Below are 56,993 nucleotides of genomic sequence, written 5' to 3'. Positions count from 1 at the left end.
CCGATGGCGGTGTTGCGCAGGACCGCTGCGACGGCGGGTCCGTTGCCGGTACGGGCCCGGTGGGCGTCCTCGTGGAAGGTCACATCGCGGACCCAGTGCAGCCGGTTCTCGATATGCCATTCCAGGCGGGCCCATTCCTGCAGGTCGGCGGGTTGGGCGTGGGCGGCGGGCAGTGACGCCACCAGATAGACGGTCTCTCGTGTGCGCTTGCCGGCCACAGTGCGGGAGCGGGTGATCCGGACGGCCTGTTGGGCGTGGGGGAAGCCGATGCCACCGGGAGTCTGGACGGTCAACGCCTTGACGGTACGGGTCTCGCGGCGGCCGTGTCCGGTGTCGCGGTGTTGGTCCCCGACCGGCACCTGCGCCCAGGGCAGTTGCTTGAGCTGGGCGAACAAGGTCGGCTGGTTGGCCTTGACCGACACGTACAGGTGCCCGCCGGCAGCGGCGACGGCTCGGGCGTGAGCGACCTGCGCGTGCAGCGCGTCCGCGACGATCACCACACCCGCCAGGCCGCCCAGCCGGGCCGCGACCTGCTCCAGCAGCGGAGCGAACGCCGGAATCTCGTTCGACTTCGCCGCTACCTGGACCTGCGCCAGGACCACACCGGTCGAGGTGTCGTAGGCCGACAGCAGATGGACCCGTCCCTCGGGCAGGACAGCGCCCCGCACCACCTTGCCGTCAACGGCGATGACCCGCCGCACCGGCGGCGGCGCCGACAGCCGGGAGCACAGCCAGTCGGCCAGCACCGCTGTCAACGTCTCGGCGTCGACGCGGACCAGCAACCGCCACACCGTGGTCAAGACCGGCACCCGACCGGTGAACCCGAGCCGGCCCCACGCCGGCGCATCGAGATCATCGACCCAGTCGGCGATCGCGGCGAACGTGCTGGCTCCGGCCATGACCGCGCACACCGCGACCGCGAGCACGCTCGCCAAGGGGTACCGGATCCCTCGCGGGTCACGCGGGTCAGGAACTCGTGTCAGGGCCACCAGCAGGCCATCCGACTCACGGCCGGCAGCCGTGGTGTCGGTCGAGGCGGGGGCGTGCTGACGGATCACGTCGATCAGCGATGATGACATGCGCGGGTGTGGTCCTTGTCGGTGTCATGTTGTCTCAGCAACTCCATGATCACCGGCGGGGCCGCACCCGTCCCGCGTCACCCTCCAATCAGGCCACGACACCGCGTATGCCCAGGTCAGACACACCTTAACCGACTACGCAAAGACCCTGGGGGTGCACCCCGGCAGAACGGCACTTTTGAAGGTGACACCCTGGCTGTCACCCAAAGGGGTGAAGATCAATCTAGGAAGTTGAAGGGTCGCGCTGACGCGCTCCGGAGATTCCTCCCCAGCAGCAAAACCAAGAACCCCAACCCCAACCCGCAGCGACCCCCGTACGGCTACCCGGAACGTCGGGGCGCGGCCCTGCCGCCCCCTCCCGGTGGTGACCGCTGCCAGCGTCCCGGACACATCGGGCAGCCTGCTGGCCGGTGCATCCCGTGCCGCTCTGAGGCTCTGGCCGGTGACCGATGAGCCGCAGTGAGCGCGTAGAGCGCGCCGCCCTGGTGCTGATCCTGCTCACCGTTGGCGGGGCGGCTGGTGCCGCCAGCTTCACCCACGTCCACGACTGGACCATGGGCAACAGCCCGACCGGAACCCCGGGATGGTTCGGGTGGGCGAACGCGGTCATCAGTGAGTTGGTGCCCATTGGGGCCCTGTTGACCATCCGGCAGCGCCGACGTTCCGGCGGCAGCACCACCTACCCGATGTTCCTGCTCCTGTGCGCCGTGGCGTTGAGCCTGTCTGCTCAGCTAGCCGTGGCTAAACCGGGCCCTTCCGGGTGGCTCCTGTCCGCCGTTCCGGCGCTCGCGTTCATGGGGCTTTCCAAGCTGGTGCTGTCCGGAAAGCCTGCCGCCGTTGTTCCGGAACCCGTTGCGCAGCAACAGGAAACGGCCCTAGAGGGCCCGGAGGAAGCTACCCCTACCGTCGCCCCCGTGGCGGCCCCGGAGAGGCCCACGGACGCCCCTGCCGGCCCCGTAGTGCCGGAACCTGTGACCCCCGTTCGGAAGCGTCGCCCCGCCCATGAGACTGCCCGGCTAGCCGCCGCGATGTTCCGGGAACATCCCGGGATCGAACGCGTCGAGGTAGCCCGACGTTTGGGCATCTCTGACCGCCGTTTGAGGGTAGTGCTCAGCGGGGCCGCCTAGTACGGTTCCGCGCCATGGGTGCTCTCAAGCCGTGGCACATCGCCATCCTGTGTTGCTTCGTGTCGTCAGCCGTGCTCATCGGCGGCCTGGTCTGGCTAGTGGTCAAGAAGGCCAGCCGCCGCCGGTAGCGCGGGAGTTGCACAGCACAGGAAGGGATCACCCGCCTTGAGGATCGTTGAGGATTCCCCCGGGGTATGGGTCAGCTACATCAACCCGCCGGTTAGCGCCGCCCGCGTGGCGGAACTGGTCGCCCAGCTCCCCCCGGAGGCTGTCTGCACTGAGGTTGTGCTCCACCCTGACGGAATCCTGTTCGCCACGTTCGAAACCGGCAGCGACGCTGCCGGATAGGCTGCCCTAGGAACGCCACAAAGCGAAACGGACGGCCGGGGTAGGTAGAGATACCACCCCGGCCGTTTCTCACGTCTGCGGTCATTCTAGGGCCGTTTAACGGCCCTGAAAGCGGCCCCTAAACGTCCAGCGTTGGTGTTCCGGCAGCAGGCAGGAATACGAGCCACAGGAGGTGCCGAATACGCTGATGAAATCCGCCTCATCAGGCTCAGCCAACAGCAGCATCTTCACGTTGACCACGCTTCCATCCGGAAGGGTGTGGTAACACCTTCCGCTACTGCGCTTCCGGCCATCCCAGATCACGCACCCATCCTTGATGGTGCTGTGTTGCCGCACCCAATCGGGCCAACCCTCACCCACCGGTCACCCCGTGGCCTGAGCGGCAACGGTCAGCCCGTACGTATCCGGGTAGGCGGGGAACGCCACTGGGGACACGTCGAGGATTACAGCGCGCCGGATAGTGCGCAGCGGCGTACCGTCCGGCAGGCTTCCCCAATCCTCGCGGACGCTGCGGAACTGAAACGACGAGTGCACCAGGTCCCCGCGCTCAACGGCACGGGCCACCGTCTGCCCTAGCGGGCTATCCGGTAGGTCAATCTCGTAACGCAGCCCCGTAGCGTCCTCGGTAAGCCGCAGGGTGCCGGCACCCTGTCGGCCCAAGATTTGGTTAGGGTCATGGTTGAGTAGGCCCCGAACGTCACTTGTCCGCAGAGAGTCAGTGAACGCACCCGGGGCGATCTGCTCAACGAAACCGCCCAAGTCAACAGACGGTTTCAGCCAGACAGCGGCGTACCCGCTGATTGTGCCAGCGTTAACCGCCAGCGGCTGCACCGTCGATCGGATTTCCAGCACCACTACCCCCCTTCCCCGTGGGTTCAATGAATGCGGCACCCTGGCCGCCCGGGATGGGCTCCAAATCCTCAAGGGCCCTAACCTCGTCGCGGCTCATAAAGCCGGACGTGATGGCCGTCCGGTAAGCCGAATAACGCTCGGTCGTCTTAGCCCGCAACCGGGCGTCAACGTTGAACCGCACATACTGGCGACTAGGCAGCAAGCCTGAAAAGGCTTGCTCAAGCCGAATGATCCACGGCAACAGGGTGTAGTCAACGAAGAACTTGTTTTGCTCCTCAACCCCGGAACCCCACGAACTCTGTACGGTCGGATCAACCATGTGCGGAGGCACCCGGTACAGTTGCGCGATCTGCAAATTCTGGAAACGGCGCGTCTCCAAGAACTGTGCTTGCTCCGGGGTAACCGAAATGCTCTTCCATGTCGCCCCGCCGGTAAGGATGCCGACGCTGTGGCTGTTCTTGGTGCCCGCGCGAGACTTCTTCATCATCTGAGCCATCACGGCAACTTCCCCCGGCTTAGGGTTACCGGGGTGCTCGACAACGCCGGAAAGCGTGGTGCCCTGGCCGAAGAACCGGGCCCCGAATTCCTCAGCGACCAAGCCGAGCCCAATGGACTGCCGCGCCTGCTCTACTGGTGAAAGCCCCCGTAGATCACCAGGGCGGGTGAACGCCGGAATATGAATGATCGAATCCCCGGCAATCGGCTTGCCGTCAACCCGGTACACAACATCGGTGCCGTCCGTCGCCCAATCGACCGTAACCCTATGCGGATCAATCGGCACCAGTGCAGCAATCCCGCCCCGGTCGTTGCGTCCCGCAAAAATGAAGGCGTTGCCGTCCAGCAGCAGCGAACTAACCACTTGGTGCCAGAACGTAAACGGCGTCATGTACGGGTTAGGGCTCTTCACCCACGTCGGCAGCGTTGCCGACACCTTCCGGCCGTCAACATCCCGGTAAACGTCAACCGGAAGACTAGCGATACCCGAGGCGATCAAATCAACGCAACTGTAAAGCACATTCAGCCGCAGGGCTGAATCGTCAGTAACAGAAACCCCGGCATGCGTGTTCCCGTTCATGCTGCCCATTTCCGCGAGCGTCACGGTTTGCTCAGAACGCTTTTCGCGTCGAAACCAAGCCATCAAAAACCTCCCCCCAAAGAGAAAGAAAGGGCCGGGGCGGAAAGCCCCGGCCCTAGTCCGTTAGATCAGAGAAGGCCCTTAATGACCTCGATAGCCTCCGGGCGGAGGGTCTGAACGTCGGCACGCAGCCAGCCCACGAAACCAATCTGACCGTTGGCGAGGAACGCCTCACGCATCGGCAGAATGCGGAAATCGGTACGCATGCCGATACCCACACCCTGCGACCAATCCGCAATGAAGGCGTCAGACGCCTTGTTAGCGGCCGTGCCCTGCGTCTGGTTGGTCTTCACACCGTTAGTCGAGTAGCGGGCAACCCGAGACACGTACTCCGGGGCCACCAGATAGGGGCCCGTGGTGCCGTTTTCACGCTGCTTAGCAAGGCCCGCCTCAGTGCGCGGAGCAACGATGATGCCGGACGGCGTGTAGTTCTTGGCCTCAAGCCGGGCCACACCATCAATAAGCATGTCCCACGTCGGGGCGGCACCGTTGGTGGCTGCCTCAGTCGAGGTGACACCCGAGGCGGTGTAAACGCCCTGAGGGGTCGGGGCAACACCCGAACCGTAAAGGGCAGCCTGATCGAGAGCAATACCGAACTGCTCAGCCAAAGCCTTAGTAAGGATGTCACCGAAATTCGGGGCATCCTCCACAACCTCAAGAGACGCCTTCACCAGCACAGCCAGAGACCGGGCCGTGAAAGTGACCTCACCAAAGGTCATGTCGGACTCACCGATAACGGCAGCCTCGTTGCGCCACGCCGGAACGGCGTCACCGACAACCTTGGTCACCTTGAGCGTGTTACTGCTCATCGGGTAAATGGACGCCCCAGCACGGGCAACCGCAGTCTTGTTACGGGCCAGGTCCAGAACGCCGGCCGCGTACTCCGTCGGCACCAGATAGCCGCCCTTGTTGCCGGTGCCCTCCGACTGTGCGCGCACCTCGCCGCGCATAACCGACCGGACGTAGTTGCCGAACTCGGAAGCCGTGGCGGCCTGGACGCCGGCCACATCGGCAAACGACCGCTCCTCATCCAGGGGCAGCCCGTAGCGCACCTCAGGCTTAGCCTTCCCGGTCAGGATGGCCGGGGCACCAGCGATCACCCGCCGTGCCTCGTCCTGGTTGCTGCGCTGCTCAGCGTCGTCAAACAGAGCCTTCAACCCGTCCCGCTTCTCAACGTCCGAGGCTTCCAGCTTGAGCAGGGCCTCAACCTCGCCTCGCTGCTCACCAGCACCCCGCAGAATGCGGGCAGTCTCGTCCGGCTTAAGCCCCCGGCTTTCCTTCTCCGCCGTGGCCAGCATCGCAAGAATGTTCTTCAAAGTTCCTCCAAACAGAAATAGCCGCCCCAATCGGGACGGCTAAAGAGTTAGAAAGCTATTCAGTTGTTTGGCTTGGCTGCGCTTGTCCAGCGCACCCGGGTATCCCGTTTAAGGTCCCTAATCAGCCGCACCAACGGGTGCGGCTTTGGCTCACTTAGCGGCGTCGAGGGCATCAATAGCCGCCACGGCAAACAGCGCGTAGCAGCGAGCCCAGCCAGGCTGCCCAATCTCAAGGCAACGGTGCGTGCGTCGGCCAAACTCGTCCGCCATAAACTCAAGGTCCGTAGCGTCCAGCTCCCGGAAAGCCTCAACAAGCTTGTCCATATGTGGTTCCCCCTCACTTGGATACAGAAAAGGGGACACCCGGTTAGGTGTCCCCTGCTCTGTTCGTGGATTACATCAGGGCTACTGCCCTCTACTCCCCAGGCAATAACTCAGTCACCAGAAAGGAACTTCCGTGCTTCATCCTCAGTCCAGCCTGGGAAGAGTGACAGGAACCGTTCAAGCTCAAGTCGCTTAACCTCCCGGTCCTGTGCCCGGTCCTCCCGGTCATCCTGCCAACCTTTGCGAAGGTCAACCACGGACCACCCCTGGTTTTTGATAGGCGCTCCGTTGCCATCAAACATGGGGAAGGCGTCCAGGAAGCTAGCAAGCTCCCAGGTCATACGATCCGAATACCCCGGCGTCCCCGTGACGCCATCCGGGTAATAGACCGTTTCGCCTAGGCGTTCATTCCAAACCGCGTCACCGTTCCGGGGTTCCCGTGGGATAGCCGGCGCCCTCCCAGAACGCCGCAGACGGCGTAACAGGGTCGCTTGGTCATTACGGCACCGGGTGCGGCAGTAGAGGGCCCTACGGCCGTGCCGACGATAGGACGGCTGGTCAAACAGCCGGTCACAGTGCCGGCAACGCCGCGTGTAAACGGTCAACGCGGTCCCCCCGTCCGCTTGGCGTGAACGTCCATGGCCTCAGCCCAACTCAGGTGATACCAATTCGGGGCCGGATACCGGCGAGGCTCAGCGTCCGACGCCTCACCCAACACAAGGAAGTAATCCCGGCCGAACGGGTCACGTCCGGCATGCAGGGACCAATCCCAAAGCTCTAGTAGGTCATCGAAATGTTGGCCCCACGGGGCCACCACAGGGGCATCCAGCACTTGCGCCGGGGTGCTCTCCCCCTGGTGCTGCTCGACCACGGGCCCGGACGGCTTCCCAGTGCGGCTAGGAGCCTTCCCCGCTTTCCTGGCACGGTAGGCGGCCTGCCGGTCCGCCCGTCGCCTACGGTCGCACCCCTCACGACCACACGTAGCCTTTGCGTTCCCCATACGGGTACGGGCGAGGGCCCGACCACAGACACATTTCTTCAACGTCTCTCCTCTCAAGCGTTATGCGCGTGTTACGCGCGTCGTTACGGGCGTTCCGTCGTTTGTGCAGGTCAAGGGCATAGAAAACGGCCGGGAAGCCGGCCGTGTAGACAAGCGTTATGCGCGTTCGAAAAAGCCTGCGTGGGTCACCTGGCGGAGGGCTTCCGGGGAAGTTTTGTCCGAGAGCGCCTGTGTTGACGTCCGGCGGTACAGTGCCGGCCATGACTCAGCAGCACGAATCGCGGTGGAGCCTCAACTACACCGGCAACCGGGTCCTGCTCGGCGTCCTGGCCGGCCTCCTCGTACTGCTCCTGTGCGGTAGTGGGCTTGGCGCGGTGGGGCAGCTCCTTGTCGTCGCCCTGGTCACCGCGATCACCTACGCGCTTGTCACGACGCTGCGGCGCCGCTGACAGTTCCTCCTTTCAAGATCACCGCGGTAACTTGCTCTAGCTTCCCTTGGTTGGATTAGGAAAGGGTTGGTAGTAGTAGGCAGAGCTACGGCTCTGCCGTTCCCTTGATTGGTTCACAACCACCCCGGCAAAGCGAGCGGAGGGCGTCAGCCCGAAAGCGAAGCTGCGAACGTAGTTCGCTATACAGACGGGGCCGTTAGGCCCCTCTACGGTTTATAGCTTTAAGGGCTCTAACAGAGCCCTTCTCTCTCTTTAGAGAGATATGGAGGGGTGACCACCCCCCTACCCTCACCCCCCCTTCCAGGGGGGTAGCGACCCCCCCTACTCGGGAGAGACCAGAGGGATGTAAACGGTCCGGTTCTGAGGACGCTTGGCAGCGTCGTAGCTGTCCCGCATCGCTTCCTTGACGTGCGCTTCCGCCTGGTCGCCAGTCAGCACCCGCAACAACCCGGCCTCAACCAGCTCCCGGTAACCGCTCTTAAACTCTTTCCGGTCGTACAGACCGGTACGCCTCACTAGCTCATCCTGAGAAACCCATGTGCCACGGGTCGGCGGAGGCACCGGCTTATCCGCGAACGAATCGGAGATAGCAACAGCAGCTTTAAGCGCCGTCATGGTCAAACCCCGGCCGTTGGGACGCTTAGCCAGCATGCAAGCTTGACGCCACCTGATACGCCAATCGCCGCGCATCCTCGGCCCCCTGGTCGTGGCGGGCTTCCGGGGTTGTTGGGTAGTGGCCGCCTGAACCGCCGGCCCCTGGACGACACTAGGGCGCGGGAAGCTGGCCGATACCTTCTCAGGCTTACACCTCGTAGGATCGTAGGGATCAGAAGGGCACAACCAATAAACCCCCTGGTCAAACACTTTCGTGCCGTGAGGGCACGTAGGGATATTCACAGTCTGTCTGCCTGCCTTTCTGTCGGTCTAGCGGCCGCTGTTACTCGGCAGCGTGCCGTTAGCCCGCATTTGAATGCGGCGCAACTGGTTCGCTTCCTCAAGTGCCTTGACCAGCCGCACTAGCAACGCCATAACCTCACCGGTCACTGTCTGCCTACCTTCCATAACTTCCGAAAATGGGCACGGCTGAGCCACAGCCGTTTAAACGCGATTAGAGAGAAACGGGGCCCTCAAGGGGGCCCGCCGGGGTACCGCAGCAAACACATTCTAAGGGGGGCCAACACCCCCCTCTGTCCGCGACGGAGGGCGTCACGGGAGCAGCGTACCTAGGCCGTCCGGCCGGCCCCACCGTCCGCGCCAGGGCACGGGAAAGCCCCCGGCCTACCGACCGGGGCTGTTAGCCGCTCTCAGCGGCTCTCAGGCCGTTCTAGCGGCCCTCTCTAGAACCCGTTGCTGTAGGTCGTGAGGGATCTCGACGGACACGCGGCCACCCTCAAGGGCTGGCGCACCCGGCAGCAGGGACGGCGTACGCACCGGGGCAGCGTGCAGCGTCACCCGCAGCCCGGACGCCAGCAGGAACGCCCGCCGTTCCTCCACCGTCGCCAGGCCGTCCCACGTCTCACGGAACGTCCGCCCGGTGGGCACCATGTCCCAGCGGTCAGGGACAGGCGGGACAGCTTCCAATTCCTTCTTACGCTGCCGCAAATCCAGGAACCGAGCCTGATACTCGGCGTCTTCGCCTTCAAACAGGCCGGCATCCCGGTCAGCCCTAAGCTCCCGCAACCGCCGTTCTATCTGCTCAAGCTTCGCCGCGTTATCCTCGCCAGGAATTAGCCGGCGCTCCAACACCTCAAGGTCACCAACGAAGAGAAGGAACGTTTCGGTAGCGGCCTCCTCCAAAGCGTCCGCCCGGATGGTTTTCACGGAACACGTTGGAGGCGCACCCGTTCTGCCCTTGCACCGGTAATACTGGTGCTGCATAGGGCCTTTACCGCCACTCGCGTAAACCCGATACAGCGGCAACCCGCACTCACAGAAAGCGATATGCAGCAGTGGCGCAGTCGTGGCGGTCCGAGTCTTCTTCTTGGACAGCTTCTCTAACGCATCCTGCACCTGTTTCCATTCGGCGTACGTCACCAAAGGTTCCGAACGCTTCACCGGCAGATCCTTCTCATCCGTTACCGGTTTGCCGTCCTTCTCCATTTCTCCGAGGAGAGTGCGAGACTTGAGGATCGGAAGCAGGGCAGTGGTTTTCCACTTGTAGCCCATCATCGGTTTACCAACCGACTGCCGGTAATGATCTGAAGGGGTGGGGATGCCGCGAGAGTTGAAGTCGATACAGATAGCGTTCATGGAGCTGCCAGCCAGGATGCGGCGCACAATCTCCCGGACGTGCTTGGACGACACGGGATCAGGGGCCAACTTCCAGCCTTTGTCCCCTGGTTGCCGCACCGGCATATAGCCGTAGGGCGGGGTGCCGCCGCCCCAGCGGCCCGCCTTCCGCAGCTTCACCCGTCCGTCCGTGATCCGCTCCCGGATAGCGTCACGCTCGAACTCGGCGAACATCGCGAGCATGCTTGCGATCATCCGGCCGAACCGGTCGGACGTGTTGATCGGTTCCGTTGCGGAAGCCACGGCCTTCCCCTGGCCGTCCGCCCACTCAACCAGGCTCACAAAGTGCAACAGCCGGCGTGACAGACGGTCAACCTTCCACGCAACCAGGCCGTCAAACTCGTCCGCCCGGTCCCGTAGCCACGGCCCCAACCCGGGACGGTCCCACGGGGACAGGGCCCCGGACACGTCCAGGTCTTCCGCCCACCCGATGATGGTGTGGCCGTGTAGCTCAGCCCATTTGGTTACAGCGTCTCGCTGCCGCTCCGGGCTGGTGCTTTCGTCAGTCTCTCGGCTGAGCCGGATCACCCCAAGTATGCGCACGTCAGGCAGTGTACGGGGTTGCTGTAACTCTGTCTGCTACGCTACCTCGTGCCGGGTCAACGTCGGCACGCCGGAGGCGGCGCAAAGCTCGGTGGCGACCCGCTGCTGGCTCCAGCCGCGCGCGGACCGTAGCTCGGCAAGGAGCGGGCCGAGCAGCCGTGGCTCGGACTGCGGGAACGAGATCATCGATCCTCCGGAGGGCATCGGCGCGGGTGGCGACGCGGACGCCCGGCAGTGCCGGGTCCGGCGCGCCGCCGATCGTGCTGACCCCCGCGCGGGCCCCCGAGGGTCGGCCACCGCCGGCCCCACCGCGCTGCCCCGTTCCTACCCCCGGGGTACGACGTTCCTCGCGCCGTGCTCGCGGGCTGGGAAGATCCTGGGTACGACGGGACGTCCCGGTTACAGTCGATCCGTGGCGCTCGGTCTTCCCTCGGTCCTCCCCAATCCGCAACCGGCCATCGGGGAGCTGATCCGTGCCGGCCAGCCGACCTTCTCGTTCGAGTTCTTCCCGCCGAAGACACCGCAGGGGGGAGCGCCTGCTCTGGCAGGCCATCCGCGAGCTGGAGTCGCTGCGCCCCTCGTTCGTCTCGATCACCTACGGCGCGGGCGGTTCGACCCGGGACACCACGGTCGCGGTGACCGAGCGGATCGCCACCGAGACCACCCTGCTGCCGATGGCGCACCTGACCGCGGTCAACCACTCGGTCGCCGAGCTGCGGCACGTCATCGGCCGGCTGGCCTCCGCCGGCGTCCGCAACATGCTGGCCGTGCGCGGCGACCCGCCGGGCAACCCGGGCGGCGAGTGGGTCCGGCACCCGCAGGGTGTGTTGTACGCCGAGGAGCTGGTCCGGCTGGTCCGCGACGCCGGCGACTTCAGCGTCGGGGTGGCGGCATTCCCGTACAAGCACCCGCGCTCGCCCGACGTGGCCAGCGACACCAGATACTTCGTCCGCAAGTGCCGGGCGGGGGCCGCGTTCGCCATCACCCAGATGTTCTTCGACGCCGACGACTACCTGCGGCTGCGGGACCGGGTCGCGGCCGCCGGCTGCGACACCCCGATCCTGGCCGGCGTGATGCCGGTGACCCAGATGGGCACCATCGAGCGGTCCGTGCAGCTCTCCGGCGCGCCGTTCCCGCCCGCGCTGGCGGAGCGGTTCGCCCGGGTGGCCGACGACCCGGAGGCGGTCCGCCGGCTCGGCATAGAGCAGGCCAGCGAGATGTGCGCGAGGTTGCTGGACGAGGGGGTGCCCGGGATCCACTTCATCACCCTCAACCGGTCCACGGCGACCCGCGAGGTGTGGCAGCACCTGCGGGCCGGCGCGCGGGTGTGACGAGCCGGCCTCCGACACCGGCACGCCCTGCTACCGAGATGCGGGCCAGTGCTCCGCCCTTCAATGCGGGGGTGGAGGCCCGCACGGGAGGGCCGTCAAGGCCCGTGCTCTAGGCCGGTCGGTTCTGCTGCTCGATGTAGTGGCGTAGGACGGTCAAGGGTGCGCCTGCGACGGAGCCGGCGAAGTAGGATCCGGACCACAGCCGCGCGCCTCGCCAGAAGTAGCGGCGGATCTCTGGGAAGTCGCGGCGCAGGTAGCGCGAGGAGACGCCCTTGAGGGAGTTGACCAGTTTCGACAGTGCCACCTTGGGCGGGAAGTTAACCAGCAGGTGGACGTAGTTGTCTGCGCCGTTGAGCTCGACCAGCTCGCATTCGAACTGCTCGCACACCTCCCGCATGACTTGTTCCAGGTAGTGCAGGTGTTCGTCGGTGAAGATCGGCGCCTGATACTTCGTGAGGAAAACCAAATGGGCGTGGAGTAGGAAAGTGCAGTGCCTGCCCGTGCGAACTGGGTAGTCGGTGGCCATGAAACCAAGCGTATGATGTGGAACGTGAATGCGGACACGGGCCGGAGGTACCGGCTGTACCCCACCGAGGAGCAGGCGCAGCGTCTGACCGTGTGGGGGCACACGTGCCGCTGGCTGTACAACACCGCGTTGGAGCAGCGCCAGTTCGCGTGGCAGCAGCGCAGGGTCACCCTCGGGGTCACCGTGCAGTGCGCCTCCTTGACCGAGGCGCGTAAGGAACTCGACTGGGTCGCGGACCTGCCAGCGCAGTCCGGTCAACAGGTGTTGCGCCATCTCGATCAGGCGTACCGCAACTGGTGGGATCCGCAGCATCCCGCCGGGCCGCCGACACGCAAGCGTAAGTCGGCGCGGTTGTCGGTGCCGTTTCCCGGTCAGGCGATTGCGGTGCGGCGGGTCAACCGCCGATGGGGCGTGGTCAGCCTGCCGAAGATCGGCGAGGTGAAGTTTCGCTGGTCTCGTCCGTTGGGCGGTGTGGTCCGGAATGCGGTGGTGTCCTTCGATGGTGTTGCCTGGCACGTCGGGTTCGGCGTCCATGCCGGCGTCGCGACGCCCGAGGCGCACGCCCGGCCGGGCACCATGGTAGGTGTGGACCGTGGGGTGAAGGTCGCGTTGGCGATGTCCGACGGGCGAATGTGGAACCGTGCCTTCACCCCACCTGGTCGCGAGCGGCGGCTGCCCGGGCTGAAGTCGAAGGCTGGCCGGCAGGAGACCGCCCGCCGCAAACGCGGCGCGAAGACGTCGAACCGCGCGCGGAAGGTCCGTGCGGAGATCGCCCGAACCGAGGCGAAGGTCCGTAACCGGCGGCGTGACTTCGTGATGTGGGCGGCGAACCGTCTCTGCACCCAGCATGCCAACATCAAAATCGAACGCCTCCGCGTCAAGGCGATGACCGCCACCGCGAGGGGGACCATCGGCGAGCCTGGCGTCAACGTGGCCGCGAAGGCCGGGCTGAACCGGGCGATCCTCGACAAGGGCTGGGGCATGTTCCAGGTGGCCTTGGCCAATCGTGCACGTACCACCGGCACCCGGATCGCCAGGGTGCCAGCCGCGTTCACCTCCCAGCGGTGCAGCCGCTGCGGGCACACCGATCGGAACAATCGCGAAAGCCAAGCGATGTTCCGGTGCGGGTCCTGCGGATACCAGGCCAACGCTGACGTGAACGCCGCGATCAACATCCGGGACGCCGCCGAGGCGGCGTCCCCACTCACCGGGCGGGCAGTCCGGGACAGGAGTCGAAAGGCGTCCTGTCGACCACCCACCCAACGCCGGCGACGTACGGCGCTGGAAGCGGGAGTCTCCCGCCTCTAGGCGGGAGAGGATGTCAAGGTTGATCCCGTGGCGGGCACGCAGCTGAACTGGGACCAGTACGCGACCGCGTGGGCGCGGCTGCACGGCGGGTTCGATCCTCGGGCCGCCGCGCCGGTGGTCCGTGCCTGGCTGCGCCTCGCCTACCACCTCGGGTACGTCCTGGGTCGGCTCCGGGTCGGCCCGACCCCGGTGACCGTGTTCGGGGTGCTGCTCTGCGTTCCCGTACCGCTGCTGGTCGGGCGGCCGGGCGACGGGCCGTTCCTCGGCGCGCTGTTCGTGCTGCTCGCCTCGGTGGCGGACAGCGTCGACGGGGCGGTGGCGGTGGTCACCAACCGCACCACCCGGCTCGGCTACGTCTACGACTCGATCGCCGACCGGCTCGGCGAGGCCGCCTGGCTGATCGCGTTCTGGCTGCTCGGCGCGCCGGGTGCGCTGGTTGCCGCGGCCGGCGGCCTGTCCTGGCTGCACGAGTACGTCCGGGCCCGGGCGATCGCCGCCGGCATGCGTGAGATCGGTGCGGTGACCGTGGGGGAGCGCCCCACCCGGGTCTGCGTGGCCCTGGGTGGGTTGCTGGTCGCCGGGCTCACCGGGCTGATCGACACCGACGTGGTCGCCGGCACCATCACCATGGCCGCCACGGTCTGGGTGCTGCTGGCCGGCTACGGCCTCGGGCAGCTCCTCTCCACCGTCCGTCGCGCCCTGATCGACGCCGGCTGACGGCTGGCGCGCCCATCGCTGACGGTGAGTGTGAGAAGGGAACCCTTCTCTACCGTAGGCGTTAACAGAGGGCCCTTCCTTTCACCAGGCCGGGCCGATCTCGGTGGCGACGATCTCCGCCGAGAGGGTGACCATGGGGAGGCCGCCGCCGGGGTGGCTGGAGCCGCCGACCAGCCACAGCCCGGCCGCCGGGCCACGGTTGGCCGGGCGCAGCAGGCCGCCCGCGGTGCCGTAGATGGCCCCGCCGGGCGCGCCGGTCGCCGCGTCCAGGTCGGCCGGCGTACGGATCTCGCGGAACACCAGCCGGTCCCGGACGTCGGCGCCCCGTTCGGCGAGCACGTCGAGGATCCGGTCGGCGTACGCCTCGGCCAGTCCCGGCCGCCGCCAGTCGACCGCCCCGGCGGCGGTGCCGTGGCGGGCGGCGTTGACCAGCACGAACCACGCCTCGTGCCCGTCCGGGTGGACCGCGGGGTCGGCCGGCACGGTGACGAAGACCGCCGGGTCGACGGCCGGCCGGGCCCGCATCCCCCGCCCCGGTGCGCCGAAGACCGCGTCGAACTCGGCGTCGTAGTCGTCGGGGAAGAAGACGGTGTGGTGCGCCAGCCCGGAGCCGCCGCGTACGCCGAGCAGCAGCACGAAGCCGGCCAGGCTGCGGTCGGTGAGCCCGGCCAGCCGGCGCGGGGTGGGCAGCAGGTCCCGGTAGAGGGTGAGCGCGTCCACGTTGGCCACCACCACGTCGGCGGGGACCGGGGCGAGGGCGCCGGCGAGGCGTACCCCGTGCACCCGGCCGCCGGCGGCGTCGATCCGGGTGACCGCGGTGCCGGTCCGCACCACCACGCCGAGGTCCAGGCAGCGGGACAGCAGCGCGTCGGCGAGGGTGGCCAGGCCGCCGCGCAGGTACCAGCCGCCGTACGTCAGCTCGGCGTACGGGACGGCGACCAGCGCGGCCGGTGCCCGGCGGGGGTCGGCGCCGGCGTAGGTGGCGTACCGGTCGAGCAGCATCCGCAGCCGCGGGTCGGACAGGTGGCGGCGGCCGAGGCCGCGCAGGGTGCGGCCGGGACCGATCGCGGCCAGGTCGCCGAGCCGCCAGGCCAGCGCGGCCAGGTCCCGAGGGGAGTCGATCGGGCGGCGCAGGATGTCCCGGTGCGACGCGTCCCAGACCCGGGTGGCCCGCCGCCAGAGCCGCTGCCAGTCGGCGGTGGCCCGGTCGCCGAAGGCCGCGCCGATCCGGGCGGCGAACTCGGCCGGGTCGGCGCAGGAGTCGAGGCTGGGGCCGCCGGGGAAGACGTGCCGGACGATCGGGTCCAGCGGCACCAGGTCGAGGTACTCGTCGAGTTTCGCGCCGGTGGCCTCGAACAGGTCGTGGAGGACCTGCGGCAGGGTGATCAGGCTCGGTCCGGTGTCGAAGTGGTACGCGCCCTCGGGGGTGTCGTGGACGTACCGGCCGAGCTTGCCGCCGACCGTGTCGGCCCGCTCGAAGACGGTGACCTCGTGCCCGGTGACCGCCAGCCGGGCGGCGGCGGCCAACCCGCCCACGCCGGCGCCGATGACCACGATCCGCGCCATGGCGTGCCCCTTCTAGACCGGGCGACCCCGCCAGGTGAGCCGGCGTCGCTTCCGCAGATGGTACGACCGCAGGGTCAGCCAACCGAGTAACCCGACCGACACGGGGTGGGCCAGCGCGTCGGGCCAGGCCCGCCCGCCGGTGGCCCGCGCGCTGACCACCCGCCCCGCGACACCCAGCAGGTATGCGATGAGCGCAACCGTTGACACCCCTGGTGCCGTCGGGGCAAACCCCACCGCGATCAGCGGGGGCGCGGTGAAGAGCAGGAGCAGCAGCGTCACCACCAGCGCGGCGGTGACCGGATGCCCGAAGGACGCCCAGAGCGACTTGGTGTAGCCGTCGCGCAGCTGCGGCCAGGTCTCGTACATCCGGCAGGTGGCCAGCCGGGAACCGTCGGCCAGGGCGATCCGACCGCCCGCGCGCTTCACCGCCCGGGCCAGCTCGATGTCTTCCAGCACCCGGTCGGCCACCGCCGCGTGCCCGCCGGCCCGCAGGTAGCCGGCCCGGTCCACCACCAGGAACTGCCCGCCCGCCGCGGCCAGGGACGGCCGCGGCGAGCGTTCCATCGCGCGCAGTGGCAGGAAGGTCAGCCACAACCACTGCAGCAGCGGCTGCACCAGCCGGTCGGCCGCCGCCCCCACCAAGATCCGGGGGTACGGCGACAGCAGCGTGACCCCCGCCGCGCGCAGCTCGGTCACCGCCGAAGCGACGGCGTACGGGGTGAGCACCACGTCGGCGTCGACGAAAGCCAGCACGGTCGGAGCCGGGTGGGTCCGGGTGGCGAGCTGCCAGCAGGCGTGCGGCTTGCCCAGCCAGCCGGGTGGCGGGGCGGCCCCGGTGAACAGGGTGACCCGGGGGTCGTCGCCGGCGACCGCGCGGACCACGTCGGCGGTGTCGTCGGTCGAGCCGTCGTCGAGCACCACGATGCGCAGGTCGGGCACCCCGCGCTGGGCGAGCAGCGCGCGCAGGCACGGCGTCACCCGGTCGGCCTCGTCGCGCAGGGGCAGCAGCACCGCCACCGCCTCGGTCACCTCGACCGGGCCGGCGGCGGGGCGGCGCAGCCAGCGGGTGGCGTTGAGCCAGCCGTGCGCCGTGAGCGCGGCGACCGCGACCGCCAGGGCGAGCACGACGCTCATGCCATCGCCTCCCTGTGGTCGGCGACGTCATGAGGCACCGGCACACTGAGCTGGCTGATTCGCTCGCTCCGCTCGCTCATGCCGTCGCCTCGACGCCGGGGCGGGGCGCCGGGTCCACCTCCCGGGGCTCGGGGGCATGGCGGCGGGCGCGGAGCAGCGCAACCGCCAACGGCACGGCGGCCAGCGCCATGCCGGCCCCGCCCCAGACCGCCGAGGCCGGCAGCCGGAGGAAGACCGCGTGCGCCAGCACGCTGGCGGCGTACGTCCACAGGTAGAGCGCGAACATCGGCGCGTCCCGCCGGTCGGTGCGGTCGACGGCCGGCCCGGCGAGCGGGCGCAGCGCCGCCGCCAGCAGCACCGCGAAGAGCAGCCAGCCGAGGTAGTTGCTGGCCGGGACGCCGGGCAGGCCGGGCAGAGCCGGGGTGGCGTCGCGCCAAGCCCAGTAGCCCTCGGCCACCATCTGCGGGTCGAGGAAGAGATCCCAGGCGGCCAGCCCGACCGCGGCCAGCGCGATCCGGCGGGCGCTTCGACTACTCCAGCTCGGCTGGCGGCCATAATTCGGCCTCCGCGCCGCTAGACGGCGCTCCGGACCGAATGAAGGCCGGGCGGCCACGTAATTCGGCCTCCGTGCTGCTAGACGGCGCTCCAAACCGGATGAAGGCCGGTCTGGCGCCGCGCCGCGACCTGGAGCCGTCGCCGGTCCGGGGCGCGCCCCGGCGGCCGGGGTGGCGGGCCCGGTCAGCCGGACCGCCGTGAGCCACGCGGGCCAGGCCATCCAGGTCCACGCGAGGGGGATGATCAGCGGCACCCCGGCCAGCTTCGGGCCCAGTTCCCCGGAGTAGTCGTAGCTGCCGAACGGGAAGCCGGTGGCCACTCCGAGCGCCTCGACGGCGAACCCGCCGCCGGTGGCCACCGCGACCAACGCGAGCGCGGTACGCGTACCCCGGCTGAGCAGCGCGTGGCCGACGGAGAGCAGGTAGCCGAGCCCGACGGTGGCCATGGTCAGTCCGGCCCGGGTGGTGCCGGCAGTGAGCGGGTAGCCGATCTGGACGAGGACCAGGCCGGCCAGCAGCGCCCAGGGCAGCCGGCCGCGGATCATGGCGTGGCCGCACCAGGTGCGGCGCCGGGGCCGGGTGGGGGCAGCGGCAGGTCCCGGCCGAGCACGCCGAACGGCCGCTCGTCACCGGGAAAGTGGAAGTCGCGCAGGATGTCGACGAAGCCGAACCGTCGATACAGCCGCCAGGCCCGGGACTTCTGCTCGTCGGCCTCGGGCGTGGACAGCAGGGTGGTCGTACCCTCCGCCATGGTGAGCAGGGCGCGCAGCTGGCCGGCGCCGAGGCGGTGCCCCTGCGCGGGCGGGCGGACGTGCAGCTCCACCACCTCGAAGCAGTGGGTCAGCCAGCGCCGCCGGGCCTCGGTGCCCAGCGTCCGGTGCACCTGGTCGTGCCACCACTGGCCGGCGGCGCCGAGGTAGCCGTAGCCGAAGCCGGCCAGGTGCCCCTCGCTGGTGAGGCTGGCCACGGCGCGGAAGCCGGGGCGGCGGACGTGGGCGGCGATGTAGCCGCGCCGGGCCTCCAGCAGGTCGGCACGGTAGCCCATCGCCTCGCCGTACACGGCCACCACGTCGTCGAGCCGCCGGACCAGGTCGTCCGGCGTCCACCGCACCAGCCTCATGCGTGTCCTCTCACTGATTCCGGATCGCCCTCGGCGGCCCATCCCAGCACCGCGAGGTCGCCGACCACGTCGCGCACCGCGAAACGCGCGAACAGCTCCTCCGCGTACCACCCCTCGGTGCCGGTACGCGTGATCGCGGCGCGGTGCTCCGGGTGACGGTACGCGAACGCGACCAGGTCCGTCGGGTCGCGCCACACACTCACCGTGCCCTGCCAGCCCAGCGGCGCCTCGCCGATGCCGAACCGGGCGAGCAGCCCGGGCGCGCCGGCCAGGGCGGTGGCCACCGGCGGTACGGCCCGCCAGAACGTGACCGCCCGGCGGGCCCGCAGCCGGGCCCGGGTCAGCGCCAGCACCGGACCGGTGACCCGGCCGCCGGACGGCTCGTCGAACGGCCGGTGGCCGGACCACTCGCCCCGGCTGGACAGCGGGCGCAGCTCCAGCCGGACCGAGGATCGGGCGATCCGGGCCCAGGACCGGCCGACCGGCGAGGCGTCGAAGCCGGCCGCCGCGGCGGGGGAGTCCCACACCACGAGGGCGGCCCACCGGGTCAGGTCGGCGTCGCCGGGGCCGAAGCCGTTGCCCGTCCCGGTGCCGAGCAGCTTGCCGAACCGTACGCCGGGGGCCCGGCGCAGCCGCGCCGGATGCACCGCCATCCGGGCCAGCGCCCGGGGGACCGCCGCGCGGGAGATCCGCCACACGTGCAGCGTGACGAGCCCGGGTACGGGGCTCACGCCACCTCGGCCGGCTTGCCGGAGGTGATCCGCAGCAGCTCGGTGTACGTGCTGGGGAAGACCGCCTGAGGTACCCCGCCGGCCGCCCACACCTCGTCGTACGCCTGCAGGGCGGTGTCGACCACGGTGCGCAGCGGGCGGGGGTGGCCGACCGGGGCGACCCCGCCGATCACCTGTCCGGTGTGCCGCTTGACGAACTCCGGGGTGGCTCGGCGCAGGCGGGTGACCCCGAGGGACGCGGCCAGGCCGGCGGTGTCCACCCGGTGCGCGCCGGAGGTGAGGACGAGCAGCGGTGCGTCGTCCGCGTCGAAGATGAGCGAGTTGGCGATGGCGCCCACGCCGACGCCGAGCGCCTCGGCCGCCGCCGCGGCGGTGTGCACCGCCTCGGGCAGCACGCGGACCTGACTCGCCGCGCCGGAGCCGTTTCGCGCGCCCGCGTCGTCGAGCGCGCGCTGCACCGCCTGCACGTTCGGGTGCACCGCCTGCACATCTGGCTGTGATTGCATGCCGCCCATTCTGCTTTCTGCCCCGTTCCGCACCACACCCGCCCGGGCGAGACGCAGGGCGGGGTGGTTCGTCCATCGTCTAGTAGACGTTGTCTACGGATCTCTGGTAGACACCTCTCATGGATCAGCCGAACGTCGGTCTCCGGGCTCGCCTGGTCGCGACGGGCGTTGAACTGGTGGCCCGGCAGGGGGCGGAAGGCCTTTCCCTGCGGGAGATTGCCCGGCAGGCCGGGGTGTCGCACGGAGCCCCTCGTCGGCACTTCCCGACGCACCAGGCGCTGTTGGCCGCCATCGCGCGGGAGGGCTACCGGGAACTCGGCCGGCAGGTGGACGAGCTGCTCGCCGACAGTGATCGGGACCCGTACGACCTCCTGCTCGCACTGGGCTGGTGCTGCCTGGAGTTCGCCCGCGGAAACCGGGGCATGTTCGAGTTGATGTTCCGGCACGACCTGCTGCGCGGTAATCAGATGGGCCTGCGGGGGGCCAGCGTGCCGTTGTTCGGGGTGCTCGTCGACCTGGTTGCCCGCGCCCGCCCCGCCTCGCCCGGCGGGCCGCCAGCCACGGTGATCGCCGGTGCTCTCTGGGCCAACCTGCACGGGCTGGCCCAGCTCCTGCTGTGGGGCAGCCTGCAGTTGGTGACCGGGGTCGACGAGGTCGAACCGTTCCTGCGCGCCGCGCTGGACGCCCATCTCGGACCCGCCGCAACGTCGTCCGAATACTGAGAGCGAGGACTGCCAGTGCTGGTGCAGGCGATCGTACGACGATTGCTCGCGCCACTCGCCCGGCTGATCTACCGGCCGGTCGTCGAGGGGCGTGAGAACGTGCCGAAACGCGGGCCGGTGATCCTGGCGGCCAACCACCTCTCCTTTCTCGACAGCATCGTGATCCCCCTGGTGGCACCTCGGCCGGTGGCGTTCCTGGCCAAGGCCGAATACTTCCGGCGGCCCGGGTTCCGGGGCTGGCTGACCCGGGCCTGTCTCACCGGGATCGACGCCGTACCGGTGGCGCGGGGTGATCACCGGGCCGCCCAGGAGTCGCTGGAGGTCGCGCTCGGCATCCTCGCCGCCGGGCGGGCGTTCGGCATTCACCCCGAGGGCAGCCGGTCCCGGGACGGGCGGCTCTATCGGGGGCGTACCGGCGTGGCGTGGCTCGCGTTCGCCTCCGGGGCACCGGTCGTCCCGGTCGCCGTGGCCGGCACCGACCGGATCCAGCCGGTCGGCGCCCGACTGCCCCGGATCGGGCGGATCACCGTACGCTTCGGCACCCCGCTGCGTTTCCCGCCACGGCCGGTCAGCGCCGGTCAGGCCCGGCGCGCGGTCGCCGACGAGATCATGGCGGCGATCCAGGAGCTGTCCGGCCAGGAGCTGGCCGAGGGCTACAACGAACTCTCCGCCACCACCGTCGGCTGACCGCCGGGAGGGTGCGGGAATCGTGATTCGTCTGCGCTGTCAGTTCCAAAGGCGGCGAACCCCGGGGTGTCGGTGGGGGCGCGCGCTGGGCACCGGCTCGCTGGCCACCGACGCCGGCCTGCCCGACTACGCCACCACCACCGTGCTCACTTCAGGTGCGCCGCGTCGATCGCGGCCTGGAGGGACTCGCGGTAGCCGTCGCTGGTGACGGTCGCGCCGGAGACGGTGTCGATCTGGGCGCTCTGCGCGGCCAGGGCCTCCTGCCGCAGGATCGGCACCGCGTAGCCGTTGATCTCCCGGTCCCGGCGGTTGCCGTCCGGCAGCTGTACGGCACGGATGTCGGTGATCTTCCCGCCGGAGACGGCGATCTTCACCTGCACCGGTCCCCATCGGGTCTGCGCCACCGATCCGGTGGCCGTGCCACTGGACGACCCGTTCGACGAGCCGTTCGACGAGCCTGATCCGGTGGAGCCGGCGGTGGAGCCGTCGCCCGTGCCGTTCCAGGAAGCGCCGGCCGAGCCGTCGGAGCCCGTGGCGATCGCGCTGCTCTCCCCGCCCGGGCCCATGGTGCTGGTCTTGTAGCTGAACAGCAGCACCACTGCGGCCACGGTGGAGAGCAGCCAGAGGGTGATCCGGCGCACGGATCCTCCTTTCGCGCCTGTCACCAGGCGAAACGTTCGTGGTGGACGTGCGCGTCGGGGACGCCGGCCGCGCGGGCGGCGGTGCGGGCGGCGTCGACCCAGCCGTCCGGGCCGCAGAGGAAGACGTCGTGCGCGGCGATGCCGGGGGAGAGCCTACGCAGGGCCTCCGTGCCGGGCATCCCTTCGGCGTACGCCGGCAGCCAGGACGGGCGCCGTGCCCGCGGGCCGACCAGGTGGTGCACGACCAGCCCGCGCTCCGCGGCGAGCTGGTCCAGCTCCGCCCGGAAGGCGAGGTCCTCAGGGGTACGCGCGCGGTAGAGCAGCACCGCCTCACCGGGGGCGTACGGCAGCTCCCAGAGCAGCGCCAGCAGTGGGGTGATCCCGACCCCGCAGGCGAGCATGGTGATCCCGCCGCCGCGCCAGTGTTCCCCGGTCAGCCGCCCGTACGGCCCCTCGACCAGCACCTTCGTGCCCGGACGCAGGGTGGCCGCCCGGGCGCTGCCGTCGCCGAGGTCCTTGACGGTGATCCGCATCAGGTCCCCGTTCGGCGGCGCCGACAGCGAGTACGGGTGCGCCCGCGACCAGCCGGGACCGTCCAGGAACCGCCAGAGGAGGAACTGGCCGGCCCGGGCGGGCAGCCGGTGCAGGTCGCGCCCGCGCAGCCAGACCGAGGTGATCCCGGGGGCCTCGGGGACCACCGCGGCCACCTCGATGCGGTGCCGCAGCGAGCGCCAGGCGGGCAGCCCGAGCCGGTAGACCAGCACGGTGGCCAGCGCCAGCAGGTAGACCGTCCACCAGTAGGCGCTGGCCGCCGCCGAGCCGACGAAGTCGGCGCCGGCCCAGAGCTGGTGCGGCAGCGCCAGCGCGACGCCGAGGTACGCGTACAGGTGCAGCAGGTGCCAGGACTCGTAGCGCAGCCGGCGCCGGGCCGCCCGGACCGAGGTCACCACCACCAGCACCAGCAGGGCCAGCGCCGCGGTGGCCAGCAGCATCCCCGGGTACGTGACGACCAGGTCCCAGGCCTCGGCCAGCACGCCCCGGCGGGCGGTGCCGGCGTACCCGAGGGTGATCAGCACCACGTGGGCGAGCAGCAGGTGGAAGGAGGTGAACCCGGTGAGTCGGTGCCAGTGGGCGATCCGGTCCTGGCCGAAGCGCCGCTCGATCAGCGGTACCCGGGCCATCAGCACCACCTGGATGAGCATCAGGTCGGCGCTGACCAGGCCGGCGAGCCGGCCGAGCGAGGTGAGGCCGGTGGCGGGGCCGGCCAGTAGCTCCTGCACCCCGCGGTCGGCGGTCCAGAGGGCGGTGACGACCAGCAGGCTGAGCACCGCGGCGCTGACGGCGACGTCGGCCCACCAGGCGGGAGCCGCCGGCAGGGTGCGGCGTACGGCCCGGTCGGCGACGGCGGCAGTCACCGGGTGGTCGCTTCGGTGCGGCTGGCGACGTTCACGGCGTCAACCCTGGGCCAGGGAGCTCGGCGTTCCCTTTGCCGATGCTGTGGGCCACCTGAGAATCCTTCGGTCGGTGGCGGGTCGGCGCCGACCCGCCGGGCCGGACGGCGCTCGGCGCGTCGGGCGGGTCACACGTTGCTTTTTCGCCGGAGGAGAGGTGTACTGTCACGGTAGTTAGAACGAGTGTTCGATTCGGTCGTACGCTCGTTCCAACGTCCGGGAGGGGTGTTTCGCGGCGCCGGCTCCCGGGAGGTGCGGTTCCGCGGACCGCACCGGGCTTCGGACAGTCGCGAGTCCGGGCCCGTCAGGCAGGATCGTCGCTCGCCGCCCACGACCCCCGGGCGGCGGGCGACGGACCCGCCGGTACGCCGGCCGGGTGTGGTGTGGGGAAGCGTCCACACCCGGCCGGCCCCACACCAGGTGCGTCTTCCTCCGCACCACCCGCTCCGGGCGTCCCGCCGGCGGATTCGATCCGTCGCGCGGCCCGCCCGCCCCGGCCCACGCGGAGGAGAACCATGCCGACCAGTCCGGCCCAGGCACCGGCGGTGCCCGCGCACGTGCTGCCGCACCGCACCCCCGCCCAGCTGCTCGTGGTGGCCCGCCACGGGCTGGCCGAGGCAGCCCGGACCCGCCCCGACGGTCTCCGGTACGCCGCCGCCCACCTCGCGGCGCTGCGCGCCGCCGCTGCCCTGCTCGCCGCCCGCGCCCGCCCCACGCCCACCCGGCGCAGCCGGATCACCAGCGTCTGGGTCCTGCTCTCCGCCGTCGCCCCCGAGCTCGACGAGTGGGCCGGCTACTTCGCCGCCGGGGCGAGCAAGCGGGCCGCCGCCGAGGCCGGGATCCCCCGGGTGGTCACCGCCCGGGAGGCCGACGACCTGCTCCGCGCCGCCGAACAGTTCGTGACCGTGGTGGAGACCGCCCTCGGCCTGGCGCACCAACCGGCGTCCCACGGTCTGTTCCGGCCACTCCGGCTCGGCGTGTCTGACGCCACGCCGCGACCCGGAGCAGCCGCCGCCTGACCGGGGCGACGTCCGGCCACCCGACGGGGAGGCGGGTGGCCGGACGCGCGTCCGGTCGGGCGGCGTCCGCCGCACGCACAGATCCAGCAGCACTACCACGGGATCGGTACCCGTGGGTGACACACGACAGGGGGTAGGTCCGATGGCGGGCCGCATGGTGGTCGGTTCCGCCGCACTGGCTGAGCTGGTACGTCCGGCGAGCGCGCCCGACCCGGCGGGCGGCCACCGGGTGCTGCCCGTCCGGCCCGAGCTGACCGGGCTGCTGCCCCACCGCGGGCTGCGGCGCGGCAGCACCATCGCGGTCGGTGTCGGGCAGCCCCGGCACAGCGGCGGGACGTCGCTGATCCTCGCGCTGCTCGCCGAGGCCTCCCGGGCCGGCTCGTGGTGCGCCGTGGTCGGGGTGCCCACCTTCGGGGCCGGCGCGGCGGCCGAGGCCGGGATCGCCCTGGACCGGCTCGCCCTGGTGCCGCACCCCGGACCCGAGTGGCCCACCGTCGTCGCCGCGCTCATCGACGGGGTCGACGTGGTGGTCACCGCCGTGCCGGCCCCGGTCTCCGCCTCCGTCGCCAGCCGCCTGGCCGCCCGAGCCCGGCAGCGCGGCAGCGTGCTCGTCCCGTACGGCCGGTGGGACGGCGCGGATGTCACGCTCCGGGTGGTCCGTGGGGTCTGGGAGGGGCTCGGAGCGGGCCGGGGGCGGCTGCGCCGCCGGGAGGTGACCGTCTCGGCTCGCGGGCGGGGCGCGGCCGCCCGCCCCAAGGAGATCAAGGTCTGGCTGCCCGGCGACGAACTGACCCGGGTCATTCCGCGCACCGCCGGTCGGCTCCGGCGGGTCACGCCGGCCCCCGCCGTCCCGTCGCGTCGGGGGGCGCTCGCCCTGGTCGGCCGGGCATGAGCGAGCGTCAGCGAGCGAATCATCGGTGCAGTGTGGTGGTGCCTCATGTCGACGCCGAGCGAAGCGAGGTGGCGGCATGAGCGGGGCGCCGGTGCGGACCCTGCTGCTCTGGTGCCCGGACTGGCCGGTCCTCGCCGCCGAGATCGTCGATGGGGTGCCCGCCACCGAACCGGTCGCGGTGCTGCACGCCAACCGGGTGGTCGCCTGCTCCGAGCGGGCCCGCGCCGAGGGCGTACGCCGAGGGTTGCGCAGGCGGGAGGCGCAGGGACGGTGCCCGCAGCTCACCGTCGTCGACCACGACCCGGGCCGGGACGCCCGGGCGTTCGAGCCGGTGGTGGCCGCCGTCGAGGAGGTGGCCGTCGGGGTGGAGGTGGTCCGCCCCGGGGCCTGTGCGTTGGCCGCCCGGGGGCCGAGCCGCTACCTCGGCGGGGAGGAGGCGGCGGCCGAGCGGATCGTCGAGCAGGTTGCCCAGACCTGTGCGGTGGAGAGCCAGGTCGGCATCGCCGACGGGGTCTTCGCCGCCGGGCTGGCCGCCCGGGAGGGGCGGATCGTGCCGCCCGGCGGGACCCCGGAGTTCCTGGCCACCCGGCCGGTCGAGGCGCTCGGCCGGCCCGCCCTGACCGACCTGCTGCGCCGGCTCGGGGTGCGTACCCTCGGCGACTTCGCCGCGCTGCCCGCCGGCGACGTGCTGGCCCGGTTCGGCTTCGACGGGGCGCTGGCCCACCGGCTCGCCGCCGGCCGGGACCATCGGCCGCTGGCGGTCCGGCAACCCCCGGCTGACCTGATCGTCACCGCCGGGTACGACGAGCCGATCGACCGGGTCGACGTCGCGGCGTTCGCCGCCCGGACGCTGGCCGAGCAACTGCACGAACAGCTGGCCGCGTACGGGCTGGCCTGCACCCGGCTCGGCATCGAGGCGGTCACCGCGCACGGCCAGGAGCTGCACCGGGTCTGGCGGCACGACGGTCTGCTCACCGCCGTGGCCATCGCCGACCGGGTCCGCTGGCAGTTGGACGGCTGGCTCTCCGGCAGCACCGGCCGGGGCGGTGCCCGCCCGGCCCGCCCCACCGCCGGGATCATCCGGCTGCGGCTGGTGCCGGACGGGGTGCTCGCCCAGGCCGGCCTGCAACCCGGGCTGTGGGGGGAGACCGGTGCGGAGCGGGAGCGGGCGCACCGCGCGCTGAGCCGGGTGCAGGGCATCCTCGGTCCCGAGGCGGTGGTCACCGCCGTGCTCGGCGGCGGACGCTCCCCGGCCGACCAGGTACGCCTGGTCCCGTGGGGCGACGAACGACTGCCCGCCCGTCCCGGCGAGCCACCCCTGCCGGCCGGGCCCACGTCACCGGACGAGCCGGGCCCCGACGGGACGCCCGGCGGCGGGTCCTCGATCCACCCGGTATGGGCACAAACCGCGGCCTCCCTCGCCCCGGACAGCCCGACCTACCGTAAAGCGAGTGGATCATCGCGGTCGGGCGGGGCGGCGGCGGTCCCGCCGTGGCCGGGGCGGCTGCCGCCACCGGCGCCGGCGGTGGTGCTGCCCGCCCCGCTCCTCGCCACCGTGCACGACGCCGCCGGGGAGCCGGTCGTGGTCAGCGCCCGGCTGGCGGTGAGCGCCGCCCCCGCGCGACTGGTCGTGGAAACCGGCCGGCCGGCCGAGATCGTCGGCTGGGCCGGCCCGTGGCCGGTGGACGAGCGCTGGTGGGCGCCGGCCGAGGCCCGGCGTCAGGCCCGGTTCCAGGTCTGCCTGGCCGACGGTGCCGCGCTGCTGCTCGCGGTCGAGGGCGGCCAGTGGCTGGTGGAGGCAATCTATGACTGATCGTTCCCAGGCTGCCCGAGATCTTGGACGTTTTCGGCCCCTGGAGGGGCGTCAATCTTCCAAGATCTCGACGCGGGCAGGGCGGGGAGCGGGCCGGTGAGCTTCCACAACCCGAATCTGCCCTGGTCGGAGTTGGAACGGGTGCTCTCCGGGCGGTCCGGCGACGGGCGGGGCGGCGACGGGCGGGGCGGGCGGTCGCGGGGCGAGCGGCACCTGCACGTGGTGGACCCCCTCGCGGTGGACGCCGACGGCGGCGACTCCCCGGCGTGGAGCCGCAAGCGGCAGCAGTACGAGCCGCCCGAGCTGCCCCGCCCAGACGACGACGCGGTGCCCTACGCGGAGCTGCATGCGCACTCCAACTTCAGCTTCCTCGACGGCGCGAGCCATCCGGAGGAGCTGGCCGAGGAGGCCGCCCGGCTGGGGCTCACCGCGCTCGCCGTCACCGACCACGACGGCTTCTACGGCGTGGTGCGCTTCGCCGAGGCGGCCCGCGCGCTGCACCTGCCGACGGTCTTCGGCGCGGAACTCTCCCTCGGGCTGCCCGGCCCGCAGAACGGTGAGCCCGACCCGCTCGGCCGGCACCTGCTGGTGCTCGCCCACGGTCACGAGGGGTACGCCCGGCTGGCCGCCACCATCTCCCGCGCCCAGCTGCGCGGCGGCGAGAAGGGCCGCCCGGTCTACGGCGAGCTGGAGGAGGTCGCCGCGGAGCTGCGCGACCACGTGCTGGTGCTCACCGGCTGCCGCAAGGGGCACGTGCCCACCGCCCTGCTCACCGAGGGCGTCGACGCCGCCGCCCGGGAGCTGGACCGGCTCGCCCAGCTCTTCGGGCCGGAGACGGTGGCGGTGGAGCTGACCGACCACGGCCACCCGGTCGACGCCGACCGCAACGACGCCCTGGCCGAGCTGGCCGCCGCGGCGGGGCTGCCCACGGTCGCCACGAACAACGTGCACTACGCCACCCCGGGGCGGCGTCGACTGGCCGCCACCGTGGCCGCGGTGCGTGCCCGGCGCAGTCTGGACGAGATCGACGGCTGGCTGCCCGCCGCCGCCACCGCCCACCTGCGTAGCGGCGCGGAGATGGCGGCACGGTTCGCCGCGTACCCGGGCGCGGTGGCCCGGGCCGCCGAGTTCGGCGCGGAACTCGCCTTCGACCTGCAACTCGTCGCGCCGCAGCTGCCGGCGTATCCGGTGCCGCCCGGGCACACCGAGATGAGCTGGCTGCGCCGGCTGACCATGGACGGCGCCCGGGAACGCTACGGCCCGCCCGAGGCGCACCCGGAGGCGTACGCGCAGCTGGAGCACGAGCTGCGCATGATCGAAGACCTCGGCTTCCCCGGCTATTTCCTGGTGGTCTACGACATCGTCACGTTCTGCCGCGAGCAGGACATCTACTGCCAGGGCCGGGGCTCGGCGGCCAACTCGGCGGTCTGCTACGCGCTGCGGATCACCAACGTGGACGCGGTGCGGCACCGGCTGCTCTTCGAGCGCTTCCTCGCCCCGGAACGCGACGGCCCGCCCGACATCGACGTGGACATCGAGTCCGACCGCCGGGAGGAGGTGATCCAGCACGTCTACGCCCGGTACGGCCGGGAGCACACCGCCCAGGTCGCCAACGTCATCTCGTACCGGCCCCGGTCGGCGGTGCGGGACGTGGCCAAGGCGTTCGGCTTCTCGCCGGGGCAGCAGGACGCCTGGAGCAAGCAGATCGACCGGTGGGGCTCGGTCGCCACGGTGGACGTGGCGGACATCCCCGAGGACGTCATCACGTACGCCAACGAGCTGCAGAGGTTCCCCCGGCACCTGGGCATCCACTCGGGCGGCATGGTGATCTGCGACCGGCCGGTGATCGAGGTCTGTCCGGTCGAGTGGGGGCGGATGCCGGGCCGCAGCGTGCTGCAGTGGGACAAGGACGACTGCGCCGCCGTCGGGCTGGTCAAGTTCGACCTGCTCGGCCTCGGCATGCTCTCCGCGCTGCACTACGGCTACGACATGATCGGGTCCCGGCTCGACCTGGGCGACATGACCCTGGACGACCCCGAGGTCTACGACATGCTCTGCCGGGCCGACTCGGTCGGGGTGTTCCAGGTGGAGAGCCGCGCCCAGATGGCCACCCTGCCCCGGCTCAAGCCCCGCGTTTTTTACGACCTGGTGGTGGAGGTGGCGCTGATCCGTCCCGGCCCGATCCAGGGCGGCTCGGTGCACCCGTACATCCGGCGCAAGAACGGGCAGGAGCCGGTGACGTTCCCGCACCCGCTGATGTGCAACGCGCTGGAGAAGACCCTCGGCGTGCCGCTGTTCCAGGAGCAGCTCATGCAGCTCGCCATCGACCTGGCCGGCTTCGACGCGGCCGGGGCCGACCAGCTGCGCCGGGCGATGGGCGCGAAACGCTCGGTGGAACGGATGGCGCAGATCGCCGACCGGCTCTACGCCGGGATGGCCGAGCGGGGCATCACCGGCGAGCTGGCCGACGACGTCTACCGCAAGCTCACCGCCTTCGCCAGCTACGGCTTTCCGGAGAGCCACGCGATGAGCTTCGCCTACCTGGTGTACGCCAGCTCCTGGCTCAAGCGCTACCACCCGGGCCCGTTCCTGGCCGCCCTGCTCAACGCCCAGCCGATGGGCTTCTACTCGCCGCAGACCCTGGTCGACGACGCCCGCCGGCACGGCGTCGAGGTACGCCGGCCGGACATCAACGCCAGCGGCGCGAAGGCGGTGCTGGAGTCCGCTCCGGAGACCCGGTGGGGGAGCCAGCCGGGGGAGCCGCCGCACGCCTGGGGGCTGGGCGGTCCGGCGGTCCGGCTCGGGCTGGGCAGCGTACGCACCCTCGGCGACGGCGTGGCCGAGCGGATCGAGGCGGAGCGGGCGGCCGACGGGCCGTACCGCGACATGCCGGACCTGGCCCGCCGGGTCGGTCTGACCGCCGCGCAGCTGGAGGCGTTGGCCACCGCGGACGCCTTCGCCTGCTTCGGGCTGACTCGGCGGCAGGCTCTCTGGGCCGCCGGCGCGGCGGCCCAGGACCGGCCGGGCCGGCTGCCCGGCACGGTGACCGGCGCGACCCCGCCCACCCTGCCCGGGATGGAGGCGGTGGACCGCCTCGTCGCCGACGTCTGGGCCACCGGCCTGTCCCCGGAGAGCCACCCGGCCCGGTTCATCCGGGACCGGCTGGACGCCCTGGGCGCGGTGCCGATCGTCCGGCTCGGCCGGGTGGAGCCCGGCCAGCGGATCCGGGTCGGTGGGATCGTCACCCACCGGCAGCGGCCGGCGACCGCGGGTGGGGTCACCTTCCTCAACCTGGAGGACGAGACCGGCATGCTCAACGTCACCTGCTCGCCGGGGCTCTGGCAGCGCTACCGGCGGGTGGCCCGGACCAGCGGGGCGCTGGTGGTGCGGGGCCGGTTGCAGCGGCACGAGGGCGTCCTCAGCCTCACCGCCGACCGGCTGGACGCGATCGAGCCACCGGTCACCCCGGCCTCCCGCGACTTCCGCTGACCGCAGGCTCAGCGGGTGACCCCGGGCTCAGCGGGCGAGGGCGGCGAGCGCGGCGCCGGCGCTGCCGAGCAGCCCGGCCAGTACGATCCGGCGGAACACCACCGGGTCGATCCGGTGGAACAGCTGGTTCCCCAGCCACCAGCCGAGCGGCACGGCGGGGAGCGCCGCGAGGGCGATCCGTACCACGTCGGCGTGCATCTGACCGGCGAGCAGGAATCCCGCCAGCCCGATGAGCCCGGTGCCGGCGAACGTCGCCGCCACCGTCGCCCGGAAGGTACGCGGGTCGTAGCCGAGGGACTGGAACGCGGCGACCAGCGGCGGCCCGTTGGTGCCGGTGGCGGCCGTCAGCACGCCGACGAGCACGCCGACCGCGCCGAGCCCGACCGGACCGGTGCGGATCCGGGCACCGCTCCACACCAGCGCGACGCAGCCGAGCACCACCACTGCGATCAGCGCGCTGAGCAGCCATTCCGGGGCGTACGCGAGCACCAGCAGGCCGACCGGCAGACCGAGCAGGGCGGTGGCGGTGAGGATCGCCACCACCCGCCACCGGGCGTACGCGCGCTCCCGGACAGCCGCGGTGAGGGTCAGCGAGATGCTGGTCAGCGCCGACACCACGACCGCGCTGCGCGGGTCGATCGCGGCGGCCAGCAACGGCACGGTCAGCAACGCGTACCCGAAGCCGCTGACCGTCTGGGCGAAGGCTCCGAGCAGCACGATGCCGAAGGCGCTGAGCAGGACGACCACCAGGTGAGCCTGATCCGGTCGACGATGGGCCGGCAACCGGCCCACCTCGTGGAGACCTTCGCCACACCGCGCTGGCAGTGGGCATGTTGTTGATCACATCCGCGTTCCAGGGATCGGCGGGCCGGAGATACGGTCCGCCGACGTGGGCAGAGTGGCCCACGTAGGAAAAGAAGGTGGAGAACGATGACGGGGAGCAACACCCATCGCGGTATCGCCAATGCCCGCCGGACCCGACTCGGTGCGGACTGGATCCCGGCACACGACACCGAGGCGCACGAGTACCCGGTGACCGACGGGCCGGTGGCCAACGCCCGCCGCTCCCGTGCCGAGGAGGACCCGGCCGGAGGTGGCGAGTCCTGACCCCGGTGCCGCGGGTGACTAGGCTCGGCGGGGTGGAACAGACCCGAACCCTGACCCCTCGTACCGCCGTGATCTGGGCGGTGCTGCGGGCCGAGTTGGGCCGGCGGGCCGGCGAGCAGCTCACCGTGCTCGACGTCGGCGGCGGGACCGGCGGTTTCGCCGTCCCGCTCGCCGAGGCCGGCCACCGGGTCACCGTGGTCGATGCCAGCCCCGACGCGCTCGCCGCGCTGACCCGCCGGGCCGCCGAGGCCGGGGTCGCCGAGCGGGTACGCGCGATCCAGGGCGACGGTGACGCGCTCGCCGGGCTGGTCGAGCCGGCCACCGTCGACCTGGTGCTCTGCCACTCCGTGCTGGAGGTGGTCGACGACCCCGCCCCGGTGGTCGCCGCGCTCGCCGCCGCCCTGCGCCCCGGCGGCGCGGCCAGCGTCCTGGTCGCCGGCCGGGCCGCCGCCGTGCTGACCCGGGCGATGAACGGACACCTCGACGTCGCCGCCGCGCTGGCCGCCGACCCGGACGGCAGCGCGGGCCCCCGGGACACCCTGCGCCGGCGGTACGACGCCGACGGTGCCGCGGCGCTGCTCGCCGCCGCCGGGCTCGCCGTCGAGGAGATCCACGGCGTACGCGTCCTCGCCGACCTGCTCCCGGCCGCGGTGGCGGACGGCCAGCCGGCCGCCCTGGTCGAGCTGGAACGGGCCCTGGCGGCCCGGCAGCCGTACCGGGACCTCGCCGCCCAACTGCACCTGTTCGCCCGCCGCCCGGCATGACCGGCCCGGCGGTGGATCCGCTCGAGGAGGTCATGCCCCGCTACGGCGGCGGCAGTCTCGCCGACATCCTGCCCAGCGCCCTCGCGGTGCTCGGCGTGCCCGGCGCGGTCGACCTGCTCGGCCTGGGGTCCCGGCTGGCCGGGGTACGCCGGATCGCCGTGCTGCTGGTCGACGGGCTCGGCTGGTACCAGATCCCCACCGCCGCCCCGTACGCCCCGACCCTGGCCGGCCTGGCCGCCACCATCGGCACGCCGCTCACCTCCGGCTTCCCCTCCACCACCCCGACCAGCCTGGTCACCCTCGGCACCGGCACGCCGTCCGGAGCGCACGGCGTGCTCGGCTTCAAGGTCCGGGTCCCGGGCACCGACCGGGTGCTCAGCCACATCGAGTGGGCCGGCGACCCGGAGCCGTTGCGCTGGCAGCCCGTACCGACCTGGTACGAGCGGGCCCGCGCGGCCGGGGTCGCGGTCACCGTGGTCAGCCGCCCGGAGTACGGCGGCAGCGGGCTGACCCTGGCCGCGAACCGGGGCGGCGACTACCGGGGCGCCTCCGACGTCGACGCGCTCGCCGGGCAGATGCTCACCGCCCTCGCGGCCGGTGCCGGGCCGGCCCTGGTCTCCGGGTACCACCCCGACCTGGACCGGCACGGGCACCTGAGCGGGGTCGACTCCGTGCCCTGGCGGCTGGCCGCCGCGGAGGTGGACCGGCTGCTCGTCCGGCTGGTCGACGGGCTGCCGCCGGACGCCGCGCTGCTGGTCACCGCCGACCACGGGCAGCTCAACGTGCCGGCGGACCACCGGATCGACCTGGACACCGATCCCCGGCTACGGGCCGGCGTGCGGGTGGTCGCCGGCGAGCCCCGGGTCCGCTACCTGCACGTCGAGCCGGGTGCCACCGCCGACGTGGTGGCCGCCTGGTCGGCGGTGCTGGGCGGCACCGCCCGGGTGACGACCCGGGACGAGGCGGTGGCCGCCGGTTGGTTCGGGCCGGTGCCCGAGGAGCACCTGCGCCGGATCGGCGATGTGGTGGTGGTCTGCCGGGGCACGTACGCGGTGGTCGCCACCCGCTCCGAGAAGCCGATCGAGTCCCGGCTGGTGGCCTACCACGGCGCGGACACCGCGGCCGAGATGACCATCCCGATGCTGGTCGTCCGCGGCTGACCCGCCGGACCGACCAGCCGGGCGGCGGGATTGTCGGACTGGGCGGCTAGCGTGCGGGCATGGGTCGCAGCCAGTCGTTGCCCCGGGGCGGTGATCCGCGCTTCGGGCCGGACGCCGACGACACCGGCTGCCCGATCCTGCACGCCGACATGGACGCCTTCTTCGCCTCGGTGGAGGTGCGCCGCCGGCCCGAGCTGCGCGGCCGGCCCGTCGTGGTGGGCGGGATCGGGCCGCGCGGGGTGGTCAGCTCGGCCAGCTACGAGGCCCGCCGGTACGGCGTCCGCAGCGCCATGCCCACCGCCCGCGCCCGCGCGCTCTGCCCGGACGCGGTCTACCTGCCGCCGGACTTCGCGCAGTACTCGGCGGCCTCCCGGGCGGTGATGCAGATCTTCCGGGACGTCACCCCGCTGGTCGAGCCGCTCTCCCTGGACGAGGCGTTCCTCGACGTGGCCGGCGCCGGCCGGCTCTTCGGCCCCCCGTCCCGGATCGCCCGGCTGATCCGCCGCCGGGTCGTCGAGGAACAGGGGTTGACCTGCTCGGTCGGCGTGGCGCCGAGCAAGTTCGTGGCCAAGCTCGGCTCCACCCGGGCAAAGCCGGACGGCCTGCTCGTGGTGCCTGCCGCCCGGGTGCTGGAGTTCCTGCACCCGCTGCCCGTGGCGGCGCTGTGGGGGGTGGGGGAGCGCTCTGCGGAGGCGCTGCGCCGGCTCGGCCTGAACACCGTCGGCGAGTTGGCCGAGGCGCCGGCCGGCCTGCTCCGTCGGGCGGTCGGCGAGACGGCCGCGACCCACCTGCACGAGCTGGCCTGGGGGCGGGATCCGCGCCGAGTTTCCCCGGAGCAGGTAGAGAAGTCGATCGGCGCGGAGGTGACCTTCGACACCGATGTCACCGATCCGACGCAGATCCGTCGCGCCCTGCTGGCGCTGGCCGAGAAGGTCGGTGCCCGGCTGCGCGCGTCCGGCCAGGTGGGGCGCACGGTGTCGCTGAAGGTCCGGCTGGCCGACTTCCGCACGGTCAACCGGTCTCGCACCCTCGCCGTGCCGACCGACACCGCCCGGGAGATGTTCGACACGGCCTGGGTCCTGTGGGCCGCGCTCGCCCCCGACGAGCCGGTCCGCCTGGTCGGCGTACGCCTGGAGGGGCTGGCCGCCGCGGAGGAGACGCCGCGTCAGCTCACGCTCGGCGCGCCGGAGCGTGGCTGGCGGGAGGCGGAGGCGGCGGCGGACGCGGCGGCCGCCCGATTCGGGCGGTCCGTCATAGGTCCGGCCAGTCTGCTCGCGACGCGTGATCCAAGACGGGCCGAAAAACCGGCCGGGCCATAGGTCGTCCCGCTTTCCGACGCGCGAGCCCCCTCGTAGACTGGCGGGTAAGCAGCCGGCTGGCTGCCACGGTCTGTCGGTCCGACCGGGCCGACCAACGTGACCGGGGAGGAGTGCCGTGCCGCTCTCGGAGCACGAGCAGCGGCTGTTCGAGCAGATCGAGCGGTCGCTTGCCGAGGACCCCAAGTTCGCCTCGGCCGTGCGCGCCAGCGACCCGCGTTTCCACGCGCGGCGTCGCCTGCTCGTCGCTGCCGGCGTGGTCATCGCTGGTCTGGCCCTGTTGATCTACGGTGCCGTGATCAAGACGCCGCCGCTGGCCGTGGCGGGCTTCGTCGTGATGCTGGCCTCGCTGGGCTACGCGGTGCAGTCGCACCGGCGATCCCAGTCGCCCGACCTGCACGTGGTAGGGGGCACGACGAGCCGTCGTCCCCGTGGCCGGGCCGGCCGGCGGGGCTCGTTCCTCGACCGGATGGAGGATCGCTGGCGGCAGCGCCCCGAGGGGCACCGCTGACCACGCCCCGCCGCTGAGGCGGGCCGTTTCGCCGCGGCAGCGCGTGCCCGTGGTGGTCCCTGCCCACCGGCGGGGGAGCGCCGGCGGGCGGGGACCGGTCAGCGGGCCGGCCGGCCCGCCAGCAGGCGCCGCGGGTTCCAGCGCAGCAGCCGCTGCCGCACCTGCCCGCCGCCGGTGACCAGCCGGGCCGAGTTTTCCGCGACCGCGGCCCGCCAGCGCAGCAGCACCGACGGCGGCAGCAGGACCGCCATGATCCGGGTACGCCGGTCCGCCCGGGCGGCGAGCGCCCCGCGTACCGTCCGCACGGCCCGGTGCAGTGCCTCGCCGGTCAGCGGGTCGCGGGCGTAGCGGGCCCGCTCCTCCGCCAGGCCGAGCAGCCGCACCCCGGTCGCCGCCCCAGCGTCCTCGCCGACGGTCTCCACGGCCAGCCGCTCGGCGGTCGCCCGGGGGGTCTCCGTCCGGTCGATGCGGACCTGGAAGTCCACCAGGGTGTCCAGCAGTTCGTCCCAGGCGGCGTGTGCGTCGGCCCGGGCCCGGTCGGCGTCCACCCCGACCACGATGTCGCGCACCTCGCCGCGCTGGCCGGGCACGGTGGCCAGCGCGGTGGCCACCGGCACCGGAGCCCGCGCCCGCCGACGCCGCCGCAGCGCGGAGCGGCGCAGCGCCGGCACCGCGAGCAGCGCCAGCAGGGCGACCAGGCCGGCCGTCCACCACGGCCAGATCGGCGACTGCCGGGTGGGGCCGCCGTCGCCGACGGAGAGCCCCTGGTCGGCGTCCTTGTCGAGCCGGTCCGGGCTGTTCGGGCCGGCCGAGGCGTCGACCCCGCCCGGGGCGGAGGTGCCTCCCGGCGACGGGGTGGTCGGGTCCGGGGCGTCGGTGTCGGGGGCCCAGGCCGACCGGACCGACCCCTGCACGCTGGCCGCCGGGGTGGCGTCGAACGGCACCCAGCCGATCCCGCCGAAGTAGACCTCCGTCCAGGCGTGCAGGTTCTTGTTGGTCAACACGTAGGTGCCGCCGGTGTTGCTGCCGTTGGTGAAGCCGAACGCCACCCGGGCCGGGATGCCGGCCGCCCGGACCAGCCAGGCCATTGCGGTGGCGTACTGCTGGCAGAAGCCCGCCTTGCCGTCGAGGAAGTCCGTGATGTCGTCCCCGCTGCTGCCACCCTCCGTGGAGAGCGAGTACCGGAACCCGTTCTCCGCCGAGAAGTAGTCGTAGATCGCCCGGACCTTGTCGTAGTCGTTCTGCTTGCCCTTGACGAGCCGCTCGACCAGCTGGTCGACCGTGCGGACCGACGGCGTGACGGTCTGCTGGCGCAGCACCGGGTCGTCGGCCGGCAGGGAGGGCGCCGTGCGCAGCAACGACGGGCTGTACGTGGAGCGGACGTAGTCGAACGAGTAGCGCTTGCCCCGCGAACTCTCGCGGTTGGAGAAAACGACCTGGAGGCTCGGGTCGTAGAGCCAGCTGCCGCTGAGGTTGTCGGTCTTCACCGGCTCGGCGTAGACCGGCACCAGCGGCATGTTGAGGTTCTTGACCTCGACGGTGGCCCGGTAGCGGTGCCGCTCGACGCCGCGGCCGGCGCGCTCCGCCGGGTCGGGCAGGCCCCGGTTCACCGGCCGCCCGGTGGGGGCGCGGTCCCGGAAGCCGCCCGGGCGCAGCTCGTCGGCCACTCCGAAGCGCAGGTAGAACGGCGCGGGCTCGTTGGTGGTGACCCTGACCAGCTCGGTCACCGCGGTCTGGTTGAGCTGGCCACTGAGCGCGGAGAACAGGTCGATCCGGCCGGTGTTGCCGCCCTGGCCGGGCCGCCCGGTGCCGTCGCCATTGCCGACCCGGTCCAACAGCCCGCCGGTCATCCCGGGCACGGCCAGCGGCAGCGCCACCGCGAGGGCCACCCCGACGACCGCCAGCCGGCGACCCGCGGCGGCCAGGGGCGACGCCTCCCAGACGTCGACGTCGCGGCCCTCGCCGGTGAACCGGCGGCCGAACCGGCGTACCCGGTCGACGTTGTCGGTGACCAGCAGCCACAGGTAGCCGGAGGCGCCCACCACGAACGGGGTGGCGGGAACGCTGTCCACGTAGACCGCCACCGGCACCGAGTAGATGGCCAGCATCGGCAGCCCGGCCAGCGCCGGCCGGCGCAGCCCGACGCTGAGCACGTCCACCACCACCGCCACGACGCCGACGCCGACGACGGTGAGGAAGAGCAACGAGTCGACGTCCTGCACCTTCACGCCGTACGCGCGCATGTCCCGCGCCGACGCGCCGAGCAGCTCGCCGAAGTGGGCGAAGGTGGCCGGGGTGGGCAGGAACGCCAGCAGCTCGGTGCCGCCCGGGAAGAGCCAGGTCAGGGCGAGGACAAGGCCGGCCAGCATGGCCAGGATCTGACCCCACAGGGGGGCGCGGGCCATCCGGCTCAGCGCGGCGGCCGCAGCGACCGCGGCGACCGCGATGGCCGCCTCGACCAGCCACGTCCAGCGTTCGAAGATCGCCGACAGCGGCGCCGCGGCCAGCAGGGTCGCCGCCGCCGCGACGAAGCCGAGGTTGCGGTGCGCGGTCACGCCGCCGCCTCGCTCCGCTCGCCGGCGGCGCGACGCGCCCCGGTGCTGAGCCAAATGGTTCGCTCGCTCCGCTCCCTCACGAGATCACCCTTCCGGTCATCGCACGCCTCCGGCCACCGTCTCCGCCAGCGCCGCCCGCAGCGCGAAGCCCTGCGAGCCGCGGCCCGCCTGCGGCCAGAGCACGGGCAGCCGGTTGCCGTGTTCCACGCCGATCACCCGCCATCCGCTCTGCAGCAGGGTGAGCGCGGCACTGCCGTGCGCGTGCTCCGCCTCGGCTCGGGCCTTCGGCGGCAGGTTCAGCCAGGTGTTGCTGTCGAGCAGGAAGCCGATGCAGGTCGCGCCGTTGCCGCGCAGGCTTGCCAGCAGTTCGGCCTCGGCGGTGCTCAGCGTGCCGAACAGCGCGATGATCAGGCCGCCGTCGGCCCGCTGTCGGACCTGCTGCACGAGCGTGGTGATCTCACCGCGCTTGCTCAGGCGTACCTCGGCGAGGTGGTCGAGGAACACGCCCTCGCCGGCCGCCTCGGTGGCGTCCACGTCCGCCCCGGAGCCGGTGACCAGGCGCAGCTTGTAGCCGGCCTGGCGCAGATGCACGGCGATGCTGGCGGCGGCCGAGACCGCCCATTCGAAGCTGGCCGTCGGCCCGTCGCCGCGGTGCCCGACGGTGCGGGTGTCCAGGATGACCGTCGCCCGGCTCTCCCACGGCTGCTCCTCCCGGCGCACCATCAGCTCGCCGGTGCGGGCCGTCGACTTCCAGTGGACCCGGCGCAGGTCGTCGCCCATCCGGTATTCCCGGGTGGCGGCATCGTCCTCACCGTGCACCGCCACCGAACGGGCCCGGCTCTCGCCGCTGCCCGCGTACTCGCCGGGGAGCCGGACCGCCGGCAGCGGGGTGACCTGCGGGATGACCGTGAGATGGTCGACGCTGGGGAAGGCGCGGCTGAGCTCGCAGAGCCCGAACGGGTCGGTCAGCCGGATCATCAGCGGGCCCACCTCGTACCGGCCGCGCACGTCGGCCCGGACGGTGTACGCCACCGAGCTGGCCTGGTGCGCGCCGAGGCGCTCCAGCACCACCCGGGGCCGGCTGCCCAGCGCGTACGGCAGCCGGTCCTCCAGCAGCAGGGTGCCGGTGGGCAGGCGGGACAGGTTCTGCAGGCGCAGCACCACCCGGGAGCTGGCCCCGACCGGCGCCCGGTGCGGCTCCAGCGAGCGGTTGCAGGCGAGCTTGTAGCGGCTGCGGCCGACGTACGCCGCCGCGAGCAGCGGCAGGACGGCGAGCAGGACAGCCACCCGGAGCAGGTCCTTCTCGCCGAGGATGGCGGCGGAGATGGCGGCGGCGACCGCGGCCGCCAGGAAGGAGCGGCCGCGGGTGGTCAGCCCGCGCAGCCCGTCGCGCACCTCACGGCCTCCGCGGCTCGTACGGCCCGCGCCCGTTGCCGCTGGGCCGGGTGTCGTACGGGGAGCGCTTGCGGTCGTTCGGCAGCGGCAGCCGGTGCACCAGCTCGGCGACGATCGCGTCGGTGGTGCGCCGGGCCAGCTGCGCGTCCGCGGTCGGGATGATCCGGTGCGCCAGCACCGGCACCGCGAGGGCCTGCAGGTCGTCGGGGAGGACGTAGTCCCGGCCCTCCAGGGCGGCCACCGCGCGGGCGGTGCGCAGCAGCTGGAGGGTGGCCCGCGGGGACGCGCCGAGCCGCAGGTCGGGGGCCTCGCGGGTGGTGGTGACCAGGTCGACCGCGTACTGCTTGACGGCGTCGGCGACGTGCACCTGCCGGACGTGGCCGATGAGCTGGCGGACGGTGGCCGCGTCGGAGACCGGGCGCAGCTCGGTCAGCGGGTCGGTGGCCCCGTGGCCGTCCAGCATGGCGAGCTCGGCCCCCGCGTCCGGGTAGCCCATCGCGATCCGGGCGGTGAACCGGTCGCGCTGCGCCTCCGGCAGCGGGTACGTCCCCTCCATCTCGATCGGGTTCTGCGTCGCGATCACCATGAACGGGGTCTGCAGCTGGTAGGTGACCCCGTCGACGGTCACCTGCCGCTCCTCCATGCACTCGAGCAGGGCGGACTGGGTCTTGGGCGAAGCCCGGTTGATCTCGTCGCCGACCACCAGGTTGGCGAAGACCGCGCCCGGGCGGAACTCGAAGTCGTGCGTCTCCTGGTTGTAGACGCTGACCCCGGTGACGTCGCTGGGCAGCAGGTCCGGGGTGAACTGGATCCGACGTACCGAGCAGTCGATCGAGCGGGCGAGGGCCTTGGCGAGCTTGGTCTTGCCGACGCCGGGCACGTCCTCGATCAGCAGGTGGCCCTCGGCGAGCAGGACAGCCAGGGCGAGCCGGACGGTGGCCGTCTTGCCCTCGATGACCTGCTCGATGTTGGCCACGATCGCCTCGCTGGCGGCACGGAACTCGTCGTGCGGCAGCAGACCGCCCACCTCGTCCCAGGTCTGTTGTGTCACGGGCGTCCTCCTCGTCGCCTGGACGGCAGCGCTGAATAGAGCACCTGGACCCGCCGTTTGGTTCGCGACGTCGAGCCACGTCTGCCGCAGAAATCTCACTAGCCTCTCAGGCTAACCATGTTTGTAGTTGCCGCCGACCCTCGCAGCCGGTCGGTCGGTTACGCCCCAAATATTCGCCGGACCGAGGGATCGTCCCGACCCGTGGAGCGGGCGGGAGGGCCGACGGGCAGGAGGAGTAGACTGCCGTCATGGCCGGAGCCTTCCTGCTTCTTACCGAGCCGTGCTGATGCGCTGAACGCGCGACAGCACGGCGGCCCCTCCTGCGCGGGGGGCTTTTTTGTGCCCGCAGCAGACCTCCTATATCCGACATGACCCGCGCCGAGGAGACGCCATGAGTGAGGCAGCCGCACCGGCGACCGACATCCCCCCGTTCCGGTACACCGCGACCCTGGCCGCGCAGATCGAGCACCGCTGGCAGGACACCTGGGAGCGGGAGGGCACCTTCCACGCGCCGAACCCGACCGGCCCGCTGGCCGACCCCGACCACCCACGGGCCGGCGCCGAGAAGCTGTACGTCCTGGACATGTTCCCGTACCCGTCGGGCGCCGGCCTGCACGTCGGCCACCCGCTGGGCTACATCGGCACCGACTGCTTCGCCCGCTACCAGCGGATGGCCGGGCGTAACGTGCTGCACGCCATGGGCTTCGACGCGTTCGGCCTGCCCGCCGAGCAGTACGCGGTGCAGACCGGCACCCACCCGCGGACCACCACCGAGGCGAACATCCGGCGCTACAAGGCGCAGCTGCGCCGGCTGGGGCTGGCCCACGACGAGCGCCGCTCGGTGGCCACCATCGACACCGATTTCTACCGCTGGACCCAGTGGGTCTTCCTGCAGATCTTCAACTCCTGGTACGACCCGGACGCGAAGAAGGCCCGCCCGATCGCCGAGCTGGTCGCCGGGTTCGAGGGGGGTGACCGGCTCACCCCGGACGGCCGGCCGTGGGCCGAGCTGACCGTGGGCGAGCGGCGGAAGGTCGTCGACGACCACCGGCTGGCGTACGTCTCGGAGGCGCCGGTGAACTGGTGCCCGGGGCTGGGCACCGTGCTGGCCAACGAGGAGGTCACCGCCGACGGCCGCTCCGAGCGGGGCAACTTCCCGGTCTTCAAGCGGAACCTGAAGCAGTGGATGATGCGGATCACCGCGTACGGCGACCGGCTGCTGGACGATCTGGACAAGCTGGACTGGCCGGAGCCGATCAAGCTGATGCAGCGCAACTGGATCGGCCGGTCCCAGGGCGCGCACATTGTTTTCCCGACCTCGACCGGTGATTCGGATTTTGCGGGCGCAGCCCGCATCCAGGTGTTCACCACCCGGCCGGACACCGTCTTCGGCGCCACCTACCTGGTGCTGGCCCCCGAGCACCAGCTGGTCGACGTGCTGGTGCCGGCGGCCTGGCCGGCCGGGACGAAGGAGGCCTGGACCGGCGGGCACGCCAGCCCGCGGGCGGCCGTCGAGGCGTACCGGAAGGCCGCCGCGGCCAAGACGGACGTGGAGCGGCAGGCGGAGACCCGGGAGAAGACCGGCGTCTTCGTCGGGGCGTACGCGACCAACCCGGTGAACGGCGCGAGCATCCCGATCTTCATCGCCGACTACGTGCTGGCCGGCTACGGCACCGGGGCGATCATGGCGGTGCCCGCCCAGGACGAGCGGGACTGGGACTTCGCCGAGGTCTTCGACCTGCCGATCGTGCGTACCGTGCAGCCGCCGGAGGGCTTCGCCGGCAAGGCGTACACCGGGGACGGCCCGGCGGTCAACAGCGCCGCGCCCGACCGCGGCGTGGACCTGGACGGCCTGGGGGTGGCCGACGCGAAGGCGCGGATCATCGAGTGGCTGGAGGCGAACGGGCACGGCACCGGCGCGGTCACCTGGCGGCTGCGCGACTGGCTGTTCTCCCGGCAGCGCTACTGGGGCGAGCCGTTCCCGATCGTGTACGACGAGAGCGGCACGCCGATCGCGCTGCCCGAGTCGATGCTGCCGGTCGAGCTGCCCGAGGTGGACGACTTCTCGCCGCGCACCTTCGACCCGCAGGACGCGGCGAGCAACCCGGAGACCCCGCTGTCCCGGCGGCGCGACTGGGTCGAGGTGGAGCTGGACCTGGGCGACGGGCCGAAGCGCTACACCCGGGAGACCAACGTGATGCCGCAGTGGGCCGGCTCCTGCTGGTACGAGCTGCGCTACCTGGACCCGACCGACAACGAGCGCTTCGTCGACCCGGAGAACGAGGCGTACTGGATGGGACCGCGCGCGGCGGGCGACTGCGGTGGCACCGACCTGTACGTCGGCGGCGCCGAGCACGCGGTGCTGCACCTGCTGTACGCCCGGTTCTGGCACAAGGTCCTGTACGACCTGGGCCACGTCTCGTCGTTCGAGCCGTTCCGCAAGCTGTTCAACCAGGGCTACATCCAGGCGTACGCCTACACCGACGCCCGGGGCGTCTACGTGCCGGCCGAGGAGGTCGTCGAGGTCGACGGCCGGTTCTTCCACGGCGAGGCCGAGGTCAACCGCGAGTACGGCAAGATGGGCAAGTCCCTGAGGAACGTCGTCACCCCGGACGAGATGTGCGCGGCCTACGGCGCGGACACCTTCCGGGTGTACGAGATGTCGATGGGCCCGCTGGAGGTGTCCCGGCCCTGGGAGACCCGGGCGGTGGTCGGCTCGTACCGGTTCCTGCAGCGGGTCTGGCGGGCGGTGGTCGACGAGCAGACCGGCGAGTCGCGGGTCACCGACGCGCCGGCCGACGAGGCGACCCGCCGGCTGCTGCACAAGGTGATCGACGGGGTGCGCGGCGACATGGCGGAGGTCCGGTTCAACACCGCGATCGCCAAGCTGATCGAGCTGACCAACGCGCTGACCCGGCTGTCCGCCACGCCGCGCGAGGTGGCCGAGCCGTTGGTGCTGATGCTGGCGCCGTTCGCCCCGCACGTCGCCGAGGAACTGTGGCAGCGGCTGGGCCACGCCGGCTCGCTGACGTACGCGGACTTCCCGACCGCCGACCCGGCGCTGCTGGTCGCCGAGACGGTGACCTACCCGGTGCAGGTCAACGGCAAGGTGCGCGGCCGGATCGAGGTGGCCGCGGACGCCTCCGAGGACGACGTCCGCGGGGCCGCGCTGGAGGCGGTCGAGGGCTCGCTGGCCGGCAAGGAGCCCCGCAAGGTCATCGTGGTCAAGGGCCGCATGGTCTCGGTCGTCGCCTGACGCTGCCCGTACCGCCGCAGGCGCGTCCCGTGCTCGGGGCGCGCCTGCGGCGTTTCCGGGTCTGGGCTCGCGGCGGTGGACGACGGCCATGGCGCCAGCAGGGCGGCGATTCCCACGTCACCGGTGAACACCAAGACGCATCGCGGCCTTGGGTAATCGAAGAAGTTCCAACCAAATATGCCCACTGGGGATTATTCGTCAAGGCAGTTAAATATTGAAGACTGCTTCACTCGAATTGAATCCACTGGGGATTCTTCGCCAAATTGATTGAACTCGGTCCGCCCATTCGCCCATCCGCCCCGGATGCCCTCGTTCCCGGATCGCCCACGCGCTCGCTGCGCACCTGGTCGCGCTCCCCCCCCCCCGGGGGGGGGTATGCCACCAGGTCGCCGATCCCGTCGTACGCCCAGTTCGCCGTCCACCTGCCCCAGGTGCGCCGGATCACCCGATCGGCAGCCTTCGGAAGAGGGGTCCGCCAGGTGGCTGCATTCTAGCTGCCGATTCCCGGATCATCGTGAATTGGGCGAAGCGGAAGCGGCATTGCGGAGGTATGCCTACTGTCACCACAAAAGGCCCTTCACGTTTGTGAGGTATCACCATGGCAACAGTTCAATCTCGTCATCAGGTGCTGGACTGCCTCGCCGAAACCGGGTTCGTTGTGCTGCGACCCTACGCCAGCATGATAGAGCCCCGCGAATGGGAGAATCTGACATACCTCGACTGGAAGTCCGGCGGTGACACCAACTTCGCTGTGCTGGCATCGGGGGATGGACAGGACGACCCGCGTGGCTTCTGGGAGCACGGAAAGCCGGACAAGGACGGTGTGTGGACGGCTAACGCGGAGGGCGCACCGGGGCTTAGCCAGTGGGTGCGAGACGTGAACGCCCGGTTCGGTCGGGTCCGGGTGATCAAACTGCAACCATCGACGAGCCTGGCGTCGGTGACCGAGCAATACCTGCATCTCGACGACAACAACCGGTTGAACCCGGACGGTGAGGGGCGGGTCGTTCGGGCCTGGCTGAACCTCACCGACGACCCGAACAGCTACATGGTCCTGCGTGAGGACCGCGACGACCCGTCGACCGAATACCAGATCAGGCTGCCGGCATTCTCCCAGTTCGTCGTTGACACCGAACGGCTCTGGCACGCGGTGTACCACGCGGGCACGGCACCGCGGTACGCCTTGATCACCAGTTTCGAGTCCGGCCCGGACTTGCAGTCCTGGATAGACGCGAACGCCGTCGTCGCGTGACCCTTCCGCTCCCAGGCGCGTACAGCACAGCTGACGCCCTGTGGGCGCTCGTAACGGTCGGATCGGTTGGCGAGTGGGCCGATCCGACCGGCACCGAGCACTCGGGGTTCGCCGGGGGCGGTGCGGCGCACGGCGTCGGCGACCCGGACCACCTCGGCGATGAACCCGCCGGGCAACCGCTCCTCGGCCACGGTCATCTCAGCTCGGCCCGAGGCGGGGCTGCCGCTCGGCCCGCCACCAGCGCTGGATGATCACTACGCTGGCGATCAGGCCGAGGCCGGCCGGGGCGACGGCGTACCAGTTGACCTGACCGGGGGAGGTGACCGCCGCGCCGAGCGCCGCGTAGCCGACGGCGGTGGGGACGGCGGCGATCACGCTGCCGGCGAGGTACGGCAGCGGCCGGGCGCCGGTGGTGCCGTAGCCGTAGCTGACCAGCCCGAACCCGGCGATCGGCAGCAGCCGTACGGTGATCACCCCGAGCACGCTCTGCCGGGCGAACCAGCCGTCCAGCCGGGCCAGCCGGCCCCGGACCCGCTCGGCCACGAACTCCCGGCCCAGCAGGCGGCCGACCGCGAAGCCGAGCGCCGCGGCGAGCAGCGCCGCACCGAGGGAGTACGCGGCGCCCGCCAGCGAGCCGAAGATCGCGCCCGCGGCGAGCGTGACGAAGGTACGCGGGACCAGCGCCACCAGCAGCAGCGCGCCGCCGACGACCGCCGCGACCGGGGCGTACCCGCCGAGGGCGTGGGCGAGCCGGGGCAGCTCGACCGGGTTCGGCCGGGGCACCAGCAGCAGGGCCACCACGAAGCCCGCGAGCAGCAGGAGCAGCAGCCCGAACCGGCGCGCCGACGGCTGGCGGAGCAGCAACCCGAACCGGCGCGCCGACGGCTGCCGGAGCCGCTGCCGGGTGGCGGGGGTCATGCTCGCGCGGTGGCCACCGCGGCGCGGCGCTCGGACCGGAGTCGCTCGGCCCAGGTGTCGTTGAGCGCGGGAAGCTGGTGGATGCCGGTCGCCCAGCGCAGCAGCAGGTCGGCCAGGGCCGGGTTGCGGGCCAGGGCCGGGCCGTGCGAGTAGGTGCCGAGCAGCTTGCCCCGCCAGGCGCCCTCGGTCACCCCGTCGTTGCCGACTCCGGCGGTGATCCGGGCCAGCGGCGACACCCCCGGACCGAGGTGGGTCCGCCCGCCGTGGTTCTCGAACCCGGTCAGGTACGGGATGCCGAGCCGCCCGTCGACCTCGCCGGCCAGCTCTCCGACGGCCCGGGTGGGGCCCCGGTCGGAGGAGATGTCCAGCAGTTCCAGCCCGCCACATTTGGTGCCCTTGGCGAAGAAGGAGGTGCCGAGGAGTTGGTAGCCGGCGCAGACGCCGAAGACCACCGAGCCCTGGGCGACCGCCCGATGTAGGCCGCCGTCGGCGTTCAGCCGCTGCGCGCCGAGCGCCTGCGGCCCGTCCTCGCCGCCGCCGACCAGGTAGATGTCGGCGGTGGCGGGCAGCTTCTGGTCGGACCGGACCTCCAGCACCTCGACCGGCATGCCGCGCAACCGGGCCCGGCGGGCCAGGATCAGCGCGTTGCCCCGGTCGCCGTAGGTGGACAGCAGGTCCGGATAGATCCAGACGATGCGCAGGCTGCTCTCAGTTGACACGGTCCAGCTCCGCTCGGATGTCCTGGAAGGCGCTGTAGTTGGCGATGACCTCCAGGCGGCCCGGTGGCACCGCCCGGATCGCCTCGTCGAAGCTGCGTACGTGATGGAACGGCACGTCGTTGACGTCGAGCCGGACGGCCAGGTCGTACGCCCGGTCGCCGGTGATCAGCACCTGCCGGCCGCGCAGCGGCGCGAAGTCGACGTCGAAGAGCCAGGAGGTGTCCAGCCCGTCGGGGTCGCGCGCGTTGATGGACAGCAGCGTCGGCGCCTCGTCGGCCATGTCGAACGCCTCCAGCCAGCTGGCCGGGTTCTTGGCCAGCAGTAGCCGGATGTTGCGCCCGTCCCGGTCGACCTGGGCGTAGCGGCCGGCGACCGAGGCGACCGTGCCGAGCCGTACGACCGCGTCCACCGGCCGTACGCCGAACTCGGCGGCGACGGCGAGGGCGGTGGCCGCGTTGCCGATGTTGACCTTGCCGGGAAGCTGGAGTCGCACCTTGTGCCAGGCGCCGGTCGGGTCGAGCACGCCGTCTTCCTCGACGGCCCACTGCGGATCCGGGCGGCGCAGCGGGCAGCCGGTGCACCACCACTGGTCGCCTGTGCGCCGGATGGTGGAGCCGCACTCCGGGCAGACCCACGAGTCGTCGTGCCAGCGCTGGCCGGCGCTGAACCAGGTGACGTGCGGCGGGATGTGGCCCTGGGCCGGGTCGGCGGGCGGGGTGGCGGCCCAGACCACCATCGGGTCGTCGGCGTTGGCGACCACCCGGACCTCGGGGTGCCGGACCAGCGCGACGCGCCAGAGCTGCGCCATCATGGCGACCTCCTTGGCCCGGTCGAGCTGGTCGCGGGACAGGTTGAGCAGGGCCACCACGTGCGGCTCGGTGGCCGACAGCACCTGCGCGAGGTAGTGCTCGTCGACCTCCAGCACCGCGTACGGGGTGCTGCCGGCCTTGGCCAGGGCCGAGGTGTGGCCGCTGGGCATGTTGGCACCGAAGGAGTTGGTGGCCACCCGGCCGAGCACACCGACCGCGGCGGCGGTGAGCCGGGTCGTGGTGGTCTTGCCGTTGGTGCCGGACACCAGGGCGATGGCCCGCCCCGCCGAGAGGTGCACGAGCAGGTCAGGGTCGATCTTGAGGCCGATCCAGCCACCGATCACCGAGCCGTCGCCACGACCCGCGGCTCGGGACAGCGCCGCCGCGGTCCGCGACACGGAGCTGGCCACCTTCGCCCGCAGGGGCATCTTCGCGTCCGTCACGCGAGCGAGGTTACCGGACCCCGACGCCCGCCGGATCGTTGCCGACGGCGAACCGTTCGGGCGGATCCACCCGGCGGACGGCCGCTGGACGTTCGGCCAGATGGAGTCGATCTATGTCGGGTAGCGGACGCGCGGAGGGGGCCGCGCGGCCCTCCACTCCGCCCCACCCCCTTTGACGTGCTCTTTTGCGCGCCGAAACGCCGCGCCACGCGGGCGTTTCTGGTTGCAGGTGGAGGGAAGTGGAGTAGAGTGGGGCGCGATGGTGAGGCCGGGAGGGCCACACCGGCCCGGGGGGTCAGCGGCGCCGCGAACGCCGCTCAGGGCGAGGGGGTTGGGCCGATGTTTCTCGGCACCCACACTCCGCGCCTGGACGACAAAGGCCGGTTGATCCTTCCGGCGAAGTTCCGGGACGAGCTGGCGGGGGGTGTCGTGATCACCAAAGGGCAGGAGCGCTGCCTCTACGTTTTCCCGATGCCCGAGTTCCAGCGGATCGCCGACCAGTTGCGTGCGCAGCCGATGACGAGCAAGGCGGCCCGGGCTTACAGCCGGGTCTTCTTCGCCAGCGCCCACGACGAGGTGCCGGACAAGCAGGGGAGGGTAACCATCCCCGGGCACCTGCGTTCGTACGCCACGCTCGACCGTGACCTGGTCGTGATCGGTGCGAGCACCCGGGTGGAGATCTGGGACAAGGCGGCCTGGGAGGCCTACCTCGCGGAGAGCGAAGACGACTTCGCCGACATCGAGGAGGGGGTGCTGCCCGGCGGTCTGTAGGGCGTGACGACGCCCGACATACTGCGAGATCTCCAGCCGCTTTCGAGTTCCTGGCACCCCTTCCCCGGTGCCAGGCGCACGATCCGATCGGAGGCGCGGGCCTCCGGCGGGCGGGAGCGGATGGGGATCTGGCGGTATGGCGGGGCGTCGTGGCGACGACGGATGCGGCACGGACGGAAGCGGGTTTCAACCAGTGGGGGTCGACATGGGGGAGCTACGCGGCACACACGTGCCGGTACTGCTCGAGCGGTGCCTCGAGTTGCTGGCCCCCGCGCTGGGTCGGAACCGACGCACCGTGCACGTCGACGCCACGCTGGGCCTGGCCGGCCACGCCGAGGCGGTGCTCGAGGCGCACCCGAACACGGTGCTGATCGGCCTGGACCGGGACACCGAGGCCCTGGCCCACGCGCGGGTCCGGCTGGCCCGGTTCGCCGATCGGATCCACCTCGAGCACGCCGTCTACGACGAGTTGCCCGACGTGCTCCACCGGCTCGGGTACCCGGCGATCGACGGGGTCCTGTTCGACCTCGGCGTGTCGTCGTTACAACTCGACGCGCCCGACCGCGGGTTCGCGTACGCGCAGGACGCGCCGCTGGACATGCGGATGGACCAGACCCGGGGGGTGACCGCCGAGGAGGTGGTCAACACCTACTCGCACCCGGAGCTGGCCCGGGTGCTGCGGGTGTACGGCGAGGAGAAGTTCGCCGGGAAGATCGCCTCGGCGATCCTCCGGGAGCGCGAGCGGGCGCCGATCACCTCGTCGGCGCGACTGGCCGAGCTGGTCCGGGAAAGCATTCCGGCGCCAGCCCGACGAACCGGGGGACACCCGGCAAAGAGAACGTTTCAGGCTTTACGTATCGAGGTGAACAGGGAACTGGCAGCGCTGGAGACGGCGTTGCCGGCCGCGCTCGACAACCTCGCCGTGGGCGGCCGCGTGGTGGTCCTGTCCTACCACTCGCTGGAGGACCGGCTCACCAAGCAGGCGCTCGCCGACCGGGTCCGCAGCAAGGGCCCGGTCGACCTCCCGGTCGAACTGCCCGGGTCGGGCCCGACGTTCCGGCTGCTCAGCCGGGGTGCCGAGCTTCCCGGGGAGGCGGAGGTCGCCGCGAACCCCCGCGCCGCCTCCGTGCGGCTGCGGGCAGCGGAAAGGCTCGACCCGGAGGCGGCCCGGCAGGGGCGTACCGACCGCGAACGGTACCGCCGCCGGGTGAAGGCGATGCACCAACCGGGGACGGGGTCGCCGGGATCCGGCTCGGATCCGCGGTCGACCCCGGGGGACGGCAACGGGACGGACGAAGAGGGGGAGGGAATATGAACGTCGATCAGCGCGACGGCCGGGACGCCGTCGGGCAGCGCGCACCGCGGTCGGGGGGCCGGACCGCGGCGCAGCGCACCACGCGGGCCGCGCCGGCGGGGCTCGACCGCCGGGGGGAGACTCGCGCCCGGGGGGCGCGCGAGTTCCTTACCCAGGGCAGCGCCGCGCTGCGGCCGGCCGAGCGGACCCGGACGACCAGTACGCCGGCGCCGCGGCTGCGGGTCGCCCCACCGCCGCCGGTGTCCGTGCCGCGGGCCCCGTTCGTCGGCCTGATCCTGGTGCTGGTGGTCGGCGGGGTGCTCGGCATCCTGCTGCTCAACACGAAGATCAACGAGAACGCCTTCCGGAAAGCCGAGCTCCAGGAGCAGCAGGCCAAGCTCGACGTCAACCAGCAGCAGCTGGAGAAGAAGATCGCCGACCAGAAGGCCCCGGGCAACCTGACCGCCAACGCCCGCAAGCTCGGCCTGGTCGAGGCGGGCGACCCGGCGTACATCCGGCTGCCGGACGGCAAGATGATCGGCGTGCCGCACCCGGCGGAGGGGGCGCCGGCCATCACCAGCCAGCAGGGCAACGGAGGCTGAGCCGTGCCGCCGAGATCGGAGGAACCGCGCCGGGACGCCACAGGCTCCCGGCGCGGCTCGTCCTCGGGCGCCCGGGGCACCGACCGCCGCTCCGGCGAGCCGGGCGGCGGTGGGATCTCCGACGCGCGGGCGTACACGCCGCGGGGGCGGACCATCCGGGAGGGGGGCGGCGCCGCCCGGACCGGGGTGGGCGGGGGCGCCGAGCAGCGGCGTACCCCGCGCAGCAGTCGCTCCGGCGACCCGTTCCGGCCGGCGTTGCAGGTGCTCGACGGCGGCCAGGCCGGCGCCGCCCGTGCTGGCAGACGGGAGCCCGTCGCTGGCGGCCGGGCCGGCGTGGTGCGGACCGTGTCGGCCCGGCGCGACGCTGAACCAGCGCCGCGGCGTCGGTCGAGCCCGCGCCGCCCCGAGCGACCCGCCGCCGCCCGGCGGCCGGTCCGTAAGCCGCGCCGCCCGCCGAAGCTCGCCGACCCCCGCTTCCGGCTGCGGCTCGGCACGGTGCTCGCCCTGGCCCTGTTCACCGTCATCGGCATCCGGCTGGTCGTGCTGCAGACCGTCACCCCTCCGGCGTTCGCCGACGGCGGGCTGGACAAACGGCTGCACTCGGTGGAGCTGCCCGCCCCACGCGGGGCCATCTACGACCGCACCGGCGACCCACTGGCGCACAGCGTCGAGGCGCGCTACATCTACGCCGACCCGGAACTGGTCAAGGACCGGTTCGCCACCGCGAAACTGCTCTCCCCGCTGCTCGGGGTGCCCGTCTCCGAGCTGGCCGAGAAGATGCAGCGGCGTACCCGGCCCGGCACCACCAAGAAGTCCCAGTTCGAGTACCTGGCCCGTGGCGTCGAGGTCGACAAGGCCAAGCAGATCATGGCGCTGGACCTGGCCGGCATCGGCGTGCACCGCGACGAGCGGCGCGAGGTGCCGGGCAACGACCTGGCCGCCAACCTGCTCGGCTTCGTCAGCCAGGACATGGTCGGGCTGGAGGGCCTGGAGGCGAAGTACGACGACCTCCTGGAGGGCAAGCCCGGCAAGAAGACGTACGAGGTGGGGCAGGGCGACCTGGCCGCGCCGATCCCGGGCGGCTACAGCGAGACGACCGAGGCCAAGCCGGGCAGCTCGCTGGTGCTCACCGTCGACCGCGACCTCCAGTACCGGACCCAGCGCATCCTGACGAGCCAGATGGCCCAGACCCGGGGCAGCGTCGGCGCGGCGGTGATCATGGAGATTCCCTCCGGCGAGGTGCTGGCCCAGGCGAGCTACCCCGGCTACAACGCGGCCGCCCCGGGCGAGGTCAACTCCCCGGCCGACCGGGCGGATGCGGCCAGCAGCTTCGTGGTCGAGCCCGGCTCGATCCACAAGGCGATCACCTACGGCGCCGCCCTACAGGAGGGCGTGATCACCCCGGACACCGCCTTCCCGGTGGCCAACACGATCACCAGGGGCGACACGCCGTTCTCGGACACCCACCCGGTCAACGGGCGGCGGATGGGCATCCCCGGGATGCTCGCCTTCTCGTCCAACGTCGGGACGATCGAGATCGCCGGCAAGCTGGGCCGGGACCGCCTGATCGACTACCAGAAGCGGTTCGGGCTGGGGCGGCCCACCGGCGAGGGCATGCCGGGGGAGGCCCCCGGGCGGCTGCTCCCCGCCGACGAGTGGAGCGGCTCGTCGTACGGGTCGGTGCCGATCGGGCACAGCGTGGACGCCACCCCGCTGCAGATGGCCGCCGCGTACGCCGCGATCGCCAACAACGGGACGTACGTCCAGCCGCACCTGATCAAGGAGGTGATCGGCCCAAACGGGAAGCGGACGCCGGCCGCCGCCCCGGTCACCCGGTCGGTGCTCAGCCCGCAGAACGCGGCCGCGCTGCGCCGGATGCTGGAGGCGGTCACCACCATCGACGGCCCGGACGGGCAGGCCACCGGCCTGGCCGCCGCCGTCCCCGGCTACCGGGTGGCCGGCAAGACCGGCACCGGCCGACGCTTCGTCGACGGCAAGCTCCAGACCGGCCAGGTCGGCTCGTTCATCGGAATGGCGCCGGCGGAGAAGCCGAGGTACGTGGTGGCGGTCTTCGTCTGGAGCCCCGGCGGCGAGGGCGGCACGGTGGCCGCGCCGGCCTTCCGGGAGATGATGGGCTTCACTCTCGCCCACTACCGGGTGCCGCCGTCGGCGTCCGACAAGTCCCCCAAGTTCGAGGTCTTTCCGCGCTGAGCGGGCACGGGAGGACATCATCGGTGAGTGGCGACAAACCACCGGGGCGGCTGTGCGGTCGGGACCGCGCGACCGGGTAGGGTCTGACGCCGTGCCCGGCAATCCACGTCCCCGTACCGTGAATCCCGTCCGGCTCGGCGACCTCGCCGCCCGGGTGGGGGCGAGCGCGAGGAGCGAGCCTGCGAGCCGCGCAGCCGCGAGCGAGAGGCAGGCTCAGCCGCTCAGCCCGCCGGACGGCACCGAGGTGGCCGTCACCGGGGTGACCCACGCCAGCCAGGAGGTCCACCCCGGCGACCTGTACGCGGCCCTGCCGGGCGCCCGCCGGCACGGCGCGGAGTTCGCCGCCGCCGCGGCCGAGGCCGGCGCGGTGGCCGTGCTGACCGACCAGGCCGGCGCGGAACTGGCCGCCGCCGTGGGCCTGCCCACACTGGTGGTCGACGACCCGCGGGCGGTGCTCGGCGACGTCGCCGCCACCGTCTACGGCGATCCGACCGCGGGACTGACCGTGATCGGCGTGACCGGCACCGCCGGCAAGACCTCCACCAGCTACCTGATCGAGTCCGGGCTGCGCGCCGCCGGGCACACCACCGGCCTGATCGGCACGGTGGAGACCCGGCTCGGCGACCTGGTGATCGACAGCGTCCGCACCACCCCGGAGGCGACCGACCTGCACGCCATGCTCGCCGTGGCCGGAGAGCGCGGGGTCGACGCGGTGGTCATGGAGGTGTCCAGCCACGCCCTGGCCATGGGGCGGGTCGGCGGGGTCCGGTTCACCGTCGGCGGCTACACCAACTTCGGCTCCGACCACCTGGACTTCCACGCCGACGAGGCGGACTACTTCGCCGCCAAGGCGAAGCTGTTCGACGGGCGCTGCCAGGTCGAGGTGCTCAATCACGACGATCCGGCGCTGCGACCGCTGGCCAAGCCGGCGACCGTGACCTACTCGGCGGCCGGCGACCGGGCCGCCACCTGGTGGGCCGACGGCGTGACGGGCGAGGGGTACGCCCAGCGCTTCACCGTGCACGGCCCGGACGGGGTGATCCTGCCCACCGGCGTCTCACTGCCCGGCCGGCACAACGTGGCCAACGCCCTGCTCGCCATCGCCGTCCTGGTGGCCGCCGGGGTCGACCCGGCCACCGCGGCGGCCGGGGTGGCCGCCTGCGGCGGGGTGCCCGGCCGGCTGGAGCTGGTCAGCGGCGACGCCCCGGTGCGCGGGGTGGTCGACTACGCGCACAAGGCCAATGCCATCGAGGCGGTCCTGGTCGCCCTGCGCGGGCTGACCGAGGGCCGGCTGGTCTGCGTGCTGGGCGCCGGCGGCGACCGGGACCGGGGCAAGCGGCCGGTGATGGGTACGGTGGCGGCCCAGGGCGCCGACGTGGTGCTGGTGACCGACGACAACCCGCGTACCGAGGACCCGGCGGCGATCCGGGCCGAGGTGTTGGCCGGGGCGTACGCGGCGGACAGCGGGGCGCGGGTCGTCGAGGCGCCCGGCCGGCGAGCCGCGATCGAGGAGGCGGTCCGGTTGGCCGAACCGGGTGACATCGTGGCCCTGCTCGGCAAGGGCCAGGAACGCGGCCAGGAGATCAACGGCGAGGTGCTGCCGTTCGACGACCGGGTGGAGTTGGCGGAGGCGCTGCGCGCCCGCTTCGGTGACCTGGTGGGGCGGCCATGATCCCGCTGACCCTGGCCGAGGTGGCCGCCGCCGTCGACGGCCGGCTGGTCGCCGCCGACCCGGACGCCCGGGTCACCGGCACGGTTGAGTTCGACTCCCGCAAGGCCGGCCCCGGCGGGCTGTTCGTCGCCTTCCCCGGCGAGAAGGTGGACGGCCACGACTACGCCGCCGGCGCGGTGGAGTCCGGCGCGGTGGCCGTGCTCGGCACCCGCGAGGTGCCCGGCGTGCCGATGGTGCTGGTCGCCGACGCGCTCGACGCGATGGGGCGGCTGGCCCGCGTGGTGGTCGACCGGCTGCCCGGGCTGACCGTGATCGGGCTGACCGGCTCGTCCGGCAAGACCACCACCAAGGACCTGATCGCCCAGCTCGCCGTCCGGCTCGGCCCGACCGTGGCGCCGCCCGGCTCGTTCAACAACGAGCTGGGGCATCCGTACACGGCGCTGCAGGCCGGCCCGGAGACCCGCTACCTGGTGATGGAGAAGGGCGCCCGCGGGGTGGGGCACGTCCGCTACCTCTGCGACGTGGTGCCACCCCGGATCTCGGTGGTGCTCAACGTCGGGGTGGCGCATCTCGGCGAGTTCGGCTCGGTGGAGACCATCGCCCTGGCGAAGGGGGAACTGGTCGAGGCGCTGCCCGCCGACGGGCTGGCCGTGCTGAACGCCGACGACCCGCTGGTGGACGCGATGGCCACGCGGACCGAGGCCCGGGTCATCCGGTACGGCGAGTCGGAGCGGGCCGAGGTGCGGGCGACGGACGTGACGCTGGACGAGCGGGGCCGCCCGTCGTACACCCTGGTGACCCCGGAGGGGAGCGTGCCGGTGCGGCTCGGGCTGACCGGGCGGCACCAGGTCTCCAACACCCTCGCCGCCGCGGCGGTCGCCCGCGAGCTGGGGATGCCCCTGGCCGACCTGGCCATCGCGCTGGGCGAGCTGGGCCTTGTCTCCACCCGGCGGATGGACGTCTTCGAGCGTCCCGACGGGGTCATCGTGATCGACGACTCGTACAACGCCAACCCCGCCTCGATGGCGGTCGCGCTACGGTCGTTGGTCAGCATGCACGGGTCGGGGCGTACCGTGGCGGTGCTCGGCTACATGGCCGAGCTTGGCGACTTCGAGCGGGAGGGGCATCAGCAGGTCGGCCGGCTGGCGGCCGAGCTGAGGGTCGACCGGCTGCTCGTGGTGGGCGAGCCGGCGGCGCCGATTCACGAAGGCGCCACAGCGGTAAGTGACTGGGGAGGAGAGTCGGTGCTGCTCACCGATCAGGCGGCGGCCGTCGAGGTGCTGCGGAGCGAGCTGCGTCCGGGTGACGTGGTCCTGGTGAAGGGCTCCCGGTACCGCACCTGGGAGGTGGTCGACGCGCTGCGTACGGCCGCTGGGAACGGGGCCGCCTCATGAGGGCGGTGATCGTCGCCATCGGGGTCGCCTTCATCGTCTCGCTGTTCTGCACCCCGATCGCGATCAAGGTGTTCACCCGGCTGAAGGCCGGCCAGCCGATCCGGGCCGACGGCCCGGCCATGCACCAGGGCAAGAAGGGCACGCCGACCATGGGCGGCGTGGTCTTCATCCTGGCCACGGTGATCGCGTACGTCGCCGGCCACCTGGCGCTGACCACCCTGCCGGACGCCCAGATCGCCCAGGTCGAGCCGACCATCACCGCGCTGGTGCTGCTGGGGCTGATGGTGTTCTCCGGCGCGGTCGGCTTCATCGACGACTTCCTGAAGGTGCGCAAGCGGCACAGCGGTGGCCTCAACAAGCGCGGCAAGCTGGCCGGCCAGATCCTGGTCGGGGCGATCTTCGGCGTCGTCGCGCTCTACTTCCCGAGCACCATGTACGACCGGGCCGGCATCCGGACCAACGCCGAGACGGTGGGCAGCACCACGCTGAGCTTCATCCGGGACATCCCGGCGTTGGAGATCGGCAAGATCGGTGCGGTGATCGTGATCATCATGGTGGTGATGGCCGCGACCAACGGCGTGAACCTCACCGACGGCCTGGACGGCCTGGCCACCGGCGCCTCGGTGATGGTGCTCGCGGCGTACGGGCTGATCGCGTTCTGGCAGTACCGGCACTGGTGCGCCGACCCGAACTACACCGAGGCGTACTGCTACACGGTCCGCGACCCGCTGGAGATCGCCCTGATCGCCGGCGCGGCGGCCGGTGCCTGTGTCGGCTTCCTCTGGTGGAACACCTCACCGGCCCGGATCTTCATGGGCGACACCGGGGCGCTCGGCCTGGGCGGCCTGATCGCCGGCATGGCGATGTCCACCCGGACCATCCTGCTGCTGCCGATCCTGGGCGGCCTCTTCGTGATCGTCACGATGTCCGTGGTGATCCAGATCATCTCGTTCCGGACCACCGGCAAGCGGGTGTTCCGGATGTCGCCGCTGCAGCACCACTTCGAGCTGGCCGGCTGGAGCGAGGTCAACATCGTGGTCCGGTTCTGGATCATCGCCGGCATCGGCGTGGCCATCGCGCTGGGCCTGTTCTACAGCGAGTTCCTCGCCGCGGTCACCTGAGGT

Annotated in this window: 47 protein-coding genes and 3 pseudogenes (1 of these 50 running past the window's edge); 26 read left to right on the top strand and 24 right to left on the bottom strand. The window is 72.0% G+C overall.

Annotated features, from left to right (window positions below; all coding sequences use genetic code 11):
- Window positions 1-1,079, bottom strand: the 5' portion of a protein-coding gene (locus ACNAW0_RS02780) for an ISAs1 family transposase (RefSeq protein WP_416286067.1). The gene continues 112 nt to the left of window position 1, outside the view; only the first 1,079 of its 1,191 coding nucleotides appear in the window; the start codon lies at window positions 1,077-1,079; its stop codon lies off the left edge, out of view.
- 449 nt (window positions 1,080-1,528) lie between these two features.
- Between ACNAW0_RS02780 and ACNAW0_RS02775 the strand changes: the two genes are divergently transcribed.
- A complete protein-coding gene (locus ACNAW0_RS02775) occupies window positions 1,529-2,206 on the top strand; it encodes a DUF2637 domain-containing protein (RefSeq protein WP_416286066.1) in 678 nt (225 codons plus the stop codon).
- 444 nt (window positions 2,207-2,650) lie between these two features.
- Here ACNAW0_RS02775 and ACNAW0_RS02770 read toward each other — a convergent pair whose 3' ends face one another.
- The 4 genes from ACNAW0_RS02770 to ACNAW0_RS02755 form a co-directional block, all read right to left on the bottom strand.
- On the bottom strand, window positions 2,651-2,785 hold the full coding sequence (locus ACNAW0_RS02770) for a hypothetical protein (RefSeq protein ID WP_416286065.1): 135 nt from the start codon (window positions 2,783-2,785) through the stop codon (window positions 2,651-2,653).
- Between the two features lie 132 nt (window positions 2,786-2,917).
- The gene (locus ACNAW0_RS02765) at window positions 2,918-3,385 is read right to left on the bottom strand and encodes an HK97 family phage prohead protease (protein ID WP_416286165.1); all 468 of its coding nucleotides are present in this window, start codon (window positions 3,383-3,385) and stop codon (window positions 2,918-2,920) included.
- Window positions 3,366-4,544 carry a phage portal protein gene (locus tag ACNAW0_RS02760; protein WP_416286064.1) on the bottom strand — a complete coding sequence of 393 codons (1,179 nt, stop codon included), beginning with the start codon at window positions 4,542-4,544 and terminating at the stop codon, window positions 3,366-3,368. The genes ACNAW0_RS02765 and ACNAW0_RS02760 overlap by 20 nt, the downstream gene beginning before the upstream one ends.
- 65 nt (window positions 4,545-4,609) lie before the next feature.
- Window positions 4,610-5,857, bottom strand: coding sequence for a phage major capsid protein (locus tag ACNAW0_RS02755; protein WP_416286063.1), 1,248 nt, complete (start codon window positions 5,855-5,857; stop codon window positions 4,610-4,612).
- A 1,584-nt stretch (window positions 5,858-7,441) separates the two neighbouring features.
- Between ACNAW0_RS02755 and ACNAW0_RS02750 the strand changes: the two genes are divergently transcribed.
- A complete protein-coding gene (locus ACNAW0_RS02750; protein ID WP_416286062.1) occupies window positions 7,442-7,630 on the top strand; it encodes a hypothetical protein in 189 nt (62 codons plus the stop codon).
- Window positions 7,631-7,951: 321 nt separating this feature from the next.
- Here the strand turns inward: ACNAW0_RS02750 and ACNAW0_RS02745 are convergent, their stop codons facing one another.
- The 3 genes from ACNAW0_RS02745 to ACNAW0_RS02735 all read right to left on the bottom strand — a co-directional run bounded on the left by ACNAW0_RS02745 (window position 7,952) and on the right by ACNAW0_RS02735 (window position 10,648).
- Window positions 7,952-8,245 carry a hypothetical protein gene (locus tag ACNAW0_RS02745; protein WP_416286061.1) on the bottom strand — a complete coding sequence of 98 codons (294 nt, stop codon included), beginning with the start codon at window positions 8,243-8,245 and terminating at the stop codon, window positions 7,952-7,954.
- Window positions 8,246-8,944: 699 nt separating this feature from the next.
- A complete protein-coding gene (locus tag ACNAW0_RS02740) occupies window positions 8,945-10,462 on the bottom strand; it encodes a recombinase family protein (protein ID WP_416286060.1) in 1,518 nt (505 codons plus the stop codon).
- Window positions 10,463-10,498: 36 nt separating this feature from the next.
- Window positions 10,499-10,648, bottom strand: a complete 150-nt coding sequence (locus tag ACNAW0_RS02735) for a hypothetical protein (RefSeq protein WP_416286059.1) — start codon at window positions 10,646-10,648, stop codon at window positions 10,499-10,501.
- Window positions 10,649-10,874: 226 nt separating this feature from the next.
- Here ACNAW0_RS02735 and metF point away from each other — a divergent pair.
- A pseudogene (gene metF, locus ACNAW0_RS02730) lies at window positions 10,875-11,793 on the top strand (methylenetetrahydrofolate reductase [NAD(P)H]).
- A gap of 109 nt (window positions 11,794-11,902) precedes the next feature.
- Here the strand turns inward: metF and tnpA are convergent.
- Window positions 11,903-12,319, bottom strand: coding sequence for an IS200/IS605 family transposase (gene tnpA, locus ACNAW0_RS02725; RefSeq protein WP_416286058.1), 417 nt, complete (start codon window positions 12,317-12,319; stop codon window positions 11,903-11,905).
- Between the two features lie 24 nt (window positions 12,320-12,343).
- Here tnpA and ACNAW0_RS02720 point away from each other — a divergent pair, with 24 nt between their 5' ends.
- Window positions 12,344-13,627 carry an RNA-guided endonuclease InsQ/TnpB family protein gene (locus ACNAW0_RS02720; RefSeq protein ID WP_416286057.1) on the top strand — a complete coding sequence of 428 codons (1,284 nt, stop codon included), beginning with the start codon at window positions 12,344-12,346 and terminating at the stop codon, window positions 13,625-13,627.
- A gap of 27 nt (window positions 13,628-13,654) precedes the next feature.
- Window positions 13,655-14,344 carry a CDP-alcohol phosphatidyltransferase family protein gene (locus ACNAW0_RS02715; RefSeq protein WP_416286055.1) on the top strand — a complete coding sequence of 230 codons (690 nt, stop codon included), beginning with the start codon at window positions 13,655-13,657 and terminating at the stop codon, window positions 14,342-14,344.
- An 81-nt stretch (window positions 14,345-14,425) separates the two neighbouring features.
- Here the strand turns inward: ACNAW0_RS02715 and ACNAW0_RS02710 are convergent, their stop codons facing one another.
- The 6 genes from ACNAW0_RS02710 to ACNAW0_RS02685 form a co-directional block, all read right to left on the bottom strand.
- Entirely contained in the window at window positions 14,426-15,910 is a 1,485-nt protein-coding gene (locus ACNAW0_RS02710) for a phytoene desaturase family protein (RefSeq protein ID WP_416286054.1), read from the bottom strand.
- A gap of 12 nt (window positions 15,911-15,922) precedes the next feature.
- The gene (locus ACNAW0_RS02705; protein WP_416286053.1) at window positions 15,923-17,044 is read right to left on the bottom strand and encodes a glycosyltransferase; all 1,122 of its coding nucleotides are present in this window, start codon (window positions 17,042-17,044) and stop codon (window positions 15,923-15,925) included.
- A gap of 76 nt (window positions 17,045-17,120) precedes the next feature.
- Complete coding sequence (locus ACNAW0_RS02700; protein ID WP_416286052.1) at window positions 17,121-18,143, bottom strand: carotenoid biosynthesis protein; 1,023 nt, start codon at window positions 18,141-18,143, stop codon at window positions 17,121-17,123.
- Window positions 18,140-18,718: a GNAT family N-acetyltransferase gene (locus ACNAW0_RS02695; RefSeq protein ID WP_416286051.1), complete on the bottom strand. Its 579-nt coding sequence runs from the start codon at window positions 18,716-18,718 to the stop codon at window positions 18,140-18,142. The genes ACNAW0_RS02700 and ACNAW0_RS02695 overlap by 4 nt, the downstream gene beginning before the upstream one ends.
- A complete protein-coding gene (locus ACNAW0_RS02690; protein ID WP_416286050.1) occupies window positions 18,715-19,449 on the bottom strand; it encodes a monooxygenase in 735 nt (244 codons plus the stop codon). The genes ACNAW0_RS02695 and ACNAW0_RS02690 overlap by 4 nt, the downstream gene beginning before the upstream one ends.
- Window positions 19,446-19,955, bottom strand: coding sequence for a YbaK/EbsC family protein (locus ACNAW0_RS02685; RefSeq protein WP_416286049.1), 510 nt, complete (start codon window positions 19,953-19,955; stop codon window positions 19,446-19,448). Before ACNAW0_RS02685 ends, ACNAW0_RS02690 begins: the two co-directional genes overlap by 4 nt.
- A gap of 119 nt (window positions 19,956-20,074) precedes the next feature.
- Here ACNAW0_RS02685 and ACNAW0_RS02680 point away from each other — a divergent pair, with 119 nt between their 5' ends.
- On the top strand, window positions 20,075-20,677 hold the full coding sequence (locus ACNAW0_RS02680) for a TetR/AcrR family transcriptional regulator (protein ID WP_416286048.1): 603 nt from the start codon (window positions 20,075-20,077) through the stop codon (window positions 20,675-20,677).
- Window positions 20,678-20,692: 15 nt separating this feature from the next.
- Window positions 20,693-21,364: a lysophospholipid acyltransferase family protein gene (locus tag ACNAW0_RS02675; protein ID WP_416286047.1), complete on the top strand. Its 672-nt coding sequence runs from the start codon at window positions 20,693-20,695 to the stop codon at window positions 21,362-21,364.
- A 146-nt stretch (window positions 21,365-21,510) separates the two neighbouring features.
- Here ACNAW0_RS02675 and ACNAW0_RS02670 read toward each other — a convergent pair whose 3' ends face one another.
- Both ACNAW0_RS02670 and ACNAW0_RS02665 read right to left on the bottom strand, forming a co-directional pair.
- Window positions 21,511-22,005 carry an FMN-binding protein gene (locus ACNAW0_RS02670; RefSeq protein ID WP_416286046.1) on the bottom strand — a complete coding sequence of 165 codons (495 nt, stop codon included), beginning with the start codon at window positions 22,003-22,005 and terminating at the stop codon, window positions 21,511-21,513.
- Between the two features lie 20 nt (window positions 22,006-22,025).
- The gene (locus tag ACNAW0_RS02665; RefSeq protein WP_416286045.1) at window positions 22,026-23,420 is read right to left on the bottom strand and encodes a ferric reductase-like transmembrane domain-containing protein; all 1,395 of its coding nucleotides are present in this window, start codon (window positions 23,418-23,420) and stop codon (window positions 22,026-22,028) included.
- A gap of 551 nt (window positions 23,421-23,971) precedes the next feature.
- Here ACNAW0_RS02665 and ACNAW0_RS02660 point away from each other — a divergent pair.
- From ACNAW0_RS02660 to ACNAW0_RS02640, 5 genes and pseudogenes are all read left to right on the top strand, one after another.
- Window positions 23,972-24,475, top strand: a complete 504-nt coding sequence (locus tag ACNAW0_RS02660) for an SAV_6107 family HEPN domain-containing protein (protein WP_416286044.1) — start codon at window positions 23,972-23,974, stop codon at window positions 24,473-24,475.
- 142 nt (window positions 24,476-24,617) lie between these two features.
- Window positions 24,618-25,367 (top strand): hypothetical protein, encoded by a 750-nt coding sequence (locus ACNAW0_RS02655; RefSeq protein WP_416286043.1) that lies wholly within the window; start codon window positions 24,618-24,620, stop codon window positions 25,365-25,367.
- 76 nt (window positions 25,368-25,443) lie between these two features.
- Window positions 25,444-26,733: pseudogene (locus ACNAW0_RS02650) on the top strand (DNA polymerase Y family protein); the annotation flags it as partial.
- A gap of 117 nt (window positions 26,734-26,850) precedes the next feature.
- A pseudogene (locus ACNAW0_RS02645) lies at window positions 26,851-27,180 on the top strand (DNA polymerase Y family protein); the annotation flags it as partial.
- A 96-nt stretch (window positions 27,181-27,276) separates the two neighbouring features.
- Window positions 27,277-30,669, top strand: a complete 3,393-nt coding sequence (locus ACNAW0_RS02640; protein WP_416286042.1) for an error-prone DNA polymerase — start codon at window positions 27,277-27,279, stop codon at window positions 30,667-30,669.
- A 27-nt stretch (window positions 30,670-30,696) separates the two neighbouring features.
- Here the strand turns inward: ACNAW0_RS02640 and ACNAW0_RS02635 are convergent, their stop codons facing one another.
- Window positions 30,697-31,416 carry a sulfite exporter TauE/SafE family protein gene (locus ACNAW0_RS02635; protein ID WP_416286041.1) on the bottom strand — a complete coding sequence of 240 codons (720 nt, stop codon included), beginning with the start codon at window positions 31,414-31,416 and terminating at the stop codon, window positions 30,697-30,699.
- 183 nt (window positions 31,417-31,599) lie between these two features.
- Here ACNAW0_RS02635 and ACNAW0_RS02630 point away from each other — a divergent pair, with 183 nt between their 5' ends.
- From ACNAW0_RS02630 to ACNAW0_RS02610, 5 genes are all read left to right on the top strand, one after another.
- Window positions 31,600-31,776, top strand: coding sequence for a hypothetical protein (locus ACNAW0_RS02630; protein WP_416286040.1), 177 nt, complete (start codon window positions 31,600-31,602; stop codon window positions 31,774-31,776).
- 14 nt (window positions 31,777-31,790) lie between these two features.
- Entirely contained in the window at window positions 31,791-32,540 is a 750-nt protein-coding gene (locus tag ACNAW0_RS02625; protein WP_416286039.1) for a methyltransferase domain-containing protein, read from the top strand.
- A complete protein-coding gene (locus tag ACNAW0_RS02620) occupies window positions 32,537-33,700 on the top strand; it encodes an alkaline phosphatase family protein (protein WP_416286038.1) in 1,164 nt (387 codons plus the stop codon). Before ACNAW0_RS02625 ends, ACNAW0_RS02620 begins: the two co-directional genes overlap by 4 nt.
- Before the next feature lie 59 nt (window positions 33,701-33,759).
- Entirely contained in the window at window positions 33,760-35,019 is a 1,260-nt protein-coding gene (locus tag ACNAW0_RS02615) for a DNA polymerase IV (protein WP_416286037.1), read from the top strand.
- Window positions 35,020-35,134: 115 nt separating this feature from the next.
- On the top strand, window positions 35,135-35,527 hold the full coding sequence (locus ACNAW0_RS02610) for a DUF3040 domain-containing protein (protein WP_089006001.1): 393 nt from the start codon (window positions 35,135-35,137) through the stop codon (window positions 35,525-35,527).
- A 98-nt stretch (window positions 35,528-35,625) separates the two neighbouring features.
- Here ACNAW0_RS02610 and ACNAW0_RS02605 read toward each other — a convergent pair whose 3' ends face one another.
- From ACNAW0_RS02605 to ACNAW0_RS02595, 3 genes are all read right to left on the bottom strand, one after another.
- The gene (locus ACNAW0_RS02605; RefSeq protein WP_416286036.1) at window positions 35,626-38,082 is read right to left on the bottom strand and encodes a transglutaminase TgpA family protein; all 2,457 of its coding nucleotides are present in this window, start codon (window positions 38,080-38,082) and stop codon (window positions 35,626-35,628) included.
- 96 nt (window positions 38,083-38,178) lie between these two features.
- Complete coding sequence (locus tag ACNAW0_RS02600; protein WP_416286035.1) at window positions 38,179-39,477, bottom strand: DUF58 domain-containing protein; 1,299 nt, start codon at window positions 39,475-39,477, stop codon at window positions 38,179-38,181.
- A 1-nt stretch (window position 39,478) separates the two neighbouring features.
- The gene (locus ACNAW0_RS02595) at window positions 39,479-40,528 is read right to left on the bottom strand and encodes an AAA family ATPase (RefSeq protein ID WP_416286034.1); all 1,050 of its coding nucleotides are present in this window, start codon (window positions 40,526-40,528) and stop codon (window positions 39,479-39,481) included.
- 391 nt (window positions 40,529-40,919) lie between these two features.
- Between ACNAW0_RS02595 and leuS the strand changes: the two genes are divergently transcribed.
- Complete coding sequence (gene leuS, locus ACNAW0_RS02590) at window positions 40,920-43,784, top strand: leucine--tRNA ligase (RefSeq protein WP_416286033.1); 2,865 nt, start codon at window positions 40,920-40,922, stop codon at window positions 43,782-43,784.
- A 625-nt stretch (window positions 43,785-44,409) separates the two neighbouring features.
- The gene (locus tag ACNAW0_RS02585) at window positions 44,410-45,036 is read left to right on the top strand and encodes a hypothetical protein (protein ID WP_416286032.1); all 627 of its coding nucleotides are present in this window, start codon (window positions 44,410-44,412) and stop codon (window positions 45,034-45,036) included.
- Between the two features lie 198 nt (window positions 45,037-45,234).
- Here the strand turns inward: ACNAW0_RS02585 and ACNAW0_RS02580 are convergent, their stop codons facing one another.
- Genes ACNAW0_RS02580 through ACNAW0_RS02570 form a run of 3 tightly spaced genes read right to left on the bottom strand, consistent with a single transcriptional unit; the run spans window position 45,235 to window position 47,910 of the window.
- Window positions 45,235-45,954, bottom strand: a complete 720-nt coding sequence (locus ACNAW0_RS02580; RefSeq protein ID WP_416286031.1) for a TVP38/TMEM64 family protein — start codon at window positions 45,952-45,954, stop codon at window positions 45,235-45,237.
- Window positions 45,951-46,673: a type 1 glutamine amidotransferase gene (locus ACNAW0_RS02575; protein ID WP_416286030.1), complete on the bottom strand. Its 723-nt coding sequence runs from the start codon at window positions 46,671-46,673 to the stop codon at window positions 45,951-45,953. Before ACNAW0_RS02575 ends, ACNAW0_RS02580 begins: the two co-directional genes overlap by 4 nt.
- Window positions 46,663-47,910 (bottom strand): MurT ligase domain-containing protein, encoded by a 1,248-nt coding sequence (locus ACNAW0_RS02570; RefSeq protein WP_416286163.1) that lies wholly within the window; start codon window positions 47,908-47,910, stop codon window positions 46,663-46,665. Before ACNAW0_RS02570 ends, ACNAW0_RS02575 begins: the two co-directional genes overlap by 11 nt.
- A gap of 354 nt (window positions 47,911-48,264) precedes the next feature.
- On the opposite strand from ACNAW0_RS02570, the gene mraZ reads away from it, so the two are divergent.
- The 7 genes from mraZ to mraY all read left to right on the top strand — a co-directional run bounded on the left by mraZ (window position 48,265) and on the right by mraY (window position 56,990).
- The gene (gene mraZ, locus ACNAW0_RS02565; protein WP_416286029.1) at window positions 48,265-48,696 is read left to right on the top strand and encodes a division/cell wall cluster transcriptional repressor MraZ; all 432 of its coding nucleotides are present in this window, start codon (window positions 48,265-48,267) and stop codon (window positions 48,694-48,696) included.
- A gap of 205 nt (window positions 48,697-48,901) precedes the next feature.
- On the top strand, window positions 48,902-50,011 hold the full coding sequence (gene rsmH / locus ACNAW0_RS02560) for a 16S rRNA (cytosine(1402)-N(4))-methyltransferase RsmH (protein WP_416286028.1): 1,110 nt from the start codon (window positions 48,902-48,904) through the stop codon (window positions 50,009-50,011).
- A complete protein-coding gene (locus tag ACNAW0_RS02555) occupies window positions 50,008-50,592 on the top strand; it encodes a hypothetical protein (RefSeq protein ID WP_416286027.1) in 585 nt (194 codons plus the stop codon). The genes rsmH and ACNAW0_RS02555 overlap by 4 nt, the downstream gene beginning before the upstream one ends.
- A 3-nt stretch (window positions 50,593-50,595) precedes the next feature.
- A complete protein-coding gene (locus ACNAW0_RS02550; protein ID WP_416286026.1) occupies window positions 50,596-52,803 on the top strand; it encodes a peptidoglycan D,D-transpeptidase FtsI family protein in 2,208 nt (735 codons plus the stop codon).
- A gap of 52 nt (window positions 52,804-52,855) precedes the next feature.
- The gene (locus tag ACNAW0_RS02545; RefSeq protein ID WP_416286025.1) at window positions 52,856-54,475 is read left to right on the top strand and encodes a UDP-N-acetylmuramoyl-L-alanyl-D-glutamate--2,6-diaminopimelate ligase; all 1,620 of its coding nucleotides are present in this window, start codon (window positions 52,856-52,858) and stop codon (window positions 54,473-54,475) included.
- Window positions 54,472-55,869, top strand: coding sequence for a UDP-N-acetylmuramoyl-tripeptide--D-alanyl-D-alanine ligase (locus ACNAW0_RS02540; protein ID WP_416286024.1), 1,398 nt, complete (start codon window positions 54,472-54,474; stop codon window positions 55,867-55,869). The genes ACNAW0_RS02545 and ACNAW0_RS02540 overlap by 4 nt, the downstream gene beginning before the upstream one ends.
- Window positions 55,866-56,990, top strand: a complete 1,125-nt coding sequence (gene mraY, locus ACNAW0_RS02535; protein WP_416286023.1) for a phospho-N-acetylmuramoyl-pentapeptide-transferase — start codon at window positions 55,866-55,868, stop codon at window positions 56,988-56,990. Before ACNAW0_RS02540 ends, mraY begins: the two co-directional genes overlap by 4 nt.
- Window positions 56,991-56,993 lie beyond the last annotated feature (3 nt).

Origin of the sequence: Micromonospora sp. SL1-18 (genome assembly GCF_047921505.1) — a bacterium.
GTDB lineage: Bacteria > Actinomycetota > Actinomycetes > Mycobacteriales > Micromonosporaceae > Micromonospora.
Note: the sequence above shows the minus strand (reverse complement) of the source record. Positions and strands in the feature narration are given on the sequence as shown.

What these genes read in the sequence shown, in the direction of transcription:
- ACNAW0_RS02775 (WP_416286066.1), top strand. Translation starts at nt 1,529, where the DNA reads ATGAGCCGCAGTGAGCGCGTAGAGCGCGCCGCCCTGGTGCTGATCCTG.
- ACNAW0_RS02760 (WP_416286064.1), bottom strand. Translation starts at nt 4,544, where the DNA reads ATGGCTTGGTTTCGACGCGAAAAGCGTTCTGAGCAAACCGTGACGCTC.
- ACNAW0_RS02750 (WP_416286062.1), top strand. Translation starts at nt 7,442, where the DNA reads ATGACTCAGCAGCACGAATCGCGGTGGAGCCTCAACTACACCGGCAAC.
- ACNAW0_RS02745 (WP_416286061.1), bottom strand. Translation starts at nt 8,245, where the DNA reads ATGACGGCGCTTAAAGCTGCTGTTGCTATCTCCGATTCGTTCGCGGAT.
- ACNAW0_RS02735 (WP_416286059.1), bottom strand. Translation starts at nt 10,648, where the DNA reads ATGATCTCGTTCCCGCAGTCCGAGCCACGGCTGCTCGGCCCGCTCCTT.
- tnpA (WP_416286058.1), bottom strand. Translation starts at nt 12,319, where the DNA reads ATGGCCACCGACTACCCAGTTCGCACGGGCAGGCACTGCACTTTCCTA.
- ACNAW0_RS02710 (WP_416286054.1), bottom strand. Translation starts at nt 15,910, where the DNA reads ATGGCGCGGATCGTGGTCATCGGCGCCGGCGTGGGCGGGTTGGCCGCC.
- ACNAW0_RS02705 (WP_416286053.1), bottom strand. Translation starts at nt 17,044, where the DNA reads ATGAGCGTCGTGCTCGCCCTGGCGGTCGCGGTCGCCGCGCTCACGGCG.
- ACNAW0_RS02700 (WP_416286052.1), bottom strand. Translation starts at nt 18,143, where the DNA reads ATGATCCGCGGCCGGCTGCCCTGGGCGCTGCTGGCCGGCCTGGTCCTC.
- ACNAW0_RS02695 (WP_416286051.1), bottom strand. Translation starts at nt 18,718, where the DNA reads ATGAGGCTGGTGCGGTGGACGCCGGACGACCTGGTCCGGCGGCTCGAC.
- ACNAW0_RS02685 (WP_416286049.1), bottom strand. Translation starts at nt 19,955, where the DNA reads ATGCAATCACAGCCAGATGTGCAGGCGGTGCACCCGAACGTGCAGGCG.
- ACNAW0_RS02680 (WP_416286048.1), top strand. Translation starts at nt 20,075, where the DNA reads ATGGATCAGCCGAACGTCGGTCTCCGGGCTCGCCTGGTCGCGACGGGC.
- ACNAW0_RS02660 (WP_416286044.1), top strand. Translation starts at nt 23,972, where the DNA reads ATGCCGACCAGTCCGGCCCAGGCACCGGCGGTGCCCGCGCACGTGCTG.
- ACNAW0_RS02655 (WP_416286043.1), top strand. Translation starts at nt 24,618, where the DNA reads ATGGCGGGCCGCATGGTGGTCGGTTCCGCCGCACTGGCTGAGCTGGTA.
- ACNAW0_RS02630 (WP_416286040.1), top strand. Translation starts at nt 31,600, where the DNA reads ATGACGGGGAGCAACACCCATCGCGGTATCGCCAATGCCCGCCGGACC.
- ACNAW0_RS02620 (WP_416286038.1), top strand. Translation starts at nt 32,537, where the DNA reads ATGACCGGCCCGGCGGTGGATCCGCTCGAGGAGGTCATGCCCCGCTAC.
- ACNAW0_RS02615 (WP_416286037.1), top strand. Translation starts at nt 33,760, where the DNA reads ATGGGTCGCAGCCAGTCGTTGCCCCGGGGCGGTGATCCGCGCTTCGGG.
- leuS (WP_416286033.1), top strand. Translation starts at nt 40,920, where the DNA reads ATGAGTGAGGCAGCCGCACCGGCGACCGACATCCCCCCGTTCCGGTAC.
- ACNAW0_RS02580 (WP_416286031.1), bottom strand. Translation starts at nt 45,954, where the DNA reads ATGACCCCCGCCACCCGGCAGCGGCTCCGGCAGCCGTCGGCGCGCCGG.
- ACNAW0_RS02570 (WP_416286163.1), bottom strand. Translation starts at nt 47,910, where the DNA reads ATGCCCCTGCGGGCGAAGGTGGCCAGCTCCGTGTCGCGGACCGCGGCG.
- mraZ (WP_416286029.1), top strand. Translation starts at nt 48,265, where the DNA reads ATGTTTCTCGGCACCCACACTCCGCGCCTGGACGACAAAGGCCGGTTG.
- rsmH (WP_416286028.1), top strand. Translation starts at nt 48,902, where the DNA reads ATGGGGGAGCTACGCGGCACACACGTGCCGGTACTGCTCGAGCGGTGC.
- ACNAW0_RS02555 (WP_416286027.1), top strand. Translation starts at nt 50,008, where the DNA reads ATGAACGTCGATCAGCGCGACGGCCGGGACGCCGTCGGGCAGCGCGCA.
- ACNAW0_RS02540 (WP_416286024.1), top strand. Translation starts at nt 54,472, where the DNA reads ATGATCCCGCTGACCCTGGCCGAGGTGGCCGCCGCCGTCGACGGCCGG.
- mraY (WP_416286023.1), top strand. Translation starts at nt 55,866, where the DNA reads ATGAGGGCGGTGATCGTCGCCATCGGGGTCGCCTTCATCGTCTCGCTG.